At 72.0% G+C, this 56400-nt stretch carries 48 protein-coding genes and 1 pseudogene (2 of these 49 only partly in view); 29 read left to right on the top strand and 20 right to left on the bottom strand.

Features of this window, described 5'->3' with window-relative positions:
* The 3 genes from KIS93_RS23530 to KIS93_RS23520 all read left to right on the top strand — a co-directional run.
* A protein-coding gene (locus KIS93_RS23530) for an MbtH family protein (RefSeq protein ID WP_080045619.1) crosses the window boundary here: on the top strand, positions 1-26 show its 3' portion. The gene continues 205 nt to the left of window position 1, outside the view; the window shows 26 of its 231 coding nt (coding positions 206-231); its start codon lies beyond the left edge, outside the window; it ends in the stop codon at positions 24-26.
* 104 nt (positions 27-130) lie between these two features.
* Positions 131-1285 (top strand): cytochrome P450, encoded by a 1155-nt coding sequence (locus KIS93_RS23525; RefSeq protein ID WP_080045620.1) that lies wholly within the window; start codon positions 131-133, stop codon positions 1283-1285.
* A gap of 67 nt (positions 1286-1352) precedes the next feature.
* The gene (locus KIS93_RS23520; protein WP_080045621.1) at positions 1353-2633 is read left to right on the top strand and encodes a cytochrome P450; all 1281 of its coding nucleotides are present in this window, start codon (positions 1353-1355) and stop codon (positions 2631-2633) included.
* Here the strand turns inward: KIS93_RS23520 and KIS93_RS23515 are convergent.
* Positions 2602-3843: an aminotransferase-like domain-containing protein gene (locus tag KIS93_RS23515; protein ID WP_222107603.1), complete on the bottom strand. Its 1242-nt coding sequence runs from the start codon at positions 3841-3843 to the stop codon at positions 2602-2604. The genes KIS93_RS23520 and KIS93_RS23515 overlap by 32 nt on opposite strands.
* 498 nt (positions 3844-4341) lie before the next feature.
* On the opposite strand from KIS93_RS23515, the gene dpgA reads away from it, so the two are divergent.
* The 9 genes from dpgA to KIS93_RS23470 all read left to right on the top strand — a co-directional run bounded on the left by dpgA (position 4342) and on the right by KIS93_RS23470 (position 14610).
* Positions 4342-5193, top strand: coding sequence for a 3,5-dihydroxyphenylacetyl-CoA synthase DpgA (gene dpgA / locus KIS93_RS23510; RefSeq protein WP_335673917.1), 852 nt, complete (start codon positions 4342-4344; stop codon positions 5191-5193).
* Between the two features lie 8 nt (positions 5194-5201).
* Positions 5202-5864: an enoyl-CoA-hydratase DpgB gene (gene dpgB / locus KIS93_RS23505; protein ID WP_230465833.1), complete on the top strand. Its 663-nt coding sequence runs from the start codon at positions 5202-5204 to the stop codon at positions 5862-5864.
* On the top strand, positions 5861-7150 hold the full coding sequence (gene dpgC / locus KIS93_RS23500; protein ID WP_230465834.1) for a (3,5-dihydroxyphenyl)acetyl-CoA 1,2-dioxygenase DpgC: 1290 nt from the start codon (positions 5861-5863) through the stop codon (positions 7148-7150). The genes dpgB and dpgC overlap by 4 nt, the downstream gene beginning before the upstream one ends.
* Positions 7147-7962 (top strand): enoyl-CoA-hydratase DpgD, encoded by an 816-nt coding sequence (gene dpgD / locus KIS93_RS23495; protein WP_080045625.1) that lies wholly within the window; start codon positions 7147-7149, stop codon positions 7960-7962. The genes dpgC and dpgD overlap by 4 nt, the downstream gene beginning before the upstream one ends.
* Before the next feature lie 91 nt (positions 7963-8053).
* Positions 8054-9538 (top strand): tryptophan 7-halogenase, encoded by a 1485-nt coding sequence (locus KIS93_RS23490; RefSeq protein ID WP_080045626.1) that lies wholly within the window; start codon positions 8054-8056, stop codon positions 9536-9538.
* Positions 9535-10815 carry a cation:proton antiporter gene (locus tag KIS93_RS23485; protein WP_080045627.1) on the top strand — a complete coding sequence of 427 codons (1281 nt, stop codon included), beginning with the start codon at positions 9535-9537 and terminating at the stop codon, positions 10813-10815. The genes KIS93_RS23490 and KIS93_RS23485 overlap by 4 nt, the downstream gene beginning before the upstream one ends.
* A 148-nt stretch (positions 10816-10963) precedes the next feature.
* Entirely contained in the window at positions 10964-12046 is a 1083-nt protein-coding gene (gene hppD / locus KIS93_RS23480) for a 4-hydroxyphenylpyruvate dioxygenase (protein ID WP_080045628.1), read from the top strand.
* On the top strand, positions 12043-13191 hold the full coding sequence (locus KIS93_RS23475) for an alpha-hydroxy acid oxidase (protein WP_080045629.1): 1149 nt from the start codon (positions 12043-12045) through the stop codon (positions 13189-13191). Before hppD ends, KIS93_RS23475 begins: the two co-directional genes overlap by 4 nt.
* A 303-nt stretch (positions 13192-13494) precedes the next feature.
* Positions 13495-14610, top strand: a complete 1116-nt coding sequence (locus tag KIS93_RS23470) for a winged helix-turn-helix transcriptional regulator (protein WP_230465835.1) — start codon at positions 13495-13497, stop codon at positions 14608-14610.
* Between the two features lie 140 nt (positions 14611-14750).
* Here the strand turns inward: KIS93_RS23470 and KIS93_RS23465 are convergent, their stop codons facing one another.
* From KIS93_RS23465 to KIS93_RS23455, 3 genes are all read right to left on the bottom strand, one after another.
* Positions 14751-16466 carry an AAA family ATPase gene (locus KIS93_RS23465; protein ID WP_080045630.1) on the bottom strand — a complete coding sequence of 572 codons (1716 nt, stop codon included), beginning with the start codon at positions 16464-16466 and terminating at the stop codon, positions 14751-14753.
* Between the two features lie 247 nt (positions 16467-16713).
* Complete coding sequence (locus KIS93_RS23460; protein WP_246005351.1) at positions 16714-17031, bottom strand: hypothetical protein; 318 nt, start codon at positions 17029-17031, stop codon at positions 16714-16716.
* 82 nt (positions 17032-17113) lie between these two features.
* Positions 17114-17986, bottom strand: coding sequence for a DUF4429 domain-containing protein (locus KIS93_RS23455; RefSeq protein WP_080045632.1), 873 nt, complete (start codon positions 17984-17986; stop codon positions 17114-17116).
* 50 nt (positions 17987-18036) lie between these two features.
* On the opposite strand from KIS93_RS23455, the gene KIS93_RS23450 reads away from it, so the two are divergent.
* Complete coding sequence (locus KIS93_RS23450) at positions 18037-18618, top strand: HD domain-containing protein (protein ID WP_080045633.1); 582 nt, start codon at positions 18037-18039, stop codon at positions 18616-18618.
* A gap of 33 nt (positions 18619-18651) precedes the next feature.
* On the opposite strand, the gene KIS93_RS23445 is transcribed toward KIS93_RS23450, so the two are convergent.
* The gene (locus KIS93_RS23445) at positions 18652-19362 is read right to left on the bottom strand and encodes a FadR/GntR family transcriptional regulator (RefSeq protein ID WP_206066991.1); all 711 of its coding nucleotides are present in this window, start codon (positions 19360-19362) and stop codon (positions 18652-18654) included.
* A gap of 135 nt (positions 19363-19497) precedes the next feature.
* On the opposite strand from KIS93_RS23445, the gene KIS93_RS23440 reads away from it, so the two are divergent.
* From KIS93_RS23440 to KIS93_RS23420, 5 genes are read left to right on the top strand one after another with little or no spacing between them, the layout of a single operon-like run.
* The gene (locus KIS93_RS23440; RefSeq protein WP_080045635.1) at positions 19498-21102 is read left to right on the top strand and encodes an ABC transporter substrate-binding protein; all 1605 of its coding nucleotides are present in this window, start codon (positions 19498-19500) and stop codon (positions 21100-21102) included.
* Positions 21099-22058 (top strand): ABC transporter permease, encoded by a 960-nt coding sequence (locus tag KIS93_RS23435; RefSeq protein ID WP_080045636.1) that lies wholly within the window; start codon positions 21099-21101, stop codon positions 22056-22058. Before KIS93_RS23440 ends, KIS93_RS23435 begins: the two co-directional genes overlap by 4 nt.
* Positions 22055-23989, top strand: coding sequence for a dipeptide/oligopeptide/nickel ABC transporter permease/ATP-binding protein (locus tag KIS93_RS23430; RefSeq protein ID WP_080045637.1), 1935 nt, complete (start codon positions 22055-22057; stop codon positions 23987-23989). Before KIS93_RS23435 ends, KIS93_RS23430 begins: the two co-directional genes overlap by 4 nt.
* On the top strand, positions 23982-24971 hold the full coding sequence (locus KIS93_RS23425) for an oligopeptide/dipeptide ABC transporter ATP-binding protein (protein WP_080045638.1): 990 nt from the start codon (positions 23982-23984) through the stop codon (positions 24969-24971). Before KIS93_RS23430 ends, KIS93_RS23425 begins: the two co-directional genes overlap by 8 nt.
* Entirely contained in the window at positions 24968-25888 is a 921-nt protein-coding gene (locus tag KIS93_RS23420; RefSeq protein ID WP_080045639.1) for a dihydrodipicolinate synthase family protein, read from the top strand. Before KIS93_RS23425 ends, KIS93_RS23420 begins: the two co-directional genes overlap by 4 nt.
* Before the next feature lie 8 nt (positions 25889-25896).
* Here KIS93_RS23420 and KIS93_RS23415 read toward each other — a convergent pair whose 3' ends face one another.
* From KIS93_RS23415 to KIS93_RS23385, 7 genes are all read right to left on the bottom strand, one after another.
* Entirely contained in the window at positions 25897-26154 is a 258-nt protein-coding gene (locus tag KIS93_RS23415; protein ID WP_080045640.1) for a DUF1876 domain-containing protein, read from the bottom strand.
* A 60-nt stretch (positions 26155-26214) separates the two neighbouring features.
* Positions 26215-27873 (bottom strand): catalase, encoded by a 1659-nt coding sequence (locus KIS93_RS23410; RefSeq protein ID WP_080045641.1) that lies wholly within the window; start codon positions 27871-27873, stop codon positions 26215-26217.
* 124 nt (positions 27874-27997) lie between these two features.
* A complete protein-coding gene (locus KIS93_RS23405; RefSeq protein WP_080045642.1) occupies positions 27998-29047 on the bottom strand; it encodes a hypothetical protein in 1050 nt (349 codons plus the stop codon).
* Positions 29048-29115: 68 nt separating this feature from the next.
* Complete coding sequence (locus KIS93_RS23400; protein WP_230465837.1) at positions 29116-30078, bottom strand: sugar kinase; 963 nt, start codon at positions 30076-30078, stop codon at positions 29116-29118.
* Between the two features lie 101 nt (positions 30079-30179).
* The gene (locus KIS93_RS23395; protein ID WP_080045644.1) at positions 30180-31280 is read right to left on the bottom strand and encodes a winged helix DNA-binding domain-containing protein; all 1101 of its coding nucleotides are present in this window, start codon (positions 31278-31280) and stop codon (positions 30180-30182) included.
* 130 nt (positions 31281-31410) lie between these two features.
* Positions 31411-32958 carry a clostripain-related cysteine peptidase gene (locus tag KIS93_RS23390; RefSeq protein ID WP_080045645.1) on the bottom strand — a complete coding sequence of 516 codons (1548 nt, stop codon included), beginning with the start codon at positions 32956-32958 and terminating at the stop codon, positions 31411-31413.
* Positions 32958-33956 carry a hypothetical protein gene (locus KIS93_RS23385; RefSeq protein ID WP_080045646.1) on the bottom strand — a complete coding sequence of 333 codons (999 nt, stop codon included), beginning with the start codon at positions 33954-33956 and terminating at the stop codon, positions 32958-32960. The genes KIS93_RS23390 and KIS93_RS23385 overlap by 1 nt, the downstream gene beginning before the upstream one ends.
* Before the next feature lie 207 nt (positions 33957-34163).
* Between KIS93_RS23385 and KIS93_RS23380 the strand changes: the two genes are divergently transcribed.
* The 5 genes from KIS93_RS23380 (at position 34164) to KIS93_RS63555 (ending at position 41784) form a co-directional block, all read left to right on the top strand.
* The gene (locus tag KIS93_RS23380) at positions 34164-37112 is read left to right on the top strand and encodes a helix-turn-helix transcriptional regulator (protein ID WP_080045647.1); all 2949 of its coding nucleotides are present in this window, start codon (positions 34164-34166) and stop codon (positions 37110-37112) included.
* Between the two features lie 144 nt (positions 37113-37256).
* Complete coding sequence (locus tag KIS93_RS23375; protein WP_080045648.1) at positions 37257-38261, top strand: hydroxyacid dehydrogenase; 1005 nt, start codon at positions 37257-37259, stop codon at positions 38259-38261.
* 60 nt (positions 38262-38321) lie between these two features.
* Positions 38322-39938 (top strand): methionine--tRNA ligase, encoded by a 1617-nt coding sequence (metG, locus tag KIS93_RS23370; RefSeq protein ID WP_080045649.1) that lies wholly within the window; start codon positions 38322-38324, stop codon positions 39936-39938.
* Between the two features lie 62 nt (positions 39939-40000).
* Complete coding sequence (locus tag KIS93_RS65555; protein WP_246005350.1) at positions 40001-41383, top strand: serine/threonine-protein kinase; 1383 nt, start codon at positions 40001-40003, stop codon at positions 41381-41383.
* Entirely contained in the window at positions 41371-41784 is a 414-nt protein-coding gene (locus KIS93_RS63555; RefSeq protein ID WP_222107602.1) for a hypothetical protein, read from the top strand. Before KIS93_RS65555 ends, KIS93_RS63555 begins: the two co-directional genes overlap by 13 nt.
* A gap of 13 nt (positions 41785-41797) precedes the next feature.
* Here the strand turns inward: KIS93_RS63555 and KIS93_RS23360 are convergent, their stop codons facing one another.
* The 3 genes from KIS93_RS23360 to KIS93_RS23350 all read right to left on the bottom strand — a co-directional run bounded on the left by KIS93_RS23360 (position 41798) and on the right by KIS93_RS23350 (position 47115).
* Entirely contained in the window at positions 41798-45892 is a 4095-nt protein-coding gene (locus tag KIS93_RS23360; protein ID WP_186404404.1) for a protein kinase domain-containing protein, read from the bottom strand.
* Between the two features lie 122 nt (positions 45893-46014).
* Positions 46015-46593 (bottom strand): GNAT family N-acetyltransferase, encoded by a 579-nt coding sequence (locus KIS93_RS23355; RefSeq protein ID WP_080045652.1) that lies wholly within the window; start codon positions 46591-46593, stop codon positions 46015-46017.
* Between the two features lie 12 nt (positions 46594-46605).
* Positions 46606-47115: a shikimate kinase gene (locus KIS93_RS23350; protein ID WP_230465838.1), complete on the bottom strand. Its 510-nt coding sequence runs from the start codon at positions 47113-47115 to the stop codon at positions 46606-46608.
* A gap of 38 nt (positions 47116-47153) precedes the next feature.
* Between KIS93_RS23350 and KIS93_RS23345 the strand changes: the two genes are divergently transcribed.
* Together KIS93_RS23345 and KIS93_RS23340 are read left to right on the top strand one after the other, a co-directional pair.
* Complete coding sequence (locus KIS93_RS23345; protein WP_080045654.1) at positions 47154-47435, top strand: hypothetical protein; 282 nt, start codon at positions 47154-47156, stop codon at positions 47433-47435.
* A 13-nt stretch (positions 47436-47448) separates the two neighbouring features.
* A pseudogene (locus tag KIS93_RS23340) lies at positions 47449-47829 on the top strand (ChaB family protein); the annotation flags it as partial.
* 372 nt (positions 47830-48201) lie between these two features.
* Here the strand turns inward: KIS93_RS23340 and KIS93_RS23335 are convergent.
* The 3 genes from KIS93_RS23335 to KIS93_RS23325 all read right to left on the bottom strand — a co-directional run bounded on the left by KIS93_RS23335 (position 48202) and on the right by KIS93_RS23325 (position 51418).
* A complete protein-coding gene (locus KIS93_RS23335; protein WP_230465839.1) occupies positions 48202-50031 on the bottom strand; it encodes a transketolase in 1830 nt (609 codons plus the stop codon).
* 102 nt (positions 50032-50133) lie between these two features.
* Positions 50134-51147, bottom strand: a complete 1014-nt coding sequence (locus KIS93_RS23330; RefSeq protein ID WP_080045655.1) for an SDR family oxidoreductase — start codon at positions 51145-51147, stop codon at positions 50134-50136.
* 7 nt (positions 51148-51154) lie between these two features.
* Positions 51155-51418: a hypothetical protein gene (locus tag KIS93_RS23325; RefSeq protein WP_155129213.1), complete on the bottom strand. Its 264-nt coding sequence runs from the start codon at positions 51416-51418 to the stop codon at positions 51155-51157.
* 84 nt (positions 51419-51502) lie between these two features.
* Here KIS93_RS23325 and KIS93_RS23320 point away from each other — a divergent pair, with 84 nt between their 5' ends.
* The 3 genes from KIS93_RS23320 to KIS93_RS23310 are packed head-to-tail and all read left to right on the top strand — an operon-like array spanning position 51503 to position 53528.
* A complete protein-coding gene (locus KIS93_RS23320; protein ID WP_080045657.1) occupies positions 51503-52498 on the top strand; it encodes a DNA topoisomerase IB in 996 nt (331 codons plus the stop codon).
* A 45-nt stretch (positions 52499-52543) separates the two neighbouring features.
* Positions 52544-52792 (top strand): BON domain-containing protein, encoded by a 249-nt coding sequence (locus tag KIS93_RS23315; protein WP_080045658.1) that lies wholly within the window; start codon positions 52544-52546, stop codon positions 52790-52792.
* Positions 52785-53528, top strand: coding sequence for a metallophosphoesterase family protein (locus KIS93_RS23310; RefSeq protein WP_206066985.1), 744 nt, complete (start codon positions 52785-52787; stop codon positions 53526-53528). Before KIS93_RS23315 ends, KIS93_RS23310 begins: the two co-directional genes overlap by 8 nt.
* 9 nt (positions 53529-53537) lie before the next feature.
* On the opposite strand, the gene KIS93_RS23305 is transcribed toward KIS93_RS23310, so the two are convergent.
* Together KIS93_RS23305 and KIS93_RS23300 are read right to left on the bottom strand one after the other, a co-directional pair.
* On the bottom strand, positions 53538-55319 hold the full coding sequence (locus KIS93_RS23305; protein ID WP_155129216.1) for a PP2C family protein-serine/threonine phosphatase: 1782 nt from the start codon (positions 55317-55319) through the stop codon (positions 53538-53540).
* A gap of 141 nt (positions 55320-55460) precedes the next feature.
* Complete coding sequence (locus KIS93_RS23300; RefSeq protein ID WP_165959640.1) at positions 55461-55610, bottom strand: GPGG-motif small membrane protein; 150 nt, start codon at positions 55608-55610, stop codon at positions 55461-55463.
* Between the two features lie 62 nt (positions 55611-55672).
* Between KIS93_RS23300 and KIS93_RS23295 the strand changes: the two genes are divergently transcribed.
* Positions 55673-56400, top strand: partial view of a TIGR03557 family F420-dependent LLM class oxidoreductase gene (locus tag KIS93_RS23295; protein WP_080045660.1) — the 5' portion only. It continues 226 nt past the right edge of the window; only the first 728 of its 954 coding nucleotides appear in the window; its start codon is at positions 55673-55675; the stop codon falls past the right edge of the window.

The raw sequence follows: 56400 nt of genomic DNA, 5'->3' as shown, positions 1-56400 counted from the left end.
GGCGTTCGCCGGACGCCCGGGCCTGAGTCGGCAGCGGCGTGGCGCGGCACGGCGACCTGCGGTCCAAGTGCGTGTCATCGCCGGTTGGACACCTTGAGAGTGGGGGATTCCCCCGGAAAGCATGGCACCCATGGTCGCGCCGGAGCACAGAGTCCTGCATCTGAGAGACCGACTTGATCTGGCCGCCGAGCTGAAGCTGTTGTGCGAGAGGGGTCCGCTGGTCCGGATCCCTCTCGAGGACGGGTCGGCGGTCCACTGGTTCGCGCTGGGTTATGACGTGGTGCGCGAGGTCCTGGGGTCGGAGAAGTTCGACAAGCGGGTGATCGGCACCCATTTCAACCACCAGGAGATGGCCCTGCCGGGCAATCTCCTGCAGCTCGACCCGCCGGAGCACACGCGGCTGCGGCGGATGGTGGCGCCCGCCTACAGCGTCCGCCGGATGCAGGCGCTGGAGCCGCGGGTCCAGGCGATCGTCGACGACCATCTGGACACGATGGCGAGCACGGGGCCGCCGGTCGAGTTCCTCAGGGAGGTGGCGGGGCCCATGGCCGCCCGCGTCGCCTGCGAGTTCCTCGGCATCCCCCTCGACGACCGCGGCGAGCTGATCCGGCTCACCGCGCACCGGGGCGGCAAGCGGCGGCGGGTGCTCAACGGGCACGCCTATTTGGCCTACATGCGGGAGCTGGCGGCCCGGCTCCGCCGCGACCCGGGGGACGGGATGCTGGGGATGGTGGCACGGGACCACGGCGCGGACATCTCCGACGAGGAGCTGGCCGGACTCTGCGCGGTGGTCATGAACTCCAGCGTCGAGCAGACCGAGAGTTGCCTGGCGGCGGGGACGCTGCTCCTCCTTGAGCATCCCGAGCAGTTCGCCCTGCTGCGGGAGCGGCCCGAGCTGGGCGAGCAGGCGGTCGAGGAGATCGTCCGGTACCTGTCCGTCTTCGAGGGGCTCGACCCGCGGACGGCCACCGAGGACGTCGAGATCGGCGGTCAGGTGATCAAGAAGGGTGAGGCGGTGTTCTGCTCACTGCTGGCCGCCAACCGGGCGGACCCGGCCCTGGACGGGTTCGACATCACCCGGAAGGAATCCCGGCACGTGGCCTTCGGCCACGGCATCCATCACTGCCTCGGCGCGCCGCTGGCGCGCATGGAGCTGCGGATCGCCTTCACGACGCTGGTGAGCCGCTTCCCCTCCCTGCGGACGGCGGTGCCGGCGGAGGAGATCCGGTTCCGCCCGCCGAGCTCGAACGTCTTCACGCTGCTGGAACTGCCGTTGACCTGGTGAACGGCGCCGTCCGCAGTGGGTGGACGCGTACGGAACGTTGCCCGAGAACCTCTGTGAAGGAGCTGTGATGACGGATGTGACGCCAGGCTTCGTGGTGGACGAGGCGACACAGGTGGTGACCCCGGAGCCGGACTTCATCATCACCAGGAAGCACCTGGAGCCGACGGACAGCTTGCGGGCGCTACGGAAGAGGGGCGCGCTGTTGAAGATCAACGGCCATGCTCTCGGCTCGCTGGACGTGGACGGGACGGCCTACATCTGGCTGGCCACCGGGTACGAGGTGGTGCGGCGGATCCTCGGGGACCACGAGAACTTCAGCACCCGCCGCCGCCTGACCGCCGGCGAGCCCATCGACGGCACCGGCGTGACCCCGGTCAAGGAGCTCGTCGGGCACCTGATGAACCTCGACCCGCCCGAGCACACGCGGCTGCGGCGGATGCTGACGCCGGAGTTCACGCTCCGCCGGATCCGGCGGCTCGAACCGGTGATCAGCGAGATCATCGAGGATCACCTGAACCTCATCGAGGATGCCGGGCCGCCCGCGGACCTGCAGAGCATGTACGCCGAGCCGGTGGGCGGCGCGACGCTCTGCGAGCTGATCGGGGTGCCGCGCGACGACCGCGCCGAGTTCCTCCGCCGCTGCGGCCTGCACCTCGACATGAGCCGCGGCAGCAAACGGCGCGCGGCCGACAGCATGGCGTTCAACGGCTATCTCGACCATCTGATCGGGCTTCAGCGCAAGCGGCCCGACGACGGCTTCATCGGCATGCTGGTGCAGGAGCACGGCGATGACGTCACCGACGACGAGCTGCGTGGCATGATCACCGTGGTGCTGCTCGCCGGCCTGGACAACATCTCGGGGATGCTCGGCCTCGGGGTGCTGGCGCTGCTGGAGCACCCCGAGCAGATCCCGGTCATCTTCGAGGAGCGGGCCGTCACGGACCGGGCGGTCGACGAGCTGACGCGCTACCTGTCGATCACCTTCCAGCCGACGCCGCGGATGGCGCTGAACGACGTGGTCGTGGACGGTCAGACGATCAAGGCCGGTGAGATCGTCGTCTGCTCGCTGCCCATGGCCAACCGCGACGAGGCCCTCACCCCGGACCCTGACGTCCTTGATCTCAGGAGGCAGCTCGCCGGGCACGTCGGCTTCGGGCACGGCGTGCACCACTGCCTGGGCTCGTCGGTCTCGCGGGTGGTGCTGCGGCTGGCCTACCAGGCGCTGTGGCGGCGCTTCCCGGACCTGCGGCTGGCCGTGCCGCCGGAAGACATCGTGTTCCGCAAGGCGATCACCCACGGGCCGAAGCGGCTCCCGGTCACCTGGGGGCCGTCAGCCGCGACCCGATGAGCGCGGCGAGCCGGGCCACGCCCTCCTCGATCAGCTCCGGGGTGAGCAGGCTGATCGACAGCCGCAGCTGGTTGATCCCGCCGGCGGCCGAGTCGGTGCCGCCGTAGAAGTGGTGCATCGGCGTGAACAGCACGCCGAAGTCCCTGGCCGCGTGTTCGAGCAGTGCGTCGTCCACGGCGAACGGCACCGTGACGGTGATGAAGAACCCGCCGGTGGGGGAGTTCCAGCTGACCCCGGGGCAGTCGCCGAGCCGGCGGGTGAGCGCGTCGAGCGTGTGGCCGAGGTTGCGCCGGTAGACGGCGGCCTCCCTGGCGTTGGCCCGGGCGAGGCTGTAGTCGTGCAGCAGCAGCTTCCCTCCGATCACGGCTTGGGCGATGGGGGAGGTGTTGACGGTGAGCATGCCCTTGAGCTTGGACAGCGCGTCGGCGAACTCGCCGGCGTCGGAACCGTTCGAGGTCAGCGGCTGGTCCGCGACGACGTATCCGACGCGGGCGCCGGGCATGCCGGACTTGGCGAAGGAGCCGAGGTACACGACGTGGCCGGCCCGGTCCAGAGCCTTGAGCGCCGGGAGCCGCTCCGCCCCGAACAGCCCGTAGGCGTTGTCCTCCAACAGCAGCAGGCCGGTCGACTCGGCGATCTCCAGCAGCCGGTGCCGGGTGGCCAGGTCCAGGCTGACGCCCGTGGGGTTGGCGAAGTTCGGCGTCAGGTAACAGCCCCGGACGCGCAGCCCCTGCTCCCGGGCGACCTTCACCTGTTCGAGGAGGTGGCCGATGTCGATGCCGTGCTCCGTCGAGCGCACGGGCCACACCGGCATCTCGGCGAGCAGTGCCGCGCCGCTGAGGCCGACGTAGGTGGGGGCGGGCGCCAGCAGCACGTCCCGCTCGCTCGCCCGCAGCGCCCGCAGCACCAGGAAGATCCCCTCCTGGAAACCCACGGTGACCACCACGGACGCCGGGTCGATGTAGATGTCCTCGTCTTCGGCGAGGTGGCGGGCGATGAGATCGCCGATCACGCCCTTGGTCGTGCCGTACTGGAACAGGGTGCGGGTGACGCCGGCGTCGTCCATGCCCCGATCCCGCCGCAAATGGTCGCAGAAGGCGTCCAGGTATTCATGTATCAGTTTGACGTCGAAGAATTCTTCGTACGGTCGTCCGGCGGCCATCGAAATGGCTTGGGGATACTTGTCGGCGATCTCGTTCAGCAAGTTCATGGACGCGATCGAGGGATCGGTGAGTGAATTGTGCAGCGTTTCCATGCCCAATTTGCCGGGTGTGAATGATTCGGTGGCCATGGTGCCCGAGAATCCACTCCGGGCGTTCCGGCTGTCAAGTCCGGCCTATTGACGACGACCGCCGGAATTCCCTGAATGGAAATAACCATCCGCTACTGCCGCGAAGGGTGAGAGCCATGCCCGCGTCACAGGTCAAGCAGGTACTCAGAAGCAAGCTCAGGACATGGGGGTGGATGTACCGATGACGGCCGTAGCCGAGCGCCCCGCACCCGCCGTGTCGACCGGGATCACCGCGATCGCGGGGGTGGGCACCGCCACCAGCGGCACCTCCTACACCCAGGCCGAGCTCCTGGACCTCCTCGGCGTCGAGGACCCGAAGATGAGGTCCCTCTTCCTGAACAGCGCCATCGAGCGACGCCATCTCACCCTCCCGCCGCCGGCCGCCGCCGGGGCCGGGCCGCGGAATCGCAGGGCGACCTGCTGGAAAAGCACAAGCGGGTCGCCGTCGAAATGGGCTGCGAGGCATTGGAGGCCTGCCTGAAATCGGTGGGGGCGACTCTCGCCGACCTGCGTCACCTGTGCTGCGTCACCTCGACGGGATTCCTCACCCCCGGGCTGTCCGCTCTGATCATCCGCAGGCTCGGCATAGACCCCCACTGCAGCCGCGCCGACATCGTGGGCATGGGGTGCAACGCTGGCCTGAACGCGCTGGGAGTGGTCTCGGGCTGGTCCGCCGCCCATCCGGGCGAGCTGGGCGTGGTGCTGTGCAGCGAGGCGTGCTCGGCCGCCTACGCCCTCGACGGCACGATGCGCACCGCCGTGGTGAACAGCCTGTTCGGCGACGGGGCCGCGGCCCTCGCGGTGGTCGCCGGCGGCGGTCCCGCCCGGGGGCCGCGGGTGCTGAAGTTTGAAAGCATGATCATCACCGACGCGGTCGATGCGATGCGCTATGACTGGGATCCGGCCGGAGGCCGGTTCAGCTTCTTCCTCGACCCCCAGATCCCGTACGTGGTGGGTGCGCACGCCGAGCTCGTCGTCGACCGCCTGCTGTCCGGCACGGGCCTGCGCAGGGGCGACATCGGCCATTGGCTGGTGCACTCCGGCGGCAAGAAGGTCATCGACGCCATCGTCATCAATCTCGGCCTCACCCGGCACGACGTGCGGCACACCACCGGAGTGCTGCGGGACTACGGCAACCTGTCCAGCGGCTCCTTCCTGTTCTCCTACGAGCGGCTCGCCGAGGAGGGCGTGGCCCGCCCGGGGGACTACGGCGTCATGATGACCATGGGGCCCGGCTCCACCATCGAAACGGCGTTGATCCAATGGTGAGCCAGGGGATGGGCGAGGCCCTGACACTGCGTGTCGACGGCGGCCGTCCGCTGACGGCCGCCACGATCCTCGACCTGGACGCCCTGTGCGACCGCGCCGAGGCCGACGTCCAGCCGGAGGGGTCCGGCCTGGTCACGGTCCATGCCACGGGCGTCCCACCGGCGGGCTGGGCGGCGGAGCTGACGGTCGGCCTGGTGACCAAGTGGGAACGGGCGGTTCGCCGCTTCGAGCGGCTCGGCCGCCTCACCGCGGCGGTAGTGTCCGGCGACTGCGCGGGCCCGGCCCTGGACGTCCTTCTCGCCGCCGACGTCCGGATCGCCGCCCCGGAGGCCCGGCTGCTGCTCCCGGCGGGGCACGACGCCACCTGGCCGGGCATGGCCGTGCACCGGCTCGCCCAGCAGGCGGGCAGCGCCGCCATCCGGCGGGCGGTCCTGCTCGGCACGCCGATCGAGGCGAGCCGGGGGCTCGCACTCGGGCTGCTGGACGAGGTGCGCGAGGACCCCGACGCGGCGCTCGTGGAGCTGGCGGAATCCGGCCGCGCCTTCGCCGCTCCGGAGATCGCGATCCGGCGGCGGCTGATCCTCGACGCCGTCTCGACCGGCTTCGAGGAGGCCCTCGGCGCGCACCTGGCCGCCGCGGACCGCTTCCTCAGAAGGGAGGCCACGCCGTGACCGCCGACCCGGCCCCCTTGATCTCCCTGACCGGCCTGGAGCAGGACGCCCGGCAGCTGGACCACCTGCTTGCCGGAATGCCGTCGCCGGCGATACGGACCTCGGCGCAGCGCGCGACGGTCACCGCGGCGATGGACGCCATCAGGGCGCGGCGCAGCCAGATCATGGCGGCGCACGCGGAGGCGATCTACGACCGCCTCACCGACGGCCGAACCCGCTACCTGCGCATCGACGAGCTTCTCGCCGCCGCCGCGGCCGTCTATCCGGGGCTGGTGCCCCTGGAGTCGCAGATGGCGGCGGAATCCACCCGGGAACAGGCGGACAAGGAGGGGTACGAGATCGACCAGGCGATCTTCCTGCGCGGTGTCCTGCGCTCCCCGGTCGCCGCTCCGCACCTGCTGGACGCCATGCTCCGGCCCACCCCCCGCGCCCTGGACCTGCTGCCCGGATTCACCCGGTCGGGGATCGCGGAGATGGAGGCGGTCCGGGTGGAGCGCCGGGACGGGGTGGCACACCTGACCCTGTGCCGGGACGACTGCCTGAACGCCGAGGACGAGCGCCAGGTCGACGACCTGGAGACGGCGGTCGACCTGGCGCTGCTCGACCCGTCCGTGCGGGTGGGGCTGCTGCGCGGCGGGCCGATGAGCCATCCCCGGTACGCCGGCCGCCGGGTGTTCTGCGCGGGCATCAACCTGAAGAAGCTGGGCTCGGGCGACATCCCGCTGGTGGACTTCCTGCTGCGGCGGGAGCTGGGTTACATCCACAAACTCCTGCGCGGCGTGCTCGTGGGGAACTCGTGGCACTCCCCCTATCTCGGCAAGCCGTGGGTGGGAGCCGTCGACGCCTTCGCCATCGGCGGCGGGGCACAGCTCCTGCTCGTTCTCGACCACGTGCTGGCCGCGTCGGACGCCTACCTCAGCCTTCCCGCCGCCAAGGAGGGCATAGTCCCGGGGGTCGCGAACCTGCGGCTCACCCGGTTCACCGGGCCACGGCTGGCCCGGCAGATGATCCTCGGCGGCCGGGCGATCCAGGCGGGCGAGCCCGAGGCGCGGTTGCTGATCGACGAGGTCGTCGCACCCGAGGAGATGGACGCGGCGGTCGCGCGGGCCGTGGACCGGCTCGGCGGCGAAGCCGTGCCGGCCAACCGGCGCATGCTCAACCTCGCCGAGGAATCGCCCGCGGAGTTCGCTCGCTACCTGGCCGAGTTCGCGCTGCAACAGGCGCTGCGCGTGCACGACGCCGACGTGATCGGCAAGGCCCGCGCCTTCGCGCGGAGGCGGGCATGAGCGTGGGCGCCGGCCGCCGGTTCGAGCGGGTGCGCTACGACAAGCGCGACCACGTCGCCCGGGTGACCATGGACCGGCCCGAGGTGCTGAACGCCATGGACCGGCGGATGCACGAGGAACTGGCCGAGGTGTGGGACGACGTCGAGGCCGACGACGAGATCAGGGTGGTCGTGCTGACGGGCGCGGGAGAGCGCGCGTTCTCCGTCGGCGAGGACCTCAAGGAGCGGGCCCGCCTGACCGAGGCGGAGCCGCTCCCCACGACGTTCGGCAGCCGCGGCCGGCCGGGCCATCCACGGCTGACCGACCGGTTCTCCCTGTCGAAACCGGTCATCGCCCGGGTGCACGGGTACGCGTTGGGCGGCGGGTTCGAGCTGGTGCTCGCCTGCGACATCGCCGTCGCCTCCACCGAGGCGGTCTTCGGCCTGCCCGAGGTACGGCTCGGCCTGGTTCCCGGGGCGGGCGGGGTGTTCCGGCTTCCGCGCCAGCTGCCGCAGAAGGTGGCACTGGGGTACCTGCTGACCGGCCGCCGGATGGATGCCGCGACGGCGCTGAAGTACGGGCTGGTCAACGAGGTCGTGCCGGCGGCGGAGCTGGACGGGTGCGTGGCCGGGTGGGCGGACGACCTGCTCCGTGGGGCGCCGCTGGCACTGCGGGCGATCAAACAGGCCGCGCTGCGCTCGCTCGACATGCCGATCGAGGAGGCGTTCACGGCGTCGTACCCGTGGGAGGAGCGGCGCCGGCACAGCGCGGACAGCGTCGAGGGCGTCCGCGCCTTCGCCGAGAAGCGCGACCCCGTCTGGACGGGGCGATGAGGGAGTGTCCACGCCGCCCCGCTGTCGCGTGCGGCCGGGGCGGTGCAGGGTTGTCGGAGCAGCAGCTCACCGAGGAGCGAGGAGCGACGTGATGGCTATCGAAGACTTCGACGTGGTGGTGGCGGGCGGCGGGCCGGCCGGATCGACGCTGGCGGCGCTCACCGCCATGCGCGGGCACAAGGTGCTGGTGCTGGAGAAGGAGCGTTTCCCCCGCTACCAGATCGGCGAGTCCCTGCTGCCCAGCACCGTGCACGGCGTCTGCCGGCTCCTCGGGCTCACCGAAGAGCTCGCCGAGGCCGGGTTCACGGTGAAGCGCGGCGGCACCTTCCGGTGGGGAGCGACCCCCGAGCCCTGGACGTTCTCCTTCTCCGTCTCGCCGCACATCTCAGGGCCGACGTCCTTCGCCTACCAGGTGGAACGCTCCCGCTTCGATGAGCTCCTGCTGAACAACGCCCGGCGCAAGGGCGCCGAGGTCCGCGAGGAGTGCGCGGTGACCGAGGTGATCGAAGGGGAGGAGGGGCGCGCGGCCGGGGTCAGGTACACCACCGCCGACGGCGCCGAGCACGAGGTGCGGGCCCAGTTCGTGGTCGACGCCTCGGGCAACAGGAGCCGCCTGCACTCCAAGGTCGGCGGGGAGCGGAAGTACTCCGACTTCTTCCGCAGCCTGGCGCTCTTCGGCTACTTCGAGGGCGGGAAGCGGCTGGCCGCCCCCAACTCCGGCAACATCCTCAGCGTCGCCTTCGACTCCGGCTGGTTCTGGTACATCCCGCTCAGCCCCACGCTGACCAGCGTCGGCGCCGTGGTCCGGCGGGAGCTGGCGGAGAAGATCCAGGGCGATCGGGAGAAGGCCATGACCGCTCTCATCGCCGAGTGCCCCCTGATCTCGGAGTATCTGGCGGACGCGACCCGGGTGACCTCCGGCCCGTACGGCGAGCTGCGCATCCGCAAGGACTACTCCTACCACCAGACCTCCTTCTGGCGGCCCGGCATGATCCTGATCGGGGACGCCGCCTGCTTCGTCGACCCGGTGTTCTCCTCCGGCGTGCACCTGGCGACGTACAGCGGGCTGCTCGCTGCCCGCTCCATCAACAGCGTCCTGTCCGGCGATCTGGACGAGAAGGCGGCGCTGACGGAGTTCGAGGCGCGGTACCGGCGTGAGTACGGGGTCTTCTACGAGTTCCTGGTCTCCTTCTACGAGATGCACCGGGACGAGGAGTCGTACTTCTGGCAGGCGAAGAAGGTCACCCGCAACAACCACACGGAGCTCGAATCGTTCGTCGACCTGGTGGGCGGCGTGTCTTCCGGGGAGCAGGCCCTGACCAGCTCGACGAGCGGCCGGCTGCGGTCGCGCTCGGCGGAGTTCGCGGCCGCCGTGGAGGAGGTCGCCGCGAGTGACGACGGCAACATGGTGCCGATGTTCAAGTCGACGGTGGTCAAGCAGGTGATGGCCGAGGGAGGCCAGGTCCAGATGCGGGCGATGCTCGGCCAGGACGCGGAGCCGGAGGTGCCCCTGTTCCCCGGGGGCCTGGTGGCCTCGCCGGACGGGATGTCCTGGCAGCCGTACCGGCCCGCATGAACCACCCTCCTCCCGCGCTCGGGGCCGGCCCCCTGTTGCTCTTCCTTCTCCAGCTCGGCGCCCTGCTGGTGGTGGCGCTGCTGCTGGGCCGCGCGGCGGCGGCGCTGCGGATGCCGACGGTGGTGGGCGAGCTGGCCGCCGGCCTCGTTCTCGGCCCGCTGGGCCTGCTGTTCCCGCCCGACGCCGGGCAGTTCCACCTGGTCGACGCCGTCGCGCAGGTCGGGGTGCTGCTGCTGGTGGGCCTGACCGGCGCGCACCTGGATCTGCGGCTGATCCGCCGGCAGGGCGCGACGATCGCGCGGCTGAGCGTTTTCGGGCTGGTCATCCCGCTGGCGATGGGGGTCGCGGCCGGGTTGATGCTGCCGGTCCCGATCCGGGGGCCCGCCGATTCCACCGTGTTCGCGCTCTTCCTGGGCGTGGCCATGTGCGTCAGCGCGATCCCTGTGATCGCCAAGACGCTCCACGACATGAACCTCCTGCACCGCGACATCGGGCAGCTGACTCTCACGGCCGGAATGGTCGATGACGCGTTCGGCTGGCTGATGTTGTCGGTGGTGTCGGGGATGGCCACCCTTGGGGTGCGCGCAGGGGCCGTGGCGGCTTCCGTGGCGGCCCTGGCCGGGGTGTTGCTGCTCGCCGCCGTGGCCGGCCGGCCCCTGGTGCGCGCCGCGTTCTGGCTGACCGGCAAGTGTCAGGACGACTCGCCCACGATCATCGCGACCGTGGTGATCGTGCTGCTGTCCGCCGCCGGGACGCACGCCCTCGGGATGGAGCCGGTCCTCGGCGCCTTCGTCGCGGGCCTGCTGATCAGCGCCGCGGCGCCGGACCCGGCGCGGCTCGCGCCGCTGCGCACGGTGGTGCTGGGCCTGCTGGCGCCGCTCTATTTCGCCACCGTCGGCCTGCGCATGGACCTGGGCGCGCTGGCCCGGCCTGAGATGTTCTGGGTCGCGGTGGTCATGGTGGTCGTGGCGTTCGCGGGGAAGTTCCTCGGCGCCTTCCTCGGCGCCTGGACCAGCCGGATGAACCGGTGGGAGGCGCTGGCCCTGGGAGCGGGCATGAACGCCCGGGGCGTCGTCCAGGTGATCGTGGCGTCGGTCGGGCTGCGCCTGAGTGTCCTCACCGTGGAGCTGTACACGATCATCATCCTCGTCGCCATGATCACTTCGGTGCTGGCGCCGCCCGTTCTCCGCCTGGCGATGGCGCGGGTCGAGCAGACGGCCGAGGAGCGGGCCCGCCGGACGGCGCAGGGCCTCGCGCCCGCCCGCGAAGTTTCGTGAAACAGCGCTGCCGGAAATGCGGCGGCGGTCCGGGCGGCGCTGACTCATTTCGTTTGCCGGTCCATTCCGGTGTCAACGGCAACGCGTTGACGTAAGCCGCCGAATACCGGAAATCTGGAAGCAGGAAATCGAGCTGCGGAGGCCCGGCATGAATTCGGACGCGCCATTCTCTGACCTTTCAATTGACTATCTGGAAATGTATGTCGGCAACCTGGAGGTAGCCGCCTTCACCTGGGTGGACAAGTACGCGTTCACCGTCGCCGGCACCGGCGGTTCGGCGGAGCACCGCAGCGTCGCACTGCGAAACGGGCCGGTGCTCCTGGTCGTCACCGAGGCGATCTCGGACCGGCACCCCGCCGCAGCCTACGTACAGACGCACGGCGACGGCGTGGCCGACGTCGCCTTGCGCACCCGGGACGTCGGCGCCGTCTTCGAGGCCGCCGTGGCGGCGGGCGCGACACCGGTGCGTGAGCCGGCCCGGCACGCGCCGGCGGAGGGCGGCGGGGGCGGCACCGTCACGGCGACGATCGAGGGGTTCGGCGACGTCGTCCACACGCTGGTCCAGCGCGATCCCGGCGACGCATCCGGCCTGCCGGCCGGCTTCGTCCCCGCACCGCGCTCGACCGGGGCCGGGGCGGGCGAAGCCGCGCTGCTCGCCATCGACCACCTCGCCATCTGCCTTCCCGCCGGCGAGCTGGGCCCCACCGTGGATCACTACGTGCGCACCCTCGGCTTCCAGGACATCTTCCAGGAACGCATCGTGGTGGGGGCGCAGGCCATGGAGTCCCGGGTCGTGCAGAGCGGGTCCGGCGGGGTGACGCTGACGCTGATCGAGCCCGACCCGAGCACCCAGCCGGGCCAGATCGACGACTTCCTCAAGGGCCACCACGGTCACGGCGTGCAGCACGTGGCGTTCGCCAGCGACGACGCGGTCCGCGCGGTGCGCAGTCTGTCGGCGCGCGGGGTCGACTTCCTCACCACCCCGGACGCCTATTACGACCTGCTCGCGGAGCGGATCACCCCGAAGAGGCACCCGATCAAGGATCTGCGGGAGACCGGCCTGTTGATCGACGAGGATCACAGCGGCCAGCTGTTCCAGATCTTCACCCGTTCCACGCACCCGCGTCGCACCCTGTTCTTCGAGATCATCGAGAGGCGGGGCGCGGAGACCTTCGGCAGCGCCAACATCAAGGCGCTCTACGAGGCCGTGGAGCTGGAGCGGGCCGGATGACCCTGAGCTGCGTGGCCGACTACGAACGTGCCGCCCGCCGCGCCCTCCCTCCCGAGACGTGGGACTTCGTCGCGGGAGGGAGCGGTGCGGAGAGCACGATGCGGGCGAACCTCGCCGCGTTCGCGTCGGTCTTCGTCATCCCCAGAGCGCTGCGCGACGTGACGGGGTGCTCCACCGCCGCCAGCCTGCTCGGCAGCCCGGTGTCGATGCCGCTGGCGGCCGCCCCGATCGCCTACCAGCGGCTGCTGCATCCGGAAGGGGAACTCGCCGCGGCGCGGGCGGCGAAGACGGCGGGGGTTCCGTTCACCGTGAGCACGATGAGCAGCGTCGCGCTGGAAGAGGTCGCCGCCGTGGGGGGCACGACCTGGTTCCAGCTGTACCGGTTGCGTGACGAGCGGCGTTGCCTGGAGCTGGTGGAGCGCGCCGAAGCAGCCGGGTGCGAGGCGATCATGGTCACGGTGGACGTGCCCTGGATGGGGCGGCGGCTGCGGGACGTGCGCAACCGGTTCGCGCTGCCGGAGTCGGTGACGGCGGCCAACCTCGGCGGGCGGGGTGCGGCGCACCGGCGGCCGGCCGGCGACGTCCCGGCCGCCTCGGCGGTCGCCGTGCACACGGCGCTCGAGTTCGCCCCGGTCACCTGGGCGTGGGTGGACATGCTGCGCGGGCGCACCCGCCTGCCGCTGGTGCTCAAGGGGATCCTGGACGTGGCGGACGCGCGGCGCGCGGCGGAGGCGGGCATCGACGGGATCGTGGTGTCCAACCACGGGGGACGTCAGTTGGACGGTGCCGTACCGAGCATCGACGTGCTGCCGGAGATCGCCGCCGCGGTGGCCGGCTCCTGCGAGATCCTGCTCGACAGCGGAGTGCGCCGCGGTGAGGACATCGTGAAGGCGATCGCGCTGGGCGCCTCGGGGGTGCTCGTGGGCCGCCCGCTCATGTACGGCCTGGCCGTCGGCGGTGAGGACGGCGTCCGGGACGTGCTGGGGCTGCTCGCGACCGAGTTCCACGGGGCACTGGGACTCGCCGGGTGCGGTTCGCCGCGGGAAACGCGTCTACTACGGACGACGTTCGCACGCAATCCCGTTCGCGCCGGAATAGGGGTGGGCGCTGCCCCGATTAGGGGCGGCGCGGCCGGGCGCGATTAGGCCGGACTTTCGCCGTCAAGGCCTCAGGACGGGGCCGTGGCCTGGCATTACGGAATCCCTGGCCACGGCCGTTCTCCCGGCGCCGGGACGCCTGGCGGGAATGCATTCGGTGATAGCCGGCCGCGTTCGCCGCGGGTCAATTCCTGGACAGAAAGAATGGACGGCGCCCGTCTTTCTACAGATCAGGGCGTTGCGGCCGCGGCTAAGGCCGCGCAAGTCCGGATTAGGGGTGGTTCGGCAACGGGTGGACATTTATCCTTTTTTACGGGGAAAGCTCGTGGAGCGCCGACACCAGGAGGTGGCATGCGGGCAACCGCAGTGATGGCACGAGCACATTTCGACGGGGACGTGACCGGGGTTGCCGAAGGTCGCGGCGGAGTTCGACCAGCACGGAAATTGACCGGCCACGATATGAGCGGGGGCGAAGCCGTGGATCCGACCAGCATGAACATCAATAGCTTGCCGATCGTCGAGGTTGAGCTGGAGCGTCTGTCGGGTACTCTCTCGCCGCGAATCGCCGGCGAGGATCCGGAGCACCTGGAGGCGCTGTTGTACGCCCAGGGGCAAATACCACCCATTTTGGTGCACTTCCCATCGATGTGGGTCATCGACGGGCTGCACCGGCTGAGCGCGGCCCGCCTACGGGGCCAGCGCACCATCGCCGCGCGCTTTTTTGAGGGCAGTGAGGCCGACGCATTCGTCCTGGCGGTTCGGATGAACATCGAACACGGCCTGCCGCTCACGCTCTCCGATCGGCGCCGCGCCGCCCGGCGCATTATCGACAGCCATCCGGAATGGTCCGATCGGATGGTCGCGTCGGTCGCCGGGTTGTCCGCCAGGACCGTCTCGGATCTGCGCGGGAGCCGAGTGGAGGGCGAGACGCGAATCGGGCGGGACGGCCGGGTCCGGCCCGTGGACGGCACCGCGGAGCGCCGGCAGGCGGCCGAGCTCATCCGCAACAATCCCACCCTCTCCCTCCGGCAGATCGCCAGAGAGGTAGGGCTGTCCCCGGAGACGGTCCGGGATGTGAGGGGCCGGCTTGAACGTGGGGAGAGTCCCATCCCGGCGGGTCGCAGGAGATCCCCTATGCAGCCGGCTGGACCGTCCGCCCGCAACGGAGTCGATTCCGGCGGGGGGTTTCGGCTCGCCGCGGATCAGAACCGCCTGGCCATGCTGAACCGGCTGAAGGCCGATCCCGCGCTCCGGCTCACGGAGACCGGGCGGAGCCTGCTGCGCCTGCTCACCCTGCACGCGATCCCCGGCCAGGACTGGGACCGCATCCTGATGAACGTCCCTCCGCATTGGGCCGCCAACGTCACCGATCTGGCACGAGCACACGCCGCCATCTGGACGGAGTTCGCCGATCGGCTGGAGGGAAGGTTCACGGGACTCGCCGCCGAGCGGGCGGTCGCGACCTGATGCCGAACGTGGCTCTCCCCGCGGGGAACGGAAACCCCCGGGGACGGCCACGACGCTGATCACCGTAGGCGCCGGCCCGGATGGCCGCGGAGCAGCTCCGCGGCCGTCCGCCGGCGCGGGCCCGCTGCCGGCCGCGCCCCTCAACAGGGCACGATGTCGTCCTCCGCGAAAGGGAGCGCGGCGGCGAGACGGCCGAGGTCTTCCCGGGTGCGCACCTGTAGCTTGCGATAGATCCGGGTGAGATGCTGCTCGACGGTGCTCCGGGTGATGTAGAGCTCTTCGGCGATCTCGCGATTCGTGCGCCCCTGGGCCGCGCGTACGGCCACGCGACGCTCGGCCTCGCTCAGCAACGCGGCCCGTCTTCTGAGGTCGCTCTCCCGGGCGCCCGCGCCGGACCTTTTCCCGGCCGGCGGAGCCTGACCGTTCACGGTGACGGTGCGTCGTTCCGCCGCCGTCAGGCCATCGGCATGTTCCGGGTCCGTCGAGCGGGTGCTTCTTTCCACCTGACCTCTGGCCGTCGCCGGCGTCTGGCCGCAGCCCTGGTACGGGGTGCCGGGCCGGCCCTGCCTGGGCGCCCCGGCCGTGGCGGCGGGCCGGCCCCGCCGCGAGAGCCGGCGGCACATGTCGGCGGCGAGCGGCTCGGGCAACCGATCGTCGAGCAGCTCCGACAGGGGCAGGCCGGCGTCGGCGGAAGCGGCGCGTCCTTCCGCCTGGGCGGACAGGGCCTTTCTGATCATGCGTTCCGCATCCGCGGAACCCGACGCGAGGGCCAGTTCGAAGCATCTCACCGCGGCGACCGGCGCCCCGTCGTGCAGGTGCTGCCGGCCGGCGGTGACCAGCACCCGCGCGGCCCAGTTCGCCGCGGACCAGCCCGCCGTCAGCAGGCAGGCGGCCACGTCGGTGACCGGGTGACCCGCGAGATGGAGGAGCCGCGCGGCGAGCCGATGCGTCTGCGCGCGGCGGGTGGCCGACATGCGGTCGATCACCGCGCGGCGCCCGGCCTCATGGGCGAACCGGCCGCCGGCGAGCACGCCGGCCCGCTCCAGCCGCCTGGTCACCCGCTCGGCCTGGTGATCGCCGACGCTCGCCAGCTCGCTCACCAGGTCGGTGCTCGCGTGCGCTCCCAGCACGGCGATGGCTTCCGCCACCCGGATCACCGTCGCCTCACACCGGTGGACGCAGGCCGCGACGGCATCGCCGAAGGCGGCACCGGCCTCGCCCCGGTCCGCCAGATCCTTCATGATCGCCGTGACCAGCAGCGGACTTCCCCCGGTCAGCCGGTGGGCATCTTCGGCGAGCCGGTCGGCGAGCCGCCGTCCCATGCGCTCGGCGATCAGGTCTCGGACCGTCGCCGGAGACAGGGGAGCCACCTCGACGCGCCGGTTGTACGGCCGGTGCAACAGCTCCTCGGCCGCCGGCACAGGACTGAACGGCCGCCGGTCGGGGCTGGTCGTCATCGCGACCAGAAGCCGCGCGGTTCGCGACCGCCGCACCACGGAGAGGAGGACTTCCAGCGAGGTGTCGTCGGCCCAGTCCACATCATCGATCGCCAGTACGGTCGGCACCTCCCGCGCCATCTCCAGCAGGTCCGGCCACCCTCGCGATCCGGGCCGGCCCATCGCGCCCAGAAACTGACCGACGACGCCGCCTGCCAGGTGGCGCTCCGCCGGTGAGCATTCGGCGTGCAGCACCCGGGCGCCGGCCTGCCCCGCGAGCCGGCCGAACTCATGGAGGAGCACGGTCCGGCCGCTCCCCACAGGACCACTGATCACCACGACGCCGCCCCGGCCCAGCATCGCGGACTCGAACACCTCGTCAAGCTCTCCCAACTCGCGCTCTCGCCCCGCAAGCACCATCGCTCTTTACCCCGTCGTTGTTGGACAACGCCCCCTGCGGGGATGCCCGATCGGCCTGGTCGGTCGCTCACGGCCCCGGCAGGTCCGGCTCACGGCCCGCCCACCTGGGCTGCGTCGGCACCGAGATCCCCATCGCCTGCCAGTACATCCGACCTGCGGTCACAGGAGGGTCACATGATGGGGTACCGAGGTGTGGGACTGGCGAGGGCACCGTCCGGCGACGGTGCCCTTCGTCGTTCCCGGGGGCTCAGGCCGGTCGCTCGTCCACGCCGACGGCTCCGACCCCGCTGGTGAAGATGCCGCCGCAGTAGCCCTGCGACTCGCCGTAGCCGCCCGGCGGGAGCGTCACCCACTCGCCCACGACGTCGGGGGCCCGGCCGCAGACGACCACGGCCCGGAAGATCCAGGTCTGGCCGGTGGGGTTGCTGCAGGCGGCGATGCCGAGGTCGTTGTCGTTGGCGTGCACGAACGTGTCGCAGCGCAGCACGGTGGCCGCCGCCGCGGCGGGTGCCGGCAGCCCGGCGGGAACGAGGGCGAGGGCCGCTCCTGCCGCGACCGCCGCCATGTGTGATCTCCTGACCATTGCCCCTCCTGAAGTCACTGTGCGTGGTCGAGCGTACGCAACAAGTGCCTGCCGGGGAAGCGGATCAGGAGTCCTGGAGCCGCCGGATCATCGCCTGCTTGGCGGTGGCGAACTCGTCGTCCGTCAGCACCCCTGACCGGTGCAGCTGGCCCAGCTCGGCCAGGCGGCGCAGGACCGCGTCGTGCACGTCGTCGGCGGCCGGCGCGGGCGCGGCGGGCGGCTCGGGCCGGTCGGCCCGCTCGCGCGGCAGCCGGGCCAGGACGGCGGCCGCGACCAGGGCCGTGGCGCCGCCGAAGCGCTGGATGCCCCAGGACACACAGCGCAGGTCCTTCTGCGGCGACTTGGTGCTCGGCGGCTCGCCCTTGATCCGGAAGCGGAGCGTGCCGTAACCCATGCCGGACTGCGGCTTCCACTCCACGCCGGAGATGTCGGACAGCGGGAACTCCTGCGGGCCGGCCTTCTCCTTCTCGCTGCCGGCCCAGCCGGTCCATTCCAGCCGTACGCGCTCGCCGTCGAAGATCGCGGCGCCGTCGCCCGCGGTGGCCGAGATGGGCACGTCGGGGACGGGCAGGAGGTAGCCGTCGCAGGGCCCGCCGGGTATCTGGTAGACGGCCATGGTGTCGCGGATCTCGTCGGCGAAGTACTCGGCCGCGCCGGTGCGGGCCTTCGGCACGGCCAGCCGGTAGGGGTCGGCGGGCGGGCCCAGCGCCCCGGCGGCCACGTCGAACAGCGCATCGGCCCCCTTGCGCAGCCGCAGTCGCAGGTGCCCGCCCTTGCGGGCGGGCTCGAAGGCCACGCCGGCGATCGCCTCCAGCGGCACGCGGACCTCGCCGAGGGTGCGGCGCAGCTCGTCGATGTCCTTGTCGCTCCCGGGGACGATCCGCAGCATTTCCCCATTGAACGTCCATGACCCGTCTGGGACAGCGATCTCGGCCATATTCTCAGCCTAGGACACGCTCGCGGCACCACCCCATGCGAAGGAGCGGGATGCAGATCTTCACGAGCTGGCCGTCGTGGGCGCACGCGGAGGGCGCGCTGAGCCGGGCCCTTCCGGCCTCCACCGTGACCTCGCTGCGCGACGCGGTCGCCTTCGCCGGGCGCCGGCACGGGGTGCAGCAGCGGCCCACCGGGCGGCCGTACGTCGAGCATCTGCTGGAGGCGCTGGAGGTGGCGGTCCGCGGCGCGGGGCTGAGCGACAGGGACGTGCTGGTCGCGACCGTCCTGCACGACGTGCTGGAGGACACGCCGTGCACGGAGGGCGAGGTCGCTCGGCGGTTCGGGCCTGAGGTGGCGGCGCTCGTGCGGTGGGTGACCAAGCCGGGCGGCGGCTCGAAGGCCGACTACCTGGCCTCGCTGGCCAAGGCGCCGCCGCGGGCGGTGCTGGTGAAGCTGTCGGACCGGGTGAGCAACGTGCAGGAGCTGCACCGGATGCCGTGGCGGTTCCAGCGGCGCTACTACCTGGAGACGGTGGCGTACATCATGCCGCTGGCCGGGGCGCATCCGTGGTTCGCGGAGTGGTTCGGCGAGTGGCGGGGGCGGTGGCGGCGCGTGGAGCGCTGGCCCGGCTGACGCGCCGGGCCTGACAGGATCGGCGCGCGGCTCTCAGCCGCCGATCCTGGCCGTGCGGTTGCGTACGCCCTCGAAGTGCGCGCGGACGGCGGCCACGGCGGCGTCCCTGTCGCCCTTCAGGACGGCGGTGTAGATGTCGCGGTGCCGCCTGGCCACGTCGGCGGGCGGCTCGTCGGGGGCGCCGAGCGCGTCGCGCAGCTGGTAGTAGACGTCCCAGAACGCGCCCAGGAGCTGGCTCACCAAGGGGTTGCCGAGCGGGCGGTAGAGCAGGTCGTGGAAGAGCCGGTCGGTCTCGGGGGAGACCAGCCCGGCCTGCGCCTCGCTCTCCATCCTGGCCATGACGTCGGCGACCGGCGACAGGTCCACCTCGGGGCCGAGCTCGATGAGGCGCTGGACGAGGCCGCTCTCCAGCAGCTCGCGGATCTCGACCAGGTGGGCCAGGTGGTTGGCGCCGTTCTGCAGGGTGATGCGGCTGTGGAAGGTCAGCTCGTCGACCAGCCCGGCCAGCGACATGCGGCCGACGAACATGCCGAAGCCGTGGCGGATGTCGACGATGCCCACGGCCTGGAGCGCCTTCAGCGCCTCCCTGATCGAGTTGCGGCTGACCTGGAGCTCCTCCATGAGCTCCGACTCGGTGGGGAGGGGGTCGCCCGCGACCAGCCCGCGCCTGACGATGAGGTCCTTGACGCCCTCCTGGGCCTCCATGGCGCGGCTGGGCCGCGCCGGACGCGGGACTGTGGTCATGAAGAATCCTTTCGTCGTAGGTAACAATCCGGAAATCTTCCGTTGACCTCAAGCCGTGGCGGCATTTAGCGTCCACTTTACGCACATCGTAGGACATGGGATGTCCCATGTTCTATCTCTTCCCAGGAGGCATCCGTGAGCTCTGAGTTCAGTCGCCGCGACTTCCTGCGTTACAGCGGGGCCACCGGTGCGGCGGCGTTCATCGCGGCCACGCTCTCCGCCTGTTCAGGAGGCCCGGCCTCGACCGGCTCGGTCGGCGCCGGATCCAACAAGGACCTCATCACCGCGGTCATCGGGTACGGCAACGACCAGAGCTGGGACCCGACGCAGACCGCCTCGGCGTTCGCCATGGCCGGCATCACCCACGTCTACGAGGGCCTGCTCGACACCGACCCGATCACCCGCGAGCCGTACGCCGCGCTCGCCACCGCGCTGCCCGCCGACCTGAACGCCACCACCTGGAAGTTCACGCTCCGGGACGGCGCCAAGTGGCACGACGGGCAGCCCGTCACGGCCGACGACGTGGTCTTCACCTTCGAGCGGATCCTGGGCCCGGACAACGTCCTGACCGGCAACTTCTTCAAGCCCTGGCTGAAGGAGGTGAAGAAGGTGGACGACCGCAGCGTGGAGCTGGTCTTCAAGTTCCCGTTCCCGGACGCGGCGCCCCGGCTGACCATCGCCAAGATCATGCCGAAGCACGTCTTCAGCCAGGCCGGCGCCTGGGATCAGGCCAAGGGCGGCAAGGCTGTCGGCTCGGGGCCGTACAAGCTGACCGCGCACAACCCCAAGTCCAACACCACCTTCGAGGCGTTCGACGGCTACAACGGGCCGCGGCCCGCCACGGTCAAGAAGATGAACTGGCTGACGATCGTGGACGCCGCCGCCCGCGTGGCCAAGATCTCCGGCGGCTCCGCCGAGGCGCAGATCGCCGACAACATCCCGTACGCGAACGTGGACCAGCTCAAGCAGCAGGGGCTCACGGTCGAGGGCGGCAAGGGCATGAACCACATGTTCCTGATGTTCAACACCGCCACGAAGCCGTTCGACGACGTACGGGTGCGCCAGGCCCTGCACTACGCCATCGACAAGCAGAAGATGATCGACGTGGCGCTCAAGGGCCACGGCACCGCCTCCAGCTCCTTCCTCAACGAGGGCCACCCCGACCACAAGCGGGCCTCGGTCGTCTACGACTACGACCCGGAGAAGGCGAAGGCGCTGCTCAAGGAGGCCGGCGTGAGCGGCCTGACGATCAACCTCATGGCCGTGAACGTGAGCTGGATCGCCGACTGCCTGCCCACCATCGCCTCCTCCTGGGAGGCCGTCGGCATCAAGACGACGCTGGAGCCGCAGGACACGGCCGCGCTGTTCACGAAGATGGACCAGTTCCAGGACTACCAGGTGGTGGCGGCGGCCTCGAACCCCAACCAGTTCGGCATGGACGCCGACCTGATCCTGCACTACAACTACGTGCCCGGCGGCCTGTGGATGAAGTACAGCCACTGGGACGGCACCAAGGACACCGAGAAGTTGTTCGCCATGATGGACGAGGCGGTCAAGGAGACGGACAAGGCCAAACGCACGGAGCTGATCCACCAATATCTGGACTTCGTGGCGGAGCAGGCCGTCCTCTACCCGGTCGTGCACAACGAGCTGATGACGGCGTGGGACCCGAAGAAGCTGTCCGGCGTGCGCGCCCAGCCGTACCCCGGCATCAACCTGCTGCAGGCCAAGAGGACATGACGCTCGTCGCCCGGATGCTGCTGCGGCGGCTCCTCATCCTGATCCCGCTGGTCCTCGGCGTGGTCGCGTTCGTGTTCGTCGTGATGCGCTTCTCCGGCGTCAAGCCGGAGTACGCCTACTTCCAGGGCGCGAACCCGACCGCCGAGCAGATCCGCCAGTTCCAGATCGACAACGGCCTGCTGGACCCGCTGCCCGTCCGGTACGTGCGCTTCGTCGCCGACCTGGCGCGCGGCGACATGGGCACCAGCGTGCTGACCAAGAAGCCGGTCATCGAGTCGGTCACGACGGCGCTGCCGCTGACGTTGCAGCTCACCTTCCTCGGCCTGGCCGTGGCGGTGGTGCTGGCGCTGGTGTTCGGCGTGACGGCGGCGCTGTTCCGCGACCGCTGGCCGGACCAGGTGATCCGCGTGGTGTCGCTGGTCGGGGTGGCGGCGCCCGCGTTCTGGCTGGCGCTGCTGATGATCCAGTGGCTGGCCGTCGGCGAGGGCCTGTTCCCGACCGGCGGCTACATCAACCCGGCCGACTCGGTCACGGGCTGGCTGCAGTCGATGACGCTGCCCGCCCTGTCGCTGTCGTTGCCGATCGCCGCCCAGCTCACCCGCATCATCCGCACGTCGATGGTGGAGGAGCTGGATCGCGACTACGTCCGCACGGCGATCGGCAGCGGCCTGCCGATGATCGTGGTCGTCGGCCGGAACGTGCTGCGCAACGCCCTGATCAACCCGCTGACCGTGCTCGGCCTGCGCATCGGCTACCTGATCGGCGGCACGGTCGTGATCGAGACGATCTACGGGCTGCCCGGCATGGGCCAGCTCATGATCAACGCGGTGCGCGACGGCGACCCGGCCGTCGTGCAGGGCGTGGTGCTGACCATCGCGATCGGCTTCATGGTCGTCAACCTGGTCGTCGACATCCTCTACCTGCTGGTCAACCCCCGGCTCAGGAGTGCCACATGAGACGCGGACTGACGGAGCGCCTGTCCAGGCCCGGTGTCGGCTTCCGCCGGCTGAAACCGCTGTCGTGGGTCTCGGTCGGCATCATCGTGGTCGTCGTGCTGGCGGCGGTGCTGGCGCCGTGGATCGCGCCGCACTCGCCGTACTTCCAGGAAGCCGCAGGCGGGGGTCCGTCCGCTGAGCACTGGATGGGGCTCGACAGCGCCAACCGCGACATCCTGTCCAGGCTCCTGTACGGGGCCCGCTGGTCGCTCATCATCGGCCTCGGCGCGACCGGCCTGGCCCTGGTGGCCGGGGCGATCATCGGCGCGATCGCGGCGACCTCGCGCAGGGCCGTGGACGAGACCCTGATGCGGGTGCTCGACGTCATCATGGCCTTCCCCGGCATCGCGCTGGCCGCGGTGCTCGTGGCGGTGTTCGGCGGCAGCATCCCCGTGCTGGTCATGGCCATGGCGTTCCTCTACATGCCGTCCGTGGCCAGGGTCGTGCGGGCCAACGTGGTCGCCCAGTACGGCGAGGACTACGTGGCGGCCGAGCGCATCATCGGCGCCCGCACGCCGCACATCGTCCTCAAGCACGTCGCGATCAACTGCGCCGCCCCGGTGCTGGTGTTCTGCACGGTGATGGTGGCCGACGCGATCGTGTTCGAGGCGTCGCTGTCGTTCATCGGCGCCGGCGTGCGCCCGCCGAACCCGTCGTGGGGCAGCGTCATCGCCGACGGCAAGAACCTGGTGCTGCTCGGCGGCTGGTGGGCCACGGTCTTCCCCGGCCTGCTCATCCTGCTCACCGTGCTGGCGCTCAACGTCCTGTCCGAGGGCATCTCGGACGCCTGGGCCGCCCCCGCGGCACGCAAGGCGCAGGTGCGCAAGGACGACGACGCCTTCGAGCAGGCCCGGCCCGGCTCGGGCGAGGTCGTCGAGCTGCCGGGGCTGGCGGAGGCCGCCAGGAGGCTGGCCGAGCGGGCCCGCCCGCTGCCGCAGGGCCCGCCGATCCTCGCGGTCGAGCGGCTGCGGATCGGGTTCACCGAGGGCCTGGACATCGTGGACGGCATCGGGTTCGAGGTGCGGCCCGGCGAGGTGCTGGGCCTGGTCGGCGAGTCCGGCTGCGGCAAGTCGCTGACCGCGCTGACCATCATGGGCCTGCAGCCCCGCGACGCCCGCGTCAGCGGCCACGTCCGCTTCGAGCAGCGGGAGCTGCTCGCCGAGTCCAGGCGCGCCCGCCGCCGCCTGCTCGGCCACGAGATGGCGATGATCTACCAGGACGCCCTCTCCTCACTGAACCCGGCCATGACCATCAAGGCCCAGCTCAAGCAGCTCACCCGGCGCGGCGGCCGGCGCACCCCCGCCGAGCTGCTCGAACTCGTCGGCCTCGACGCCCGCCGCACCCTGTCGGCCTACCCGCACGAGCTGTCCGGCGGGCAGCGGCAGCGGGTGCTCATCGCCATGGCGCTCTCCCGCGACCCCAAGCTGATCGTCGCCGACGAGCCCACCACCGCGCTCGACGTGACCGTCCAGGCGCAGGTCATCGAGCTGCTGCTGAAGCTGCGCGAGGAGCTGGGGTTCGCGCTGATCCTCGTCTCCCACGACCTCGCGCTGGTGGCCGACGTGACCGACCGCGTGGTCGTCATGTACGGCGGCCAGATCGTCGAGACCGGCGTCACCGCCGACCTGGTCGGCCGGCCCGCCCACCACTACGCGCGCGGTCTGCTCGGCTCGGTGCTGTCGCTGGAGTCGGGGGCCGAGCGGCTGACGCAGATCCCCGGCGTGGTGCCGGCCCCGGCCGACTTCCCGTCCGGCTGCCGCTTCGCCGACCGGTGCCCGATGGCCACCGACGTGTGCCGTACCGAGAAGCCGGTGCTGGAAGGCCCGGCCACCCACCAGGTGGCCTGCCACCACCCCGCCGAGTCGCTGGTGAGGAGCGAGCAGCATGCTTGAGCTGAAGGACGTGCACGTCGTGCACAAGGCCCGCTCGGGCGGCCTGCTCGGGCGCGACCGCGTCTACGCGCTGACCGCCGCGAACCTCACCGTGAGCCCCGGCGAGACCGTCGGCGTGGTGGGGGAGTCGGGCTGCGGCAAGTCCACGCTGGCCAAGGTGCTGGTGGGGCTGCAACGGCCCACGGCGGGCACCGTGACCTTCCGCGGCCGCGACCTGTGGGGGATGAAGGAGCGGGAGCGGCGAGAGGCGATCGGGACCGGCGTCGGCATGATCTTCCAGGACCCGTCCACCGCGCTCAACCGGCGGCTGCCGGTCCGCCAGGTGCTGCGCGACCCGCTCGACGTGCACGGCCGCGGCACCCCCGCCCAGCGCGACGCCCGCGTCCGCGAGCTGCTGGACCTGGTCGGGCTGCCCGCCGGCGCCGCCGACGCGCTGCCCGGCCAGCTCTCGGGAGGGCAGCGGCAGCGGGTGGCCGTGGCCAGGGCGCTGGCGCTGGAGCCCGACCTCGTCGTGGCCGACGAGCCGACCAGCGCACTCGACGTGTCGGTGCGGGCGCAGATACTCAACCTGCTGCTGGATCTCAAGGAGCGGCTGGGGCTGGCGCTGGTGTTCGTCTCGCACGACATCCAGACGGTCCGCAGGATGAGCGACCGCGTGGTCACCATGTACCTGGGCAGGATCGTGGAGCAGACGCCGGCGGCATCGGTGCCGCTCGGCGCGCGGCACCCGTACACCAGGGCACTGTTCTCGGCCACGCCCGGGCTGATCTCGCCGATCAACCCGATCCCGCTGGTCGGCGCCGTGCCGTCGGCCACCAGGCCGCCCAGCGGCTGCCCGTTCCGCACTCGCTGCTGGCGCGCCGACGACGTCTGCGCCGCCGAGATGCCCGCGGCGACCGTCGAGGGCGGCCACCTGTTCCACTGCCATCACCCGGTGGCGGCGGGTGCGACCGACATTGAGCTGATTCAGGAGCGCGTATGAGATTGTCCGGAGTGATCCCCCCGGTGTGCACCCCCATGACCCCGGAGTACGAGGTGGACACGGCCTCGCTCGTCCGGCTGGTCGACCACCTGGTGGACGGCGGCGTGGACGCGTTGTTCGTGCTGGGCTCGTCGTCCGAGGTGGCGTACCTGACCGACGCGCAGCGGCGCACCGTGCTGGACACCGTGGTCGGGCACGTGGGCGGCCAGGTGCCGGTGCTGGCCGGGGTGATCGACATGACCACGCCGCGCGTGCTCGACCACGCGCGCGTCGCGGCCGAGGCCGGGGCGTCCGGGCTGGTGGCGACGGCGCCGTTCTACACGCGCACGCACCCCGAGGAGATCCGCACCCACTTCAGGACCATCGCGCGGCGGGCCGGGCTGCCCCTCTACGCCTACGACCTGCCCGTCTCCGTGCACACCAAGCTGAGCACCGGGCTGGTGCTGGAGCTGGCCGCCGAGGGCACGCTGGCCGGGCTGAAGGACTCCAGCGGCGACGACGGCGGCCTGCGTGCCGTCGTCATGGGCCGGGACGCCCTGAGCGGGGAGGCGCCGTTCAGCGTGCTCACCGGCTCCGAGGTGACCGTGGACTCCGCCCTGTGGATGGGCGCCGACGGCGTGGTGCCCGGGCTGGGCAACGTGGACCCCCAGGGGTACGTCGAGCTGTACCGCTGCGCCTCCCAGGGCGACTGGGAGGCGGCCAGGGCCGAGCAGGAGCGGCTGGTCAGGCTGTTCGAGATCGTGCACGTCGGCGGGAGCCGCATGGGCGGCAGCTCGTCGGGGCTCGGCGCGTTCAAGGCCGCGCTGTATCTGCGCGGCGTCATCGACTGCCCCGTCACCGCGCTGCCGCAGATCCCGCTGAGCGAGGACGAGGTCGGCCGGATCGGCAAGCTGCTCGCCGCCGCCGGCCTGCTGTGATCTTCTGATCAGGCGGGGCTGGCGAGCTGGGCCACGTCCTGGGCGCCGTCCTCGATGAGCTTCGAGGCCAGGTCCGACAGCGCCCGGCCGGCGGCCAGCTCGTCCCCGATGCCGGGCACCGGCCGGTCGTCCGGGTTGCGCCGGGCGTGCGCCACGCTCTCGTGCCGCTTGCCGTCAGGGGTGAACAGCACCGCCGTGGCCGTGGTCACGGCGTCGTCGTCATCCTCGCTGATCCAGATCTGCACGTTCCACTGCTTGTACTCCATGGCGACCACCTCCCTTACGTCCAGCCTCTCTCTCCGAGAGGCGGACGTAAAGAACGGCGGTCACTGCTCGGCGTGCACGGCCCGCTCGTTGGGCACGCAGTGGGTCATCTTCAGCCCCTCGACGTCGCGGGGGCCGTTCCTGCCCAGCTTGGCCAGCCGGTCGCGGTCCTCCTCCGTCAGGTCCTGGCTCCGCAACGGCTCCAGCCCGGCCACGTCGTCGGGGGTGATGCCCAGCCCCTCGCCGACCCGCAGCCCCAGGTCGTCCTCCACGAGCAGGAAATGCCAGACCATGCGCTCCTGGATGGCCCGGTCGCACTGCTTGAGGTTGGCGACGAAGTTGCGCACCAGGTCGTCGCGCTCCCAGTCGTCCATGAGCAGGTAGCGCTGGCCCGCCTGCTTGTAGTCGTTCGTGCGCGGAATGCGCTTGCGCGTGAGCCGGCCGGTGATCGTCGGGCCGACCTCGTCCGGGTGCGCGTACTCCGCCTCGCGCAGCCCGCCGCGGATCGACGGCTCGTAGTTGACGTGCGGGTTCTCGCCGCCGGTGTCCACGAAGTACGCCATCTGGCCGTCGCGCTGGTTCGTCCGGCACGCCGCCTTGGTCTGGTTGACCGGCAACTGCAGGTAGTTCGGGCCGACCCGGTAGCGCTGCGTGTCGCTGTAGGAGAACGTGCGGCCGATGAGCATCTTGTCGTCGGAGAAGTCGAGGCCGTCCACGAGCACGCCGGTGCCGAACGCGGACTGCTCGTTCTCGGCGAACTGGTTCTCGACGTTGCGGTTCAGCACGATCCGGCCGACCGCCTGGGGCGGGAAGTCGTTCTCCGGCCAGACCTTCGTGTCGTCCAGCGGGTCGAAGTCCAGCTCAGGGTGCTCGTCATCGGTCATGATCTGCACCAGCAGCTCCCACTCGGGGTAGTCGCCGCGCTCGATCGCCTCGTACAGGTCCTTCGTGGCGTGGCCGAGGTCGTGTGCCTGGACGGCCGCGGCGTCCGCCTCCGTCATGCTGCGCACGCCCTGCTTCGGCATCCAGTGATATTTCACGAGATGCGTCTCACCCTGCGCGTTGACCCACTTGTAGGTGTTCACCCCGAACCCCTGCATGTGCCGGTAGTCGGCCGGGATGCCGCGCGGGCTGAACAGGTTGACGAGCATGTGCATGCTCTCCGGCGTCTGCGACATGAAGTCGAAGATCCGGTTGGGGTCCTGCCGGAACGTGACGGGATCCGGCTTGAGCGCGTGGATGACGTCGGGGAACTTGATGGCGTCCCTGATGAAGAACACGGCCAGGTTGTTGCCCACCAGGTCCCAGTTGCCGTCCTCGGTGTAGAACTTGATCGCGAAGCCGCGCGGGTCGCGGGCCGTCTCCGCCGAGTCGCGCCCGCCGATCACCGTGGAGAAGCGCAGCGCGATGTCCGTGCGCTTGCCGCGCTCCTGGAAGAGCTTGGCCCTGGTGTAGCGGCTGATCGGCTCGTCGCCGAACGTGCCGTACGCCTCGAAGTAGCCGTAGCTGAGCGCGCCGCGCGCGTGCACGACCCGCTCGGGGATGCGCTCCCTGTCGAAGTGGCTGATCTTCTCCAGGAACTGGTAGTTCTCCAGCGTGGCCGGGCCGCGCGGGCCGACCGTCCGCTGGTTCTGGTTGTCGTAGACCGGGTGTCCCTGCCTGTTGGTGAGCACTGGCCGCTCATCGTCAGGCCGAGATCCCATGCCCGAAACGTCTGTCATCGCACCGTTCCTTCCCCCGGACGAGATCTTCCCCGCCTGCCCCCAAGGCCGGAACGGAAACCGGCAAAGGTTGCTCCTGCGGGCAGGGGCCGGGCGCGAAGATCTGCGGTGCGACCTCCGGGCGTCAGTCCGGAGTGCCCTCCGGCGCGACCCTCGACAGCCAGGCCGCGGCCTCCTCGGCCGGCAGGATCCGCTCCAGGCGGATGCGGCCGTCCATCATCGGGTAGTGGCGGCCCGGGCTCCACGACCGCTCGTACGGCGGCGGGTCGAGAACCACGACCCGCACCCCGTCCAGGTGGGGGATGTCGGCGGGGACGCCCTCGTTCCAGATCCACTTGCCGTACGCGTCCACCAGGTTGAACTGGCCGTGCACCGGGTCGAGATCGTCCGGGTCCACCTCGCCGTCGGAGGCGGCCAGGACCCACTGCGGGTCCGGCTGCACGCCCTCGATCAGCCCGTGCTCGGACGGGCCGCTCACCACGTCGGCCAGCAGCGTGTGGAGCTGGAAGTTGTCGCCGATGCCGCCGATCACGACCTCGTAGCCGCGGCCGCTCTCCCGGTGCAGGACGATCAGGCGCTCGTCCTCCAGCACCTGGAGCAGGCCGGTCAGCCACTCCAGGTCCGCGCGGTCCGCCACCACCGCCGACAGCGCCTCGACCAGGCGCTCGCGGCCGGGCAGCGCGGCGCGCAGGCGCGGCGAGAGCTGGAGGATGGACAGGATCGGCATGTGCGCCAGGTAGACCGTCGCCCACGCGTCGGCCAGCGCGAACGCCTCCCCCTCCGGCAGGCCGGTCAGGCGGGCGGCCGCGCCCACGAACCACTCGGGGTCGTTGTCGTCGGGCTCGGGCGGCTCCTCGCCGGTCGCCGCCCGCCACGCCGCGGCGAACCTGGCCGACTGCTCCAGCAGGCCGGTGAGCTGCTTGACCAGCGGCTCGGCCAGGGGGACGGGGTCGGCGCCGCGCTCGGCCAGCGCGCCCGCCACGATGCCCAGGCGGGCGCCGATGCCGGGGGGCACCAGGTCGAAGACCTCGCCGAACCGGGCCGTCGCGGCCGAGAGCGTCGGCTCGTCGGCGCCCTCGCTGGCGGCGTAGAGCTGCGAGGCGTGGCCGAAGAGCCGGTCGGGGTCGCGGTCGCCGGCCGCCTGGAAGAGCGCGTCGAGATGGTGATCGAGCATTCCGGCAGGCTATGACATGTCGCGACTCGCCGCATGCCAAAGGCACGGACAGGCGAAGCCGCGGGCGGTCAGCGGTTGACGCCGTCGGTGGGGCTGTGGAGCAGGGCGAGGTCGGTGCGGCGGGGCAGGCTCTCCCAGTCGCCCTGGCTGGTCACCGCGAACGCCCCTGCCGCGCACGCGGTCGCGAGCCGCCGCTCGGGGTCGGCGCCCGCCAGCCAGTCGGCCAGCCACCCGGCCGCGAAGGCGTCACCGGCGCCCACCGAGTCGACCTCCGTCACCCGGTACGGCTCCGCCCGCCGCACCACGCCGCCCGACAGCTCCATGGCCCCCCGGGCGCCGAACTTGAGCAGCACGTGCCGCGGCCCCATCCCGGCCAGCGCCTTGGCCAGTTCCTCGGCCCCCTCGACGTCGGCGATCAGCCGCCCCTCGGCCTCGGTCGCGAACAGCACGTCCACGTCGCCGGCCACCTCCCGCAGCCACGCCCCGGCCTCCTCGGGCGTCCACAGCGCGCGCCGGTAGTTGACGTCGAGCGAGACCGTCACCCCGGCGGCGCGCGCCACGGTCATCGCGTGGCGCACGGCTTCGCGCGCCGACGCGGACAGCGCGGGCGTGATGGCGGAGACGTGCAGCACCCTGGCCGACCGGATCAGCTCGGGGTCGAGGTCGGCGGCGCTCAGCCGGGAGCCGGCGCTGTCCCTGCGGTAGTACCGCACGTCGATGAGGTCGGCCGTGCGCCTGCCCTTGATCATCAGGCCGGTGGGCGCGCCGGGGTCGAGGATCGCGTGCGTGCTGACGCCCTCGCCCATGAGCGTGGTGCGGATCAGGTCGCCGAACTCGTCGGCCCCCACTCGGCCGACCCAGGTGGCGGCGTGGCCGAGCCGGGCCACGCCGATCGCGACGTTGGACTCGGCGCCGCCCACGCCCAGGTCGAAGTCGCGGGCGAAGCGCAGCGGGCCGGTGCGGCGGGCGGCGAACAGGGCCATGGTCTCGCCGAAGGTCACCAGGTCGGTCGAGGGGTTGCGTTCCTGCACGTGGACCACCATACCGGCGCAGATCGCCCCGCCCACCGGCCTCAGCGCTTCGAGGCGCCGATCACCACTCGGGGGCGCCGATCACCGCTCGGAGGCGGCGATCACCGCTTGGAGGGGCCGTCGAGGACGGTGACGTCGTGCCGGTCACCCGGGGCCAGGAACTCCAGGAGCCGCCGCCCCTCCTCCTCCACCTCGTCCAGCACCTTGATCGGCTCCCACTGGTGCACGTTGAGGGTGGAGACGCCCTTGGCGCGGGTGACCGTCCACTCGCCGGCGGTGACCCCGTCCACCAGGATCACGCGCGGCACGATGTTCGTGCCCATGAAACTCTGCAGCACCGCCGCGCCGGTCTCGGTGATCGTCCTGGAGCGGTCGGCGTACGACAGGAAGAGGTTGTCGAAGTCGTACATGAGCCGCACCGGGGCGGGCACGTCGGGGCCGGGCCGGGGCGCGTCCGGCAGGTCGTACAGGGTGCGGCCGGCCTCGTCCCTGAGCCTGATCAGGTCCATCGGCTCGACCACCTCGGCCAGCCGGGTCAGCCCCGACCAGGTCTGCACGTCCTGCACCGACGCGGGCCCGAACGCGGCCAGGTAGCGCCGCACCAGCTCGGCCGGCGTCATCGGCGGCACGTCGTAGCCGATCCAGGACTCGGCGCTGGTGTGCGCGACCGGGCCGCTCCTGCCCCAGACGCCGCGCGGCGGCACCTGCACCAGCGGCACGAAGCAGCGCACGCCCTGGCCCAGCGCGTGCGGGTCGGCGTCCGGCCAGCGCTCGGCCAGCGCCCGTCCGAGCTCGGCGAACGTCATCGGCTTCGCCTCCAGCAGCGCCCGCCCGGCCGCCGCCAGCTCGTCGAGGTCGACGCCGGCCAGCCGCTTGCCGAACGTCGTGCGCGTCATGCGTTCGGTCACCGGCTGCAGCAGCGGCCGCATGGCCAGGCAGTCGCGGGCGGTGACCAGGTGGATGGTGGAGCGCTGCAGCGCGATGCGGACGAGCTCGCGCGAGAGCAGCAGGTCGGCCGCGTCGGCGGGACGGAACCCGGCGATGCGGCTCCACAGGCCGGTGTACCAGGTGTGCGGGGTCTGCGCCTGCAGCCCGCCCAGGTGCTCGACGACCTCGGCGACGGAGCGGTCGGTGCGGCGCAGCAGGTGCTGCCGCTCCAGCGTGGCCCGGTTGAGCGCCCTGCGGCTGATGAGGGGATCCATGACAGCAAAGGTAGGGGCTATTGCGGCCGGTCCCGGGCCGCAATAGCCCCAGCGACGCCGGCGGAACGCCGGCATGTGGCTCTGACGCCGCCTTGAGACGCCGTCTGAAGACGCCGCCTCGGGCGCTCTCCTACCGCCTGATGGTACGCGCGTTCGCGTAGTCCCTGAGGAATTCGTCCCACTCGGTGTGCTGGGCGATCTGGAGGTCCCCGTAGTAGCGCGAGATGGTGCGCTCCATCGGGAAGTACGCGCTCAGCCCGCCGCACTCCTCCACCTTCTCGCCCTGGTGGCCCTCGTTGATCACGAAGCCGCCCGGCCCGTGGATGGCCAGCAGCTTGTCCGCCACCGAGGCCAGCGTCGGGTCGGTGCGCGAGTCGGCCACCAGCGCCAGGCAGATCGTGCGCAGGTCCATGAGCGAGCGGTCGATGTGGAAGCGGGTCGCGACCGACTGCACGCTGTCCACGACGGACCGGTTGACCTGCACCTGCCGGCGCATGCCCGCGGCCAGCGTCTGGAACTCGCGCATGAACTCCTCGATGCGCGTCGCGTCCACCGCGCACTGGGTGACGGTCTGGTGCGTGCCGCGGTAGGACTTCACGTACTCCTCCACGGCGATCCGCCCGAGCTCGCGCGCGTCCATGCGCGGGTCGGCCGCCATGGCGGACAGGATCTCCGTGTACGGCCAGCCCTCGTTCGGCTCCAGCTCCTCCGAGCCCACCACGACGCCGACGTGCTCGCGCAGCTCGAAGCAGACCTCGAGGTTGCTCATGAGGCAGGCGTCCATGCCGAGCAGGTCGAGCGGCCGGCCGAGGTCCTGGTGGACGGCCCGCATGACGTTGCACAGCTCGATGGTGTCCAGCGAGTGCAGCGTCCCGTCGTCGCCGGCGATCGCCCGCTCCTGCCCGTTCGGCAGGCGCAGCACCTCGGTCAGCGACGTCGTGAACACCGCCTTGGTCATCTCCTGCGACTCCGTCAGCCTGGACAGCTCCGAGAAGGCCGGCTCGCCGTCCGCCATCGACGCGCGCGGCGCCCTGCGGACGTAGCCGCTCTCCACGTCGCGCCGCGCGGCACGGCCCCTGACCTGGGTGTAGATCTGGTCGAGGTCGTCGGGGGACCAGCCGCCGCCGTGGTTCCAGATCACCAGCGCGTACCGCTTGGCGGGCGCGCGGCGCACGGACCAGCGCACGAAGTCGAGCAGCGTCTGCGGGTGGCCGGAGTCGACCGGCGGGTGCAGCTCCTCGATCAGGTCGGGCGCGCCGCCGGCCCTGACCTCCATGTGCTGGGCGCGGCCGCCGGCGTCCTGCCGCTTGACGAAGCAGGTGACCCGGACGCCGTTGAACGACGGGACGGCGCGCAGCTCCTCCAGGTCGCGCCCGGCGGCGTCGGACAGGTTGTTGTTGCCGGCCATGTAGACCATGAAGCTCCACTCGGCCGGCTCGTCCTGGCGGGGCTCGCTCGCCAGGCTCGCCTGGGTCCGGCCGAGCGCCCGCCACGTGCCGGGGCCGGCCACGCCGTCGGCGGGCAGCCCCTCGCGCTGCTGGAGGCTCAGCACGGCCCCGTACGTGGCGCCGCCGAAGTACCCGTCGGCCCGTACCCGGTAGCCGCGGGCGCGCAGCAGCTCCTGGAGCCGCCTGACCTCTTCTCCTCTGCTGCCGAGCCGCAGCGTGGGCCCGGCCATCAGTCGGCGGCCCAGTGCAGGTCGAAGCACTTCCCGTCGGGCGTCAGGTCGCCGATCGGGATGACGTACATCGGCGCGTGCTCGCCGAACATCCGTGCCTTCCACAACACGATGGAGCCGCCGGACTGCACGGCCCTCGACTCGAAGACGGCGTAGCGGTCGCCGTCGGTCTCGACGAAGCAGAGCTGCCGGCCGGTCTCGTCGGTGACCTGGACACCCTTCCACCACATGGTGTGCGGCGCCGTCGTGATGCGGATCTCGGTGGTGCCGGGCTGGGCGGGCGTCTCGGTGAGGTGGAGGACGTCGCCGTCGCGCAGCCGGTGGGCGTTGACGAGGTCGTTCCTGGAGATCCGCATGAGCTGGATGGGGCCGCGACCGGGCATGGGCTCGTACCGGACGGGGGCGCGCTGGTCGCCGTGCACCATGGCCAGCAGCTCGGGCAGCTGCGAGACGATCGCGGGCAGCGTGGCCTGCACGATCGGGCCGAAGTAGCGCTGGTTGAGCTCGCGGTCGGTCACGCGTACGGGGTGCTCGGCGCGCATGCCGTGCATCGACTGGAGCAGGCCCGGCAGCACCTGCATCATGATCGGCGTGACCGTGCCGAGCAGTTGCGGCACGAACTGCAGGAAGCGGTCCTCCTCGTTCTGGTCGGTGTCGGCCTTGGCGGGGCCGAAGCTGAGCAGCTGCTCCACCAGCGGCGGGATGATGGCCTGCACGACCGGCATGAGGACGGCGGCCACGTCCATGAACGAGCGGTCGGCGGCGAGCTGGGCGAAGGTCCACCCGGGCTCGAAGGGCTGCTGGTGTTGCTGGTACTCCACGGGCCGGTGCTCCATGCGCGGCCTCATCGGCAGCAGGTGGGCCTGTTGCGGACGTGCTCCGAACTGGTCGGCTGCCTGGTGGGTCAGCTGGAGTCCCTGGAGGATCGTGGGGAAGAGCACGTTGAGAATGCGTGCTTCCACTCCCCGCTGCTCCTCGGCGATGTAGGACGGCATCATGTTCTCCCGGCGATTTGGGGCATTCGTCCACGTTGGACGGTATGAATGGGTTTTGCCGGGAGCATCAGGGAACGCCCTGGGGATTACCCCGGGGCGTTTCCCTAATGACCGAAAGAGCTGACTCGGGTAAAGGAGACTGGACGCCCGCCGGGCCAAGGCCCACGATGAACTTTGGCCTAGGGAACATCCGGCGAGGGGGTGAGTCCGATGGCAGCCCGCGCCCTCCGCAATGGACCCGAGCGCTCCCGGGACGAACAGTTCGTCGGCCGGTACCGCGAACTGGCGGTGCTCCACGCCCAGCTCGGGCGGGTCTGCGAAGGACGGTCGAGCCTCGTCGTGCTGGAGGGGCCGGCCGGGATCGGCAAGACGGCGCTGGCAGGGGAGTTCCTGTCCGCGATCGAGAACGCGGCCGTGCTGGAGGTCAGCGGCGACGACGGCGAGTCCGAGCTGCCCTACGGCGTGCTCGCCCAGCTCGTGACCCAGGCCCACCAGGTGCCCGAGGCGCTGGCCGGGCTCGCCGCCGGAGCCAGCCCCGACCCGCTGGTCGTCGGGGCCGCGCTGCTGCAGCTCCTGGCCCAGCTCCAGCACGCCGCGCCCGTCGTCGTCGCCATCGACGGGGCCGACTGGGCCGACCTGCCCTCGTTGCAGGCACTGACGTTCGCGCTGCGGCGGCTGCGTACCGACCGGGTGCTCGCCGTCGTGATCGTCAGGGAGAGCGACCACCCCCGCCTGCCCGACGGGCTGCGGCGGCTGCTGCGCAGCAGCGCCGCGCTCCGGCTCCCCCTGGACGGGCTCAGCGCCCGCGAGCTGCAGGCGCTCAGCGCCCGGCTCGGCCCCGTACGGCTCACCCCCCAGGCCGCCGAACGGCTGCACGAGCACACCAAGGGCGTCCCTCTGCACGCGCGGGCGCTGCTCCAGCAGGTGCGCGCCGAGACCCTGGCCGACGTGGACGCCCCGCTGCCCGCGCCGCGCGCCTACGCCACGTCCGTACGCGGGCGGCTGGGCGCCTGCGACAGCCCGGCGCAACGGTTGCTCACGGCCGCCGCCGTGCTCGGCACGTCCGCGCCCCTCCACCTCGTCGCCCGCATGGCCGAGCTGACCGAGCCGCTGCCCGCCCTGGAGCAGCTCACCGGAGCCAGGCTGCTCGTCGAGTGGCGTACCGGCGCCGGTGTGTCGGTCGGCTTCCCCAACCCGCTCGTCAGGGCCGCCGTCTACCACGACCTCGGGCCTGCCACGCGGCGGCGGCTGCACCTCCTGGCCGCCTCCCTCGTCGAGGACGTCGTGCACCGGCTGCACCACCGGCTCGCCGCCGCCGACCAGGTGGACGACGCGCTCGTCCGCGAGGTCGCCCTCGTGGGGCGGCGGCAGGCGGCGGCCGGGCACTGGGCCGGCGCGTGCGGCTGCCTGACCAGGGCCGTCCAGCTCACCCGCACCGGGCCGGAACGCGACCGGCTGATCGCCGAGGCGGTGGAAGCCCTCCTGGCCGCCGGCCGCCCCGCCGACGCCGCCGCCCTGGGCGCCCAGGTCTCGCCTGGGGGCGATCCCGGGGTGCACGGCTACGTCCAGGGGTCGGTGGCGCTGGTGGCGGGACGAGTGGAGGAGGCCGTCCGGCGCCTCCACGAGGCCTGGACCCACGCCTCCGGCGACCCGAGCCCTGCCGAGGCGCGGGCGGACGGTGACGTGCGGCTCGCCGCCGCGATCGGCGCCCGTCTCGCGCTGGCCGGCCTGCTGCGGGGCAGCGGCCCGGACGCCGCGCGCTGGGCCGCTCACGCGCTGTCCCTGCCCCATGGACAGGAGGACGGCCGGGAGAGTGGGCGGGAAGGCAGGCAGGAGGACGGCCAGGAAAGCGGCCAGGAGAGCGGACGGGGGAGCAGGCAGGACGGCGGCCAGGAGAGCGGACGGGGGAGCAGGCAGGACGGCGGGCAGGAGAGCGAACGGGGGAGCGGGCAGGAGGGCGGCGGGGAGTTCGGGCGGTTTGCCCGGTTGGTGGGGCTGGGGCTGGCGGGGGAGGTCGAGGCGGGGCTGGCGGAGTGCGCCGAGCTGCCCGTGCCGGCGCAGGCCGCCCCCGGTGAGCTGGACGCCCTGCTCGGGCGCGGCACCCTGCGCCTGTGGGCCGACGACCTGGCGGGCGCGCAGGCGGACCTGCTCGGGCTGCTCGCCGTGAGCGCCGGCCGGTCGGCGCCGTTCCAGCTGCTGGTGGCGACGACGCTGGCCCAGGCCGAGTACCGGCTGGGCCGGTGGGACGACGCGGCCGGGCACGCCGAGCTGGGCGCCTCGACGGCCGACGACTTCGGCCAGGCGTGGCTGGCGAGCCACGCCCACGCCGTGGCCGCTCTCGTCCCGGCGGCGCGCGGCGAGTGGGATCGGGCCGCCACGCACGTACGGGCGGCCCGCGCCGCCTGCTCGCCCGGCAACGTCGCCGCCCAGGTGAGCACGGCCGCCGCCGAGGCCCTGGTGGCGACGGCGCGCGGCGACCACGACGGGGTCATCGCCGCGCTCACCCCGCTCACCAGGACGAACCTGCCGGACGAGCCGGTCGTCGTGCTCTGGCGCACGCTCCTCGCCGACGCCCTGGTCAACGCGGGCCGGCCGGAGGAGGCCGAGGAGGTCCTCGTCCCGTGCGAGCTGCTGGCCCTGGACAGGGAGCGGCGCAGCGTGCTGGCCGCCGCCGCCCGCGCCAGGGCCGGGCTGCACGCGGCCAGGCACGAGCCGGGCGAGGCGGAGACCTGCTACCAGGTGGCGCTGGAGCACACGGCCAAGACCGAGACGCCGTTCGAGGAGGCCAGGATCCAGCTCGCGTACGGAACGTTCCTGCGCCGCAGGGGCCGCCGCTCGGCCGCCGCGGAGCAGCTCGAAGCGGCCCAGCTCACGCTGTCGCGGCTGGGGGCGCTGCCGTACCTGGAGCAGTGCGACCTGGAGCTGGCGGCGAGCGGGCGGGCGGTGCTGCGTCCGCAGGACACCGCGCGGCTCGGGCTGACGCCGCAGGAGCACACGGTGGCGGTGCTGATCAGCAGGGGCCTGACGAACCGGCAGGCGGCCCGCAAGCTGGTGCTGAGCGTCAAGACCGTGGAGTACCACCTGAGCCACATCTACACGAAGCTCGGCATCACCTCCCGCACGGCGCTGATCGGCAAGCTCAGCGATCTCGGCGAGTGAGACGGCGTGCGGCGACGGCGCGAGCACGGCTGAGGAGGCGGGTCGTAAGGCGACAGCCCGGCCGAGGAGGCGGCCCGGGCGGGGCCGGCACATAGCCGATCGTTATGATCGCGTTTGACCTACGCCGATGTCCGGGGGAGCCTGATGACCGTTTCGCGGCCGAAGACCCTGCTCGCGATGGCACCGCACATCGCCGACCGGCTCATCACCGGGCCGGTGCGCGAGCGCCTGGTCGCGATCGCCGACGTGGACCCCGGGCTGGTGGCCGCCGACTTCGCCGACCCGGCCGTGGCCGGGGCGCTGGCTGAGGCGGAGGTGCTGTACACGAGCTGGTGGTGCCCGCCCATCACTGCCGAGGTGCTGGCCGCAGCGCCGCGCCTGCGGGCCGTCGTGCACGCGGCCGGCTCGGTCAAGCACCACATCACCGAGGCGTGCTGGGAACGCGGCCTGCTCGTCTCGTCCGCGGCGGTGGCCAACGCCGAGCCGGTCGCCGAGTACACGCTGGCCGCCATCCTGTTCGCCGGCAAGCGGGTCGTGGACATCGCCCGGCTCTACCGGGAGCACCCCGGCACCCGGCTCGACCTCGACGCGATGTTCCCCGGGTTCGGCAACTACCGGCGCACCGTGGGCATCATCGGCGCGTCCAAGATCGGGCGGCGGGTGATCGAGCTGCTGCGGCCGTTCGAGCTGGAGGTGCTGGTCGCGGACCCGTACCTGACCGACGACCTCGGCGTGCAGAAGGTCGAGCTGGACGAGCTGTTCGAGCGCAGCGACATCGTCAGCGTGCACGCGCCCGCGCTGCCCGAGACCCGCCACCTCGTCAGCGCCGCCCGCCTGGCCCTGATGCGCGACGGCGCCACCCTGATCAACACCGCCCGCGGCGCGCTCGTCGACCAGGACGCGCTCATCGCCGAGCTGGCCTCCGGCCGCCTGTACGCCGTCCTCGACGTCACCGAGCCCGACGTGCTGCCGGCCGGCTCGCCCCTGTACGACCTGCCGAACGTGCTGCTCACCCCGCACATCGCCGGGTCGCTGGGCGGCGAGCTGGCCCGCCTCGCCGACCTGGCCGTGGACGAGCTGGCCAGGTACGCCCAGGGCCTGCCGTTCGCGCACGGCGTCGCCGCGGAGGAGCTGGCCACGCTCGCCTGAGCGGGCGCCGTCGGTCAATCCATGTGAAACGCCGGGGCCCCGGCCAGTAGGATCACGCCCATGGTGGCCACCGGATCCGGGACTAAGAGTGGTAAGGCGTTCTACGTCACCACTCCCATTTACTACGTCAACGACGCGCCGCACTTGGGCCATGCCTACACGACGGTCGCCGGCGACGTTCTCACCCGGTGGCACCGGCAGCGCGGCGAGCGGGTCTGGTTCCTCACCGGCACCGACGAGCACGGCCAGAAGGTCCTGCGCACCGCCGAGTCCAAGGGCGTCAGCCCGCAGGAGTGGTGCGACAAGCTCGTGGAGGAGGCGTGGAAGCCCCTCTGGCAGCACCTGGAGATCGCCAACGACGACTTCATCCGCACCACCGAGAAGCGGCACACCGACCGGGTGCGCGAGTTCGTCCAGGACCTGTACGACAAGGGCGAGATCTACAAGGGCGGATACGAGGGCCCCTACTGCGTGGGCTGCGAGGAGTACAAACTCCCCGGCGAGCTGCTCGAAGGCACGGGCGAGAACGCGGGCAAGCAGCTGTGCCCGATCCACAAGCGGCCGGTGGAGATCCTCAAGGAGGAGAACTACTTCTTCCGGCTGAGCGAGTACGCCGACAAGCTGCTCGCCCACTACGAGGCCAACCCCGGCTTCATCCAGCCCGAGTCGGCCCGCAACGAGGTGCTGAGCTTCGTCCGCCAGGGGCTGCAGGACCTGTCGATCTCCCGCTCCACCTTCGACTGGGGCGTGCCCGTCCCGTGGGACGACGAGCACGTGATCTACGTGTGGGTGGACGCGCTGCTCAACTACGCGACGGCGGTCGGCTACAACCAGAACCAGGAGACGTTCGACGCCAGCTTCCCGGCCGACGTGCACCTGATCGGCAAGGACATCCTGCGCTTCCACGCGGTCATCTGGCCGGCGCTGCTGATGGCCAACGGGCTGCCGCTGCCGGGCCGCATCGTCGCCAACGGCTGGCTGCTGGTCGGCGGCGAGAAGATGTCGAAGTCGAACCTGACCGGCATCAGCCCGCGCCAGATCACCTCCCACTTCGGGGTCGACGCCTTCCGCTGGTACCTGCTGCGGGCCATCGCCTACGGCCAGGACGGCTCGTTCTCCTGGGAGGACCTCGCCGCCCGCTACACCTCCGAGCTGGCCAACGACTACGGCAACCTCGCCTCACGGGTGGCCGCCATGGTCGGCAAGTACTTCGACGGCGTGCTGCCGGAGGCGAGCGCCGACGGCGACGCCGAGCAGGCCGTCCACGAGGGCCTGGCCAAGGCGGTCGCGGAGGCCGACAGGAAGATCGGCGACGACGTCGAGTTCCAGGCCGGTCTGCAGGCCATCTTCGACTTCGTCAAGCAGGTCAACGGCTACATCTCCGAGCAGGAGCCGTGGAAGGTGGCCAAGGACGACTCCCCGGAAGCGCGGGCCCGCCTGGCGACCATCCTCTACACCGCCGCCGAGTCCCTGCGGGCGGTCGCCGTGCTGCTGCACCCGTTCATGCCCGCCAGCTCCCAGAAGCTCTGGGAGTCGCTCGGCGCCGAGCCCGCCCTCGGCCCCCTGGCCGACCAGCGGGTCCAGGAAGCCGGCGAGTGGGGCAGGCTGCCGGCCGGCTCGACCGTCACCAAGGGCGCCGCCCTGTTCCCGCGCCTGGAGGAGCAGCCGGGCGCGTAACCCACCTGGCCGGGCGGGCGCGCGCGTAGCGCGCCCGGGCGGGCCGGCCCTACGCTCTCCGCATGGACAAGAGGGTGATCGACGGCCGCTTCGAGCTCGTGGAGCGGCTCGGTGGCGGCGGCATGGGCCTGGTCTGGCGCGCCTGGGACGTCGCCCTGCACCGCGAGGTCGCGCTCAAGGAGGTACGCCCGCCCGACCCCTCCATCGAGGAGCACGACCCCACCCTCGCCCGCGAGCTGCGCTCCAGGGTGCTGCGCGAGGCCCGCGCCCTCGCCCGGCTCAACCACCCCCACGTGGCCACCATCCACCACATCGTGGACCCGGGCGAGCAGGGCTACCCCTGGATCGTCATGGAGCTGGTCACCGGCGGCTCACTCCAGGACCACCTCCAGCGCGGGCCGTTACCGGTCAGGGAGGCGGCCCGGCTCGGCCGCGAGGTCCTGTCCGGGCTGCGGGCCGCCCACGCCGTCGGCATCCAGCACCGCGACGTCAAACCCGCCAACGTGCTGCTGCGCGAGGACGGCCGCTCCGTGCTGACCGACTTCGGCATCGCCGCGATGCGCGAGTCCACCAGCCTCACGGCCACCGGGTCGTTCATCGGCTCGCCCGAGTACATGGCGCCCGAGCGCATCAACGGCGTCGAAGGCGACCCCGCCTCCGACCTGTGGTCGCTGGGCATGATGTTGTACGTCGCGGTGGAGGGGCGGCACCCGCTGCGCCGCAACACCACCCTGGCCACGCTGGCCGCCGTGCTCAACCAGGACGTGCCGCCCGCTGAGCGCGCCGGGCCGCTCGGGCCCGTGCTGGGCGCCCTGCTCGTCCGCGACCCGGCCCACCGCCCCGACCCGGAGACCCTGGACCGGATGCTGGCCGCAGCCGAATCCGGCCACACCCCTCCGCCGCCCCCGGGGATGTCTCCGGCCGCCGGCCCCGGGATGCCGGCCGCCGGTCCTGGGATGCAGCCTTCCGGTCCTGGGATGCCGGTGGGGGCCGGGGCGTTCGGCGGGGGCCCGCGATGCCGCAGCACGGGCCCGGTGGCCCGCACTTCCCGGGCGCGCACACCGTTCCGCCCGGTTCGGGGCAGACCGTCCCGCCCGGGTACGCCAAGGCGCCCCAGCAGCAGCCCCCGTGGGGCGCCGGGCCGATCCCGGGCGCCGACACCGCGAACACGCGCCCCAGCACCCGCGCCGGGCGCGGAGCGGCGGTGGCGGTGTCCGTGTCGGTGGCGGCGGTCGCGGCGGTGGCCGTGCTGGTGTGGCAGTTCCTCCCCACGATCATCGACGCGAGCGGCGGCGACCCCCGGATCACCAGCCTCAACCTCGGGAACGATCCCACCACCGCCACCTCGGAGCCCGCCGACGAGCCCGCCGACCAGCCCGGCGACGACGCCACCGGCGAGCCCGCCGCGAAGAACCTGCTCACCCCCGCCGGCATGCGCGACATGATCGCCAAGCTGAAGCCGGTCATCGGCGGCACCAAGGTCGTCAAGATGACGGTCCACCCGACCCACGCCTCCGTGGACGTCCCCCGCAAGGACGACCCCGAGGTCTACGACAGCTACGACTACCGCGACGGAACCGTCACCGGCCCCAGGTCGGGCAGCACGTTCGACACCCCCCTCATCGACCTGGCCACGTTCAACTGGGACGCCCTCCCCTCCCTGCTCAAGAAGGCGAAGAGCGACCTCGGCGCCCGCGCCCCCATCTCCCACCACATGATCGTGGAGCCCGACTACTCGTTCGCCTCGATGAAGCAGGTCCTGCTCGTCTACGCCTCCGACACCTACAGCCGCGGCGGCTACCTCGTGGTCAGCCCGCAGGGCAAGGTGCTCAAGGTCGTCAGCTAGGGCGGGCGCGGGGTCAGCAGCTGTCCTGGTAGCCGCTCTCCGGGATCAGACGGGCCCACTCCGCCCTGGTCAGCGCGCCGTCCGCGCGTGCGCACACCTCGCGCGCCGTCAGCCCGGGATCGACCGCGACCTCCCGTACGGTGCCGTCGAGCGCCACGCCGCGCAGCCGCTTGCCGTCCTGGCTGAAGGCGAGCCCGGCGGCCCACGAGCCGACCTGGCCGACCTCGCGCAGCGCCGCGGTGTCCCAGAGCGAGGTACGGCCCGCGTCCACGGCCAGCAGGTCGCCGGCCGGGGAGAAACGCAGCTCGTCCACCGGGGCGGAGCCGGTCTCGATCGTGCCCATGGTCGCCCGCTCCCGGACGTCCCACAGCAGCACCCGGCCGCCCTCCAGCGCGATCGCCAGCCGGCCGCCGTCGGGGGAGAAGGCCAGCGCCGTCGGGGCCGCGCCGTCGGCCAGGTCGAGCGGGGTGACGCGGCCCGTGGCCAGGTCGAGCAGGTTCCGGCCGGCGGCCAGCGTCGTGCCGTCGGGGCTGAAGGCCAGCGCCAGGTCGCCGGCGCCCGCGTACTCCTTGATGCGCCGGCCCGTACGCACGTCCCACGTCTCCAGCAGCTTGCCGCGGGCGGTCGCCAGCGTGCCGCCGTCGGGGGAGAGGGCCACGGCGGGCACGTCGCCGCCCGCCTCTATCGTGGCCACCTGCCTGCCGCCGGCCACCTCCCACACCGTCACCGGGTCGCCCGCCACCGCCAGCAGCCGGCCGGCCGCGTCGAACGCCAGGTCCCCGGCCGCCGCGATCCGGCCCAGCTTCCTGCGCTCCTCGGTGTCGGTGAGCTCGATCGCGTTCCCGACCTCCTTGGCGGCGACCCGGCCGTTCCCGGAGAACGCCGCTATGTGGCCGTCGCCGGACGGCGCCGGCAGGCCGGACACGTCGAGCGAGACGACCGAGCCCAGGCCGCCGAGGTAGCGCAACTGGCGGCCGTCCAGGGAGAACGCCAGGCCGTGGCCGGGATCCTTGAGGGGGTACGAGCCGGACAGGCGGCGCTCGGCGACGTTCCAGACGCGTACCTCGCCGGCGCCGGGGAGTGCGAGCAGGCGGCCGTCGGGGCTGAAGACCAGCGGGCCCGCCGACGCGCCCGGCGCCGCCTCCATCCCGTCCACGACCTCGACCCCCCACGCCCGGTCCGGCCCTGCCCCGGGCCCGCGCCCATCACCCGGCCCCGCACCGGCCCCGCGCCCATCGCCCGGCCCATTGCCCGGCTCACCACCCGTCCGCGCCCCCTGCCCGTCACCGGCCCGTGCCGCCTGACCGTCGCCGGTCCGTGCCGCTTCCCCGCCACCGTCACTGGTTCGCGCCGCCTCGCCGTCGCCGGCCCGCGCCGCCTCACCGCCACTGTCACCGGCCCGCGCCGCCTCGCCGTCGCGGGGGCGTGCTGCCTGGCCGTCGGAGGAGCGGCCCGCCTCGCCGTCGCCCGTCCGTGCCGCCTGGGGATCGCCGCTTCCGGACCGTCCGGTGCCCGCCTCGTCGGCGCGGCGCGGCGTCGCTCCGGTCGCGCGCGCCTGCGGCTGCCCGGTGCCCGAGCCGCCGGTGCCCGGCCTGCCCGCCTTGCTCGCATTGGCCTCGGCATCCGCTCGGGCCGTCCCGGTCGGCCCACCCGGTCGGGCCGTCCCGGTCTGCGCGCCCGGTTGGGCCTGCGCGGTCGCGCCGGCGCCCGGCTGGGCCGTCCGGCCGCCGTCGGCGCCGGCGGACCGCAGCGGTGCCGGGCCGGTCGCGCGGGCGTCCGCGCCCGCGCTCGCCGACGCGCCCGCCGCCGGAGCCTGGGACGCGCCCGCCGCGGGAGGCTGCGAGGTGCGGGCCGCTGGGGCCTGGGAGGTGCCCGCCGCCGGAGCCTGGGATGGGGCCGAGGGCGGGGCCTGGGCCGGGGTGGGGGTCGGGGCGGGCAGGGCGAGGACGCCCGGGCCTGGGGTGGTGGCGCCGGTCGGGGCGGGCGACGCACCGCGCGACAGGTCGGCGACCGTGTCGGGCCCCGGCTGCACCGCCGTTCCGAACGTCTCGGCGGAGGCTCCGCGCGACCGCGCGTCCTCGCCCCCGACCAGCGTGACCCCGTCGCGCCCGGCGACCGCGAGCGTGCGGCCGTCCGGGCTGAAGGCGAGGGCGGGGGCGGCGGCGTCCGCGCCCGTGAGGGGTTCGACCTCGAGGACCTTCACCCGGGTACGGCGCGGCGCCAGCTCCCACAGCTCGACCCGCCCGTTGAGCCGGGAGACGGCCGCCCGCGCACCGTCGCCCGACAGCGCGACCTTGGCGTCCGTGAGGTCGAAGAGCACGCGTGTCCCCCGGTAGACCCGGGTCCTGTTCCCCCTGCTGATGGCGTAGACGGCCGCGTCGGGCGCGCGGCCGGTGGTGACGTCGATGGGGCCGCTCGCGGGGCCCTCGGCGTAGCGGCCGTCGTCGCTGAGCGCCGTGATGCCGGCGGGCAGCGGGTACGACGCGACCCGCCGCCGGGCGGCGACGTCCCAGAGGGTGACCGTTGAGGCGTCCCAGCGGATGAGGGTGTCGCCGCGCAGCAGGTAGCGGGCCTGCGGGTCGGCTTCGGGGTCGGTGAAGACGGCCAGCTCCGGCTGGACGAGCGACGCCTGGAGCGCGGCCCGCGCCTCGAAGACGGGCGCGAGCCGCCACGCGGCCACGCTGAGCCGCATCGCGGTGCGCGGGTCGGAGGTGCGCAGCGACTCGGCACGGGCGGCGACGGCGCGGGCGTCGGCTTCGATGAGGCGTTCGCGCAGGTCGTTCTGCCCGTGCACGGACACGACGGTCATCGTGACGGCGACGGCCAGCACAGCGGCGACGGACGCGAGCGAGGGGACGAGCAGCTTCCTGCGTTGCTTGGACAGGGCCACGCTGTCGTTGATGAAGTCGCGTTCGAGCTGGTTGAGCCGCACGTGACGGCGCTTGGTGGCGGCCCAGCCGAGCGCGGTGTCGAGCTCGTGCCCGCGCAGCAGGTGCCCGCGCCCGCGCCGGTGTTCGGACCAGTGCCGGGCGGCCTCGCGGATGCGGCGGTGCACGGCCAGGCCCTCGCGCTCGTCGGCGACCCAGCCGCGCAGGCGGGGCCAGGCCCGGTAGAGCGCGGCGCTGGCCGGGGCGACGCGGTCGTCGCTGACGGCGACGAGCTTGCCGACGGAGGTCTCGACGGCGGGCACGCGGACGCTGCGGCGGACGAGCAGGCCGGCCTCCATGAGCGGGCGCAGCACGTCGCCCTCGTCGTGCGGGGTGTCGCCGTCGAGCAGGCGCAGCAGCAGGCCGGGCACCTCCTGCTGCTGGGCGGGCGTGAGCGTCGCGTACACCTCCTCGGCCAGCTCGCCCAGCGACCGCTGCCGTACGTACGTCTCGGGCGGCCGCAGTTGCGCGTCGCTGTCGACCAGCAGCTCGGCGGCCGTGGGGCGGTCGGCGGGGTCCTTGGCCAGCGCCCGCCCGACCAGCTCGGCGAGGGGGCCGGGCAGGCAGCTCACGTCGGGGTCGACGGTCAGCAGCCGGTGCATGATGCCGCCGAGGCTGTCGCCGTGGAACGGGTCGTGTCCGGTGGCCGCGAACAGCACGACGGCGCCCCACGCGAACACGTCGGCCGCCGCCTCGGCGGCCTGCCCGGTGAGCACTTCGGGCGCCTGGTACGTGCACGCGCCCATCGGCCGGGGCACCGGCAGCCCCAGCTCGATCACCTTGGGGCCGTCGTCGGCCAGGAGCACGCTCTCGGGGTTGAGCCCGCGGTGGGTGAGCCCGGCGTCGTGCAGCGCGCGCAGCACCTCGGCCAGCGCCCCGGCCAGCGCGGCCAGCTCGGCGCCCGCGTACGGCCCGTGCAGCGCGACGGCCTGCCGCAGGTCGGGCCCGTTGACGAACTCGCTCACCACGTAGGGCACACCCTGGTCGGACCCGACGGCGACCACTTCGGCCAGGTGGCGGCAGCTCACGCGCTCGTAGCGGTGCCCGACCTCGCCGCGCGGCACGGTGACCGCGAACCGGTGGCCTTCGTCGTCGTAGGCGTCGTAGACGACACCGCGCCCGCCCGCGCCCAGCCTGGCGGCCAGCCAATAGCCGCCAAGCCTTTCGGGATCACCGGGCACCAAGCGCATCGTCACTGATGCTTAGATGCACGACACCGCCCATTGGTTGTCCGGAAACGACCTGATCCGGAAGGACGCGACAGGTCCCCCGCGCGCCTCGGGGGACCCATGCGTCATGATCATTATGCCAGGCCCCGTGACGCGGCCTGCCACTCCGGCCGCAGGATGGCCATGAGCACGCAGTCGTGCCACTGCCCGTCCCACAGGAGCGCGTCGCGCTCGACGCCCTCCTCGACGAAGCCGATCTTCTTGTAGACGTGCCGAGCCCGCTCGTTGAAGGCGTAGACGCCGAGCCTGATCCGGTGCAGCGGCGTGGTGCCGAAGGCGTGGCCGAGGACCAGCTCGATCGCCTCCGTGCCGTACCCCTTGCCGAACACGCGGGGGCCGACCAGCCCGATGCGCAGGTTGCACGACAGGTTGGGGGCGTCGAGCTCGTTCAGCACGACCTCGCCGACGTACTCGTCGCCGGCCATGATGGCCAGGTCGAGCCGGTCGGGGTGGTCGCCGCGGGTGGCGTACCACGCGCGCAGCTGATCGGGGTCGAACGTGGCGTGCGAGCCCGTCAGCCGGCGCACGTCGGGGTCGGAGACCGACTCGATCAGGCCTTCGACGTGCTCGGGGCCGACGGGGCGCAGCGTGACGCGCGCGCCCTTCAGGGTGGGTTTCTCGGCGAACGGTCCTTCTGGCAGTCCCTCTGGCATCCCTTCTGGCTATCAGTCGCGATCAACGCCGGGCAAACCCATTTCGGCCAGCACCCGGTCGCGCACCTGCTCGGGGGTGAGCACGCCGACGTCGCAGATCAGGTCCGAGACCTCGCGGAAGAACGTCTCGCGGCGGGCCCGCATCTCCCTCGGGTCGTAGTCGGGGCGGTGCTTGCTGGTGCGCATCCGCTCGGCCAGCACCGCATCGTCGGCGTCCACCCAGACGACGAACGCCTTGCGCATCGCCGCGCGCACCTCGGCGTTCTCCAGCGTGCTGGCCGCCGCGGCGATCACCTTCGGCTCGCCCGCCAGCTCCTCCAGCACGTGCTCGGCCTCGTAGCGGTGCAGAGCCTCCTTGCCCTCGCGGGCGGCGATCGGCGCGGAGGTGGCGCCGTACTTCTCCTGGAGGTACTGGTCGCTGTCGGTGAACGGCAGCCCGAGCGCCTCAGCGATCAAGCGGCCGGCGGTCGTCTTGCCCGAGCCCATGAGCCCGATCATCACGACTGGTTTGTTTTTCGACATGTGGATAGAGGTTCCTTCGTGTCAAGGAGGTAAATCTGATGACCATCGCCGGAAGCATCATCCTCATCATGCTCGGTGCGATCCTCACCTGGGCCGTCGAGTTCGACCTCGCCGGCCTCGACATCAACGTAGTTGGCGTCATCCTCATGCTCGGTGGCCTGGTCGGGCTCCTGTTCGGCATATACAGGATCACCGTCACGCGCCGCGCGGTCGGCCCGATCGACGAGCCGGTGCACCGTCACGAGATCTACGAGGAGCCGGAGACCCGCAGGACCACGGTCTACGAGGAGCGCCGCCACTACGACGAACCACCGCTGTAGGAGGTGAATCGACATGCCAGCCGTTGAAGAGCTGCCGTCGACCATCAAGCGTTCTCCGAAGAAGGCGCAGAACACGTGGATCAAGGCGCACGACTCGGCCGTCAAGGAGTACGGCGAGGGACGGCGCGCCCACATGACCGCGTTCGCCGCGCTGAAGCACTCCTTCGAGAAGGTCGGCGACCACTGGGAGGCGAAGGACGGCAAGGGCCCTTCCGACAAGGGCGCCACCGACCGCTCCGGCAGGACGGAAGAGGGCGTGGACGCCAACGCCAGCAAGGACCACCTGATGCAGGTGGCCGGCCGGCTCGGCGTGACCGGCCGGTCGAAGATGACCAAGCCGGAGCTGGTCGAGGCCATCAAGAAGGCCAACAGGTCGGCCACGGCGAAGTCCCGCTCGAACGGGAAGGCGAGCACGAAGTCGACCGGTACCAAGTCGACCAATACCAAGTCGACCAGTGCCAAGTCGACCGGTACCAAATCGACCGGTACCAAGTCCACGGGCACCAAGTCCGGGACGAAGGCGGCTTCCTCGTCGAAGTCCGGCACCAAGACGACGTCCAAGGTGAAGTCGGGGCCCAAGTCGTCGTCCACGAAGTCCACGAAGTCCGCCCCCAAGAAGTCCACCGCGAAGAAGTCCACTCCCAAGAAGGCTTCCGCGGCGAAGTCCCGCTGACGAGGTGGGGCTTGGCGACATCGTTCACCAACCACCCGGAGGGCCGTCGATCTCGCTGGATCGACGGCCCTCACTCATGTCTCCGGGCAGCGCTCACAGCAGCCGCTTGACCGCGTCGGCGATGGCGTGGCGGTCGATCCGGGCGTCGGCGAGCTGCTCCCGCGGCGTCGCGGAGCCGGGCAGGTCGGTCACGGCCAGCTTCACCACGCGCGGCCCCAGCTCGCTCACGGCGTCCAGCACCGCGTCGCCCAGCCCGCCCTCGGCGCGGTGGTCCTCCACGGTGATCAGGTTGCCGGTGGTGGTCGCCGCCTCGGCCAGCACGGCCGTGTCGACCGGCTTGATCGAGTACAGGTCGATGACGCCCACGGGGATGCCGTCCGCCTGGAGGTCGTCGGCCGCCGCCAGCGCCTCGTGCACGGTGACGCCCGCCGCCACGATCGTGGCCCGGTCGCCCGGCGTGTGCCGCAGCACCCGCGAGCCGCCCACCGTGAACCGCTCGCCCGGCGGATAGATCACGGGGGTGTCGCCGCGCGTGGTCCGCAGGTAGGACACGCCCTCCAGGTCCGCCATCTCGGCGATCAGGGCGGCCGTCTGGTTGGCGTCGCACGGGTAGAGCACGGTGCTGCCGTGCACCGTGCGCATCATCGCCAGGTCCTCCAGGCCCATCTGCGACGGCCCGTCCTCGCCGATCGCCACCCCGGCGTGCGAGCCGACCAGCCGGATGTCGGCCCCGCTCACGCCGGCCATCCTGATGAAGTCGTGCGCCCTGGTCAGGAACGCCGCGAACGTCGCCGCGTACGGCTTCCACCCGCGCACCTGCAGCCCGACGGCGGCGGCGACGAGCTGCTGCTCGGCGATGTACATCTCGAAGAAGCGCTCGGGATGCTCCTTGGCGAACGTCTCCGTCTTCGTCGAGTCGGCCACCTCGCCGTCCAGCGCCACGACGTCGCCGCGGGCCGAGCCGAGCGCCGCCAGCGCCGCCCCGTACGCGGTCCGCGTCGCGACCTGCTCGCCCACCTGGTAGGAGGGCAGCTTCATGCCGTTGCTCGCGAACCGGAACGGCGCCGCGTCCACCTCGGGCCGCTGCACCTCGACGCGCACGCCGCGCGGCCCGCCCAGCTCCTGCACGGCCTTGTCCGGGTCCTTGAGCGCCTTGCCGTGGGCGCCCTCGCGGTTCTCGACCTCCAGCACGCCCTCGCCCTTGCGGGTCTTGGCCAGGATCACGGTCGGCCGGCGCCGCGTGTTGCGGGCGTCGCCGAGGGCGAAGTCGATCTGGCCGGGGTCGTGCCCGTCGATCTCGATGGTGTGCCAGCCGAACGCGCCGAACCGGCGCGCGTACGCGCCGGTGTCCCAGCCGTGCCGGGTGGGGCCGCGCTGGCCGAGCCGGTTCACGTCCACGATGGCCGTCAGGTTCGCCAGGCCCTCGCTGCCGGCGTGCTCGGCCGCCTCCCAGATGGAGCCTTCCGCCAGCTCGCTGTCACCGCACAACACCCACACGCGGTACGGCAGCCGCTCCAGCCGACCGGCCATCGCCACGCCCACGCCGACGGGCAACCCCTGGCCCAGCGAGCCGGTCGCCACGTCCACCCAGGGCAGCCGGGGCGTGGGATGGCCCTCCAGGCGGCTGCCCCTGCGGCGGAACGACAGCAGCTCCTCGTCGCTGATCACGCCGGCCGCCTTGTAAAGGGAGTAGAGCAAGGGGGAGGCGTGCCCCTTGGAGAAGATCAAGTGGTCGTTGGCCGGGTGCTCCGGGTGCTCGAAGTCGTAGCGCAGGTGGCACGCGAAGAGCACCGCCATCAGGTCGGCCGCGGACATCGACGAGGTCGGATGGCCCGAGCCCGCCTCCGCCGCCGCTCGTACGGAATCCACGCGTAGCTGTGCCGCCAGCTCGGCCAGGTACTGAAGATCGCGGTCAGGCATCATGACCTCCTCGAGACGTTTCCGCCCCGCCTACCCGGGCGCGGTCGCTTGACTCGGCGCGCGCGAGTCGCCCTGGGGAAGGCGCGGGCCCGGGTGATCAGGTGGTCAGGCCCGGCGCAGGCGCCGCACGGCGGCGACGGCCGCGGCGGCGGCACCGCCGGCCAGGCCGAGCAGGACCGGCCCGCGGTGCTGGGAGAGCCAGACCTGGGGGCTGCGCGCGTGCGAGCGGTCGTCGAACGAGCCGTGCGCGCCGTAGTCGGTGCTCTCGTCGGCGGGCTCCCACAGGTTGGCCACGCCGGTGGGCTGCTTGTCGTCCGTCACCTGCGACTGCGTGCCCGTGCGGGCCAGGTAGCGGTCCACCAGGGCGGGCGCGACGCGCTGCGCGAGCAGGGTCGCCACGGTGCTGGTCCCGACCCAGTACTCCTTGCGCTCGGGGTGGGCGGCCGCGTACACGATCGCGCGGGCCGCCACTTCCGGCTGGTAGATCGGGGGGACGGGCTGGGGGTGGCGGCGCAGCTTGGACAGCACCCAGTCGAACTGCGGGGTGTTGACCGCGGGGAGCTGGACGAGCGTGACGCGCACGTTGCTGCGGTCGGCCAGCAGCTCCGTGCGTACGGACTCGGTGAAGCCCTTGATGGCGTGCTTGGCGCCGCAGTAGGCGGACTGGAGGGGGATGCCCCGCTGCGACAGGGCGGAGCCGGTCTGGACGATCGCGCCGGCGTTGCGGGGGCGCATCAGGTCGAGCGCGACCTTGGTGCCCCAGACGTAGCCCAGGTAGGTGACGGCGGTGGTGCGCTCGTACTCCTCGGGGGTGATGTCGGTGAACTTGGCGAACACGGAGGAGAAGGCGGTGTTGATCCAGACGGAGATGGGGCCCATCTCCTTCTCGATGCGTTCCGCCGCCGCGCGCACCTGCTCGTAGTCGGCCACGTCGGCCTCGTACACCTGTCCGGTGCCGCCCTGCACGCCCACGTCCACGGCCGCCGCGCCGAGGCCGGTCGTACCGCGGGCGATCAGCGCGACCTTGGCGCCCTGCGCGCCGAGCTCGCGCACGACGGCGCGCCCGACGCCGCCGCTCGCGCCCGTCACCACTACCACGCGTCCACGAAGTGGTGCCATGCCGGAATCAGCCCGCCTCTCCGTCAGGTCCCTGCTGCCGCTTCTGGCGTCGTACGGCCAGCGTCATGTCGATCGCCGTGCCGATGGCCAGCACGACGGCGATGCCCGTCAGCACCGGCGCCCCGGTGAGCAGGCCGAGCACCGCGAAGGCGAACAGGAAGACCAGGATGAACGACCCGACCCTGACGTGCATGACGTCGCGGGGGGTCGCGGGCACCATGGCGTGCCCTCGGGTGTCGCGTGTCTCGTGCCATTCTCCGTTGTCAGACATGCGGCTCACCTGCCCCTACTGTTTGCCGCCTAACGTCGGGGGTAGCCGCCCTGCGTGCCCGAGCGAGATCGACATTCCGGAGAGTTGCACCCCAGCGACCAGAGCGAGCCGGGCATCGTGCGACGCCGGCGCGGGCGCGGGTTCAGCTACGAGGGCCCCGACGGCCGGCCGGTGCGCGATCCCGCCACACTCGCCCGCATCAGGGCGCTGGCCATCCCCCCTGCCTGGCGGGACGTGTGGATCTGCACGTCGCCGCGCGGGCATCTGCAGGCCGTCGGCACGGACTCCGCCGGCCGCAGGCAGTACCGCTACCACGACCTGTGGCGCGAGCAGCAGGACCGGGCCAAGTTCGACCGGGTGCTGGAGGTGGCGGAGCGGCTGCCGGCGTTCAGGAAGACCGTGGACGAGCAGCTCCAGGGGCGCGGGCTGACCAGGGAGCGGGTGCTGGCCGCGGCGGCCCGGCTGCTCGACATCGGCTTCTTCCGCATCGGCGGCGAGAGCTACGACACCTACGGCCTGGCCACGCTCAGGATGGAGCACATCACCTGCTCGCGCGGCGTGGTCACCTGCTCCTACCAGGCCAAGGGCGACATCAGGCGGGAGGTCGAGGTGGCCGACCCGGCCGCGTGCAAGGTGCTGCGCTCGCTGAAGGCCTTGGGCGTGGAGGGCGAGCTGCTGCGTTACCGGCGCGAGGGCGGCTGGGGCGACATCAGGAGCGAGGACATCAACGAGTACCTGCGCGAGACCATCGGCTACGAGGTCACGGCCAAGGACTTCCGCACCTGGCACGCCACCGTGCTGGCGGCGGTGGGGCTGGCGGTGTCCAGGCCCGCGCGGGAGGGCGTCACCAGCAAGAAGCGGGCTATCACCCGGGTGATGCGGGAGGTCGCGGAGTATCTGGGCAACACTCCGACGGTGGCGCGGGCGTCGTACGTGGATCCGCGCGTGGTGGAGGCGTACGACCAGGACAGGACGATCGCGGGGGCGCTGACGGAGCTCGGGGCGGACGCGGATTTCGGGCAGCTCGCCACGGCGGGACCCGTCGAACGGGCGGTCATTGAGCTGATTCGCGCCGTTTGAGCTGTTCGCGACCGGGCATGCGCCGACAGAAGAAGGAGGCGAGCGATGGAAGCTCCGCAGTACGTCGCGGCCCGTGTCCAGCAGGCGCTGGCCGAGGACGGACGCACGCACGAGCTCGGAATTCGCGTTGACATCAGAGGCGACCAGCTTTTCCTGCGCGGACAGGTGAGCGGCGCCGAGCAGCGCGAGCGGCTCGGCCAGGTGGCGCACGAGGTCGCGCCCGAGCTCCATGTGCACAACGAGATCAACGTCGTTGAGGCGACCGCGCCGGGGGAGGATGAGCATCTTGACTGACCTGCGTATAGCCGCCGTGGGGGACATCCACCTCGGCGAGGACGTCAGAGGCCAGTACAGGAAGAAGCTCGAAGGCATCGAGGACCGTGCGGACGTGTTCATGCTGGCGGGAGATCTCACCCGGCACGGCACGCTGGAAGAGGGCCGGGTCGTGGCCGACGAGCTGCGCGGCCTGCCGATCCCCGTCATCGCGGTGCTCGGCAACCACGACTACCACTCCGACCTGCAGTACGAGATCGCCAGCGAGCTGCGCGACGCCGGCGTCATCGTGCTCGACGACGACGGCGTGGTCGTGCAGTGCGGCGACAAGAAGCTGGGCGTCGTCGGCGGCAAGGGCTTCGGCGGCGGGTACGCGGGCAAGTGCGCCAGCGAGTTCGGCGAGCGCGAGATCAAGAACTTCGTCTCCCACACGCGCTACATCGCCGAGGCGTGGAAGGTGGCGCTGAAGGAGATCGTGGCCGACCACCGCGTGGTGCTGTCGCACTACTCCCCGATCAAGGAGACGCTGGAGGGCGAGCCGCCCGAGATCTACCCCTTCCTGGGCAGCTACCTGCTGGCGGAGGCGGTCGACACGGCCGGCGCCGACCTGATCCTGCACGGGCACGCGCACAAGGGCAGCGAGAAGGGCATGACGCCGGGCGGCATCCGGGTGCGTAACGTGGCGCTGCCGGTGCTCGGCAGGGCGTACTGCGTGTACTGCCTCAACTGCGCCGACGACCTGCAGACCCACCCCTAGCGAACTCGCCTAGAGGACTCGCACGGCGAGGAGACACACGTCGTCCTCCAGCGAGTCGCCCCCCAGCCGGTCCAGCACGCAGTCGATCAGCTCTTCCGGATCGTCGGCGGCGCAGGAGCGCGCGGCCTGGAGCAGGGCGTCGATGCCCGCCTCCAGGTCCTGCCCGCGCCGCTCCACCACCCCGTCGGTGTAGAGCAGCAGGACGTCGCCCGACTGGAGCGCGGTGGTCGTCATCTGGTACTCGGTCACGTCGAACGCGCCGAGCATCATCCCCTGCGTGCCGTCGATCGGCTGGGGCCGGCCGTCCCTGATGAGGAGCGGGGCCAGATGACCGGCGTTCGTCCACTGGAAGGTGTAGTCGTGCGGGTCGAAGTGGCCGATGATGGCCGTGCCGGTCACGGTGACGCCCTCGTTGGAGTGCACGATCAGGTCGTTCAGCCAGGTGGCGAGCCGGTCGGCGGGCGCCTGCGTGTAGGCGAGGCCGGCCAGCCCCGAACGCATCTGCAACATGATGCTGGTGGCGGTCAGCCCGTGCCCCATCGCGTCGCCGATGGCGAGCAGCACCCTGCCGTCGGGGATGAGGCGGGCCTTGAACCAGTCGCCGCCGAGCCGGATCAGCTCCTCGCCCGGCAGGTAACGCACGCCGACGGTCAGGCCCGGCAGGTGGATGAGGCCGCGGCGGATCGGCAGGATCGTGTTCTGCAACTGCACCGTGATCCGGTGCTCCTCCTCGGCCCGCCGGCGCTGCCGCTGCGCCTGCTCGTGCGCCACGGCCAGGGCCCGCTCCTTGCGCCGGTTCTTCGTCACGTCCTGGGCCAGGCAGCGCACCTTGACCGGCACGCCGTCGGCGTCGAGGATCGGCTCGCTGAACACGCTCAGGTGCCGCACCCCGTGCCGGTGCTGGATCCTGAACTCCGTCTCGACCGCCTCCCTGTGCTCCAGCAGGGAGCGGACCAGGTCCTCCACGATCGGCAGGTCCTCCGGCACGACCACGGCCGGCAGGTCCTCCAGGGGCGTCGGGCCGTCGGAGCGGTCGCGGCCGAACATCTCATACATCTGGGGCGTCCACAGCGTGCGCTGCGTGGCCAGGTTCCACTCGCCCCAGCCCAGCTCGGCCAGCCGCTGGGCGCGTTCCCAGCCGGAGACGAGCAGTTCCTCGTCGTCCAGGGGGCGCCAGCTCACCAGCAGCCCGCCGTCCACGCGCGAGGCCCGCACGGCCAGCGTCGCGGGCCACAGCAGGGAGTCCACCGCCTCCACGAACTCCACCGACTCCCGGTGGATCGGCTCGCCGCTCTCGAAGACGGCGATGTAGTCGTCCAGCAGCCCGGAGCCCGCCACGCCGGGGCTGGCCTCCATGAGCCGGTGCCCCGTCAGCTCCGCGGCGGTCCGCCCGGCCACCGTCCTGGCGTGCCGGTTGGCGGCGAGAATGAGGAAGTCCACGACGCGGCCCGTCGCGTCCTTGATCGGGGTGAGATAGAGGGCCGAGGCGTGCACCGCCTCCAGCATGCCGCTCACCCAGCCGGGCACCTCGGGCCGCGGCCTGGGCCCTTCAGGGGAGCGCTCGATGCCCCTGGCGACCTCGACCAGCTCCAGGCCGCTGTGCTGGGCCATCCTCGACAGCTGCTCGGCCGCCTCGCCCGGACGGATGTTCAGCTCCGTGGCGAGGCGGGCGACGGCCTCGTCGAGGATGGCCTCCTCACGCATGTGCAGGCGCAGCCGTACGAGCTGGTCCCGGACCCTCGCCGACGCAGCGCCCGACTCGTAGCGGCTGAACGGCGGAAATCTACTCACACGCTCGTCATGCCCGGCGCTCGGGAATGATCAAGAGCGTCACTAGCGATATTTCAGCAAAACGATAGAGAGACCGCTGGACCGTTCACGGGGACCGGCCCAGCGGGTAAGGACAGGGGCGTCGAACGCGTCGAATGCCCCCTACACATTGAAGATGCTGACCCCGCCCGGCCCGACCAGGAAACCGAGGACGATGAGCACGATCCCCCAGAGCAGATCGCGCCGGGCCAGGATCACATAGATCCCGGAGATGACGAGAATTACCGCGATGATCCAGAGCAAAGTAGCCATGGGCTGGCATCTGCCCCGGAGAAGCGCCGCATAACATATCGCAGCCGGGCAGGAGGAAAACCATGACGACCTTCGGTTATTTCCTGTCCTGTGAGGAGCACGGCCCCAAGGAGCTCGTCCGCCAGGCCAAGGCCGCCGAACGCGCCGGCTTCGAGGCCCTGTGGATCTCCGATCACTTCCACCCCTGGCTGGACGAGCAGGGGCAGGCCCCGTTCGTCTGGTCCGTGATCGGGGCGATCGCCGAGGCCACGTCCCTGCCCATCACCACCGCCGTGACGTGCCCCCTCGTCCGCACGCATCCCGTCGTGATCGCGCACGCCACCGCCACCACCGCGGCGCTCACCGGCGGCCGCTTCCGGCTCGGTGTCGGCACCGGCGAGGCGCTCAACGAGCACGTCGTCGACTCCCGCTGGCCGCCGCTCAGCGAGCGGCTGGAGATGCTGGAGGAGGCCATCGAGCTGATGCGGGAGCTGTTCACCGGCAAGCTGGTCACCCACCGGGGCCGCCACTACCAGGTGGACACCGCCCGCCTCTACACGCTGCCCGACGAGCCCGCCCCCATCCTGGTGTCGGGGCTCGGCGAGAAGTCCACGGCGCTGGCCGGGCGGCTGGGCGACGGCTACGTCTCCGTCGCGCCGGACGCCGACGCCGTACGCGCCTTCCGCGCGGCGGGCGGCACCGGCAAGCCCGCGCTCGGCGGCCTCAAGGCGTGCTACGCCGAGGACGAGAAGGCGGCACGCAAGACCGTGCACCGCCTGTGGCCCACCCAGGGCATCAAGGGCGAGGCCGC

Source organism: [Actinomadura] parvosata subsp. kistnae, assembly GCF_900323885.1.
In the GTDB taxonomy this organism is placed as follows: Bacteria; Actinomycetota; Actinomycetes; order Streptosporangiales; family Streptosporangiaceae; genus Nonomuraea; species Nonomuraea composti.
The sequence above is the reverse complement of the archived record's forward strand: the minus strand, read 5'-3'. Positions and strand labels throughout refer to the sequence as shown.

What these genes read in the sequence shown, in the direction of transcription:
- KIS93_RS23525 (WP_080045620.1), top strand. Translation starts at nt 131, where the DNA reads ATGGTCGCGCCGGAGCACAGAGTCCTGCATCTGAGAGACCGACTTGAT.
- KIS93_RS23520 (WP_080045621.1), top strand. Translation starts at nt 1,353, where the DNA reads ATGACGGATGTGACGCCAGGCTTCGTGGTGGACGAGGCGACACAGGTG.
- KIS93_RS23515 (WP_222107603.1), bottom strand. Translation starts at nt 3,843, where the DNA reads ATGAACTTGCTGAACGAGATCGCCGACAAGTATCCCCAAGCCATTTCG.
- dpgB (WP_230465833.1), top strand. Translation starts at nt 5,202, where the DNA reads ATGGGCGAGGCCCTGACACTGCGTGTCGACGGCGGCCGTCCGCTGACG.
- dpgD (WP_080045625.1), top strand. Translation starts at nt 7,147, where the DNA reads ATGAGCGTGGGCGCCGGCCGCCGGTTCGAGCGGGTGCGCTACGACAAG.
- KIS93_RS23490 (WP_080045626.1), top strand. Translation starts at nt 8,054, where the DNA reads ATGGCTATCGAAGACTTCGACGTGGTGGTGGCGGGCGGCGGGCCGGCC.
- KIS93_RS23485 (WP_080045627.1), top strand. Translation starts at nt 9,535, where the DNA reads ATGAACCACCCTCCTCCCGCGCTCGGGGCCGGCCCCCTGTTGCTCTTC.
- hppD (WP_080045628.1), top strand. Translation starts at nt 10,964, where the DNA reads ATGAATTCGGACGCGCCATTCTCTGACCTTTCAATTGACTATCTGGAA.
- KIS93_RS23475 (WP_080045629.1), top strand. Translation starts at nt 12,043, where the DNA reads ATGACCCTGAGCTGCGTGGCCGACTACGAACGTGCCGCCCGCCGCGCC.
- KIS93_RS23470 (WP_230465835.1), top strand. Translation starts at nt 13,495, where the DNA reads ATGCGGGCAACCGCAGTGATGGCACGAGCACATTTCGACGGGGACGTG.
- KIS93_RS23465 (WP_080045630.1), bottom strand. Translation starts at nt 16,466, where the DNA reads ATGGTGCTTGCGGGGCGAGAGCGCGAGTTGGGAGAGCTTGACGAGGTG.
- KIS93_RS23460 (WP_246005351.1), bottom strand. Translation starts at nt 17,031, where the DNA reads ATGGCGGCGGTCGCGGCAGGAGCGGCCCTCGCCCTCGTTCCCGCCGGG.
- KIS93_RS23455 (WP_080045632.1), bottom strand. Translation starts at nt 17,986, where the DNA reads ATGGCCGAGATCGCTGTCCCAGACGGGTCATGGACGTTCAATGGGGAA.
- KIS93_RS23450 (WP_080045633.1), top strand. Translation starts at nt 18,037, where the DNA reads ATGCAGATCTTCACGAGCTGGCCGTCGTGGGCGCACGCGGAGGGCGCG.
- KIS93_RS23445 (WP_206066991.1), bottom strand. Translation starts at nt 19,362, where the DNA reads ATGACCACAGTCCCGCGTCCGGCGCGGCCCAGCCGCGCCATGGAGGCC.
- KIS93_RS23435 (WP_080045636.1), top strand. Translation starts at nt 21,099, where the DNA reads ATGACGCTCGTCGCCCGGATGCTGCTGCGGCGGCTCCTCATCCTGATC.
- KIS93_RS23430 (WP_080045637.1), top strand. Translation starts at nt 22,055, where the DNA reads ATGAGACGCGGACTGACGGAGCGCCTGTCCAGGCCCGGTGTCGGCTTC.
- KIS93_RS23425 (WP_080045638.1), top strand. Translation starts at nt 23,982, where the DNA reads ATGCTTGAGCTGAAGGACGTGCACGTCGTGCACAAGGCCCGCTCGGGC.
- KIS93_RS23420 (WP_080045639.1), top strand. Translation starts at nt 24,968, where the DNA reads ATGAGATTGTCCGGAGTGATCCCCCCGGTGTGCACCCCCATGACCCCG.
- KIS93_RS23415 (WP_080045640.1), bottom strand. Translation starts at nt 26,154, where the DNA reads ATGGAGTACAAGCAGTGGAACGTGCAGATCTGGATCAGCGAGGATGAC.
- KIS93_RS23410 (WP_080045641.1), bottom strand. Translation starts at nt 27,873, where the DNA reads ATGACAGACGTTTCGGGCATGGGATCTCGGCCTGACGATGAGCGGCCA.
- KIS93_RS23405 (WP_080045642.1), bottom strand. Translation starts at nt 29,047, where the DNA reads ATGCTCGATCACCATCTCGACGCGCTCTTCCAGGCGGCCGGCGACCGC.
- KIS93_RS23395 (WP_080045644.1), bottom strand. Translation starts at nt 31,280, where the DNA reads ATGGATCCCCTCATCAGCCGCAGGGCGCTCAACCGGGCCACGCTGGAG.
- KIS93_RS23390 (WP_080045645.1), bottom strand. Translation starts at nt 32,958, where the DNA reads ATGGCCGGGCCCACGCTGCGGCTCGGCAGCAGAGGAGAAGAGGTCAGG.
- KIS93_RS23385 (WP_080045646.1), bottom strand. Translation starts at nt 33,956, where the DNA reads ATGATGCCGTCCTACATCGCCGAGGAGCAGCGGGGAGTGGAAGCACGC.
- KIS93_RS23380 (WP_080045647.1), top strand. Translation starts at nt 34,164, where the DNA reads ATGGCAGCCCGCGCCCTCCGCAATGGACCCGAGCGCTCCCGGGACGAA.
- KIS93_RS23375 (WP_080045648.1), top strand. Translation starts at nt 37,257, where the DNA reads ATGACCGTTTCGCGGCCGAAGACCCTGCTCGCGATGGCACCGCACATC.
- metG (WP_080045649.1), top strand. Translation starts at nt 38,322, where the DNA reads ATGGTGGCCACCGGATCCGGGACTAAGAGTGGTAAGGCGTTCTACGTC.
- KIS93_RS65555 (WP_246005350.1), top strand. Translation starts at nt 40,001, where the DNA reads ATGGACAAGAGGGTGATCGACGGCCGCTTCGAGCTCGTGGAGCGGCTC.
- KIS93_RS63555 (WP_222107602.1), top strand. Translation starts at nt 41,371, where the DNA reads ATGCGCGACATGATCGCCAAGCTGAAGCCGGTCATCGGCGGCACCAAG.
- KIS93_RS23355 (WP_080045652.1), bottom strand. Translation starts at nt 46,593, where the DNA reads ATGCCAGAGGGACTGCCAGAAGGACCGTTCGCCGAGAAACCCACCCTG.
- KIS93_RS23350 (WP_230465838.1), bottom strand. Translation starts at nt 47,115, where the DNA reads ATGTCGAAAAACAAACCAGTCGTGATGATCGGGCTCATGGGCTCGGGC.
- KIS93_RS23345 (WP_080045654.1), top strand. Translation starts at nt 47,154, where the DNA reads ATGACCATCGCCGGAAGCATCATCCTCATCATGCTCGGTGCGATCCTC.
- KIS93_RS23335 (WP_230465839.1), bottom strand. Translation starts at nt 50,031, where the DNA reads ATGATGCCTGACCGCGATCTTCAGTACCTGGCCGAGCTGGCGGCACAG.
- KIS93_RS23330 (WP_080045655.1), bottom strand. Translation starts at nt 51,147, where the DNA reads ATGGCACCACTTCGTGGACGCGTGGTAGTGGTGACGGGCGCGAGCGGC.
- KIS93_RS23325 (WP_155129213.1), bottom strand. Translation starts at nt 51,418, where the DNA reads ATGTCTGACAACGGAGAATGGCACGAGACACGCGACACCCGAGGGCAC.
- KIS93_RS23315 (WP_080045658.1), top strand. Translation starts at nt 52,544, where the DNA reads ATGGAAGCTCCGCAGTACGTCGCGGCCCGTGTCCAGCAGGCGCTGGCC.
- KIS93_RS23300 (WP_165959640.1), bottom strand. Translation starts at nt 55,610, where the DNA reads ATGGCTACTTTGCTCTGGATCATCGCGGTAATTCTCGTCATCTCCGGG.